At 42.5% G+C, this 55835-nt stretch carries 65 protein-coding genes and 2 riboswitches (1 of these 67 running past the window's edge); of the genes, 47 read left to right on the forward strand and 18 right to left on the reverse strand.

The window, feature by feature from the left end; translation table 11 throughout:
• Positions 1-530, reverse strand: a 530-nt coding sequence (locus CF394_RS13570; RefSeq protein WP_165767571.1) for a helix-turn-helix domain-containing protein, incomplete at its 3' end; no start/stop codon positions are given.
• A 177-nt stretch (positions 531-707) separates the two neighbouring features.
• Between CF394_RS13570 and CF394_RS13575 the strand changes: the two genes are divergently transcribed.
• From CF394_RS13575 to CF394_RS13595, 5 genes are all read left to right on the forward strand, one after another.
• Complete coding sequence (locus tag CF394_RS13575; RefSeq protein WP_207761735.1) at positions 708-1523, forward strand: abortive infection family protein; 816 nt, start codon at positions 708-710, stop codon at positions 1521-1523.
• A gap of 19 nt (positions 1524-1542) precedes the next feature.
• Complete coding sequence (locus CF394_RS13580) at positions 1543-2358, forward strand: HNH endonuclease (RefSeq protein WP_094944313.1); 816 nt, start codon at positions 1543-1545, stop codon at positions 2356-2358.
• A 29-nt stretch (positions 2359-2387) separates the two neighbouring features.
• Entirely contained in the window at positions 2388-3119 is a 732-nt protein-coding gene (locus CF394_RS13585; protein WP_094944315.1) for a hypothetical protein, read from the forward strand.
• Positions 3120-3243: 124 nt separating this feature from the next.
• A complete protein-coding gene (locus tag CF394_RS13590; protein ID WP_094944316.1) occupies positions 3244-3810 on the forward strand; it encodes a DUF5067 domain-containing protein in 567 nt (188 codons plus the stop codon).
• 653 nt (positions 3811-4463) lie between these two features.
• A complete protein-coding gene (locus CF394_RS13595; RefSeq protein ID WP_094944318.1) occupies positions 4464-5531 on the forward strand; it encodes a DmpA family aminopeptidase in 1068 nt (355 codons plus the stop codon).
• 259 nt (positions 5532-5790) lie between these two features.
• On the opposite strand, the gene CF394_RS13600 is transcribed toward CF394_RS13595, so the two are convergent.
• Positions 5791-6510 (reverse strand): 3-ketoacyl-ACP reductase, encoded by a 720-nt coding sequence (locus CF394_RS13600; RefSeq protein ID WP_094944319.1) that lies wholly within the window; start codon positions 6508-6510, stop codon positions 5791-5793.
• Between the two features lie 396 nt (positions 6511-6906).
• Here CF394_RS13600 and CF394_RS13605 point away from each other — a divergent pair, with 396 nt between their 5' ends.
• Together CF394_RS13605 and CF394_RS13610 are read left to right on the forward strand one after the other, a co-directional pair.
• Positions 6907-7059, forward strand: a complete 153-nt coding sequence (locus tag CF394_RS13605; RefSeq protein WP_094944321.1) for an alcohol dehydrogenase — start codon at positions 6907-6909, stop codon at positions 7057-7059.
• A 262-nt stretch (positions 7060-7321) separates the two neighbouring features.
• Entirely contained in the window at positions 7322-8635 is a 1314-nt protein-coding gene (locus tag CF394_RS13610) for a PQQ-dependent sugar dehydrogenase (RefSeq protein WP_094944322.1), read from the forward strand.
• A 372-nt stretch (positions 8636-9007) separates the two neighbouring features.
• On the opposite strand, the gene CF394_RS13615 is transcribed toward CF394_RS13610, so the two are convergent.
• Positions 9008-10222: an NAD(P)/FAD-dependent oxidoreductase gene (locus tag CF394_RS13615; protein WP_094944324.1), complete on the reverse strand. Its 1215-nt coding sequence runs from the start codon at positions 10220-10222 to the stop codon at positions 9008-9010.
• Between the two features lie 90 nt (positions 10223-10312).
• Between CF394_RS13615 and CF394_RS13620 the strand changes: the two genes are divergently transcribed.
• Complete coding sequence (locus CF394_RS13620) at positions 10313-11179, forward strand: 5'-3' exonuclease (protein WP_094944326.1); 867 nt, start codon at positions 10313-10315, stop codon at positions 11177-11179.
• Here CF394_RS13620 and CF394_RS13625 read toward each other — a convergent pair.
• The 3 genes from CF394_RS13625 to CF394_RS13635 are packed head-to-tail and all read right to left on the reverse strand — an operon-like array spanning position 11171 to position 12521.
• Entirely contained in the window at positions 11171-11677 is a 507-nt protein-coding gene (locus tag CF394_RS13625) for a C39 family peptidase (protein WP_094944328.1), read from the reverse strand. The genes CF394_RS13620 and CF394_RS13625 overlap by 9 nt on opposite strands.
• Positions 11678-11731: 54 nt before the next feature.
• Positions 11732-12190, reverse strand: a complete 459-nt coding sequence (locus CF394_RS13630) for an STAS domain-containing protein (RefSeq protein WP_094944329.1) — start codon at positions 12188-12190, stop codon at positions 11732-11734.
• Between the two features lie 10 nt (positions 12191-12200).
• Positions 12201-12521: a thioredoxin family protein gene (locus tag CF394_RS13635; RefSeq protein WP_094944331.1), complete on the reverse strand. Its 321-nt coding sequence runs from the start codon at positions 12519-12521 to the stop codon at positions 12201-12203.
• 162 nt (positions 12522-12683) lie between these two features.
• On the opposite strand from CF394_RS13635, the gene CF394_RS13640 reads away from it, so the two are divergent.
• The 15 genes from CF394_RS13640 (at position 12684) to sufB (ending at position 28303) form a co-directional block, all read left to right on the forward strand.
• Positions 12684-15068, forward strand: a complete 2385-nt coding sequence (locus tag CF394_RS13640) for a 3-hydroxyacyl-CoA dehydrogenase/enoyl-CoA hydratase family protein (protein ID WP_094944332.1) — start codon at positions 12684-12686, stop codon at positions 15066-15068.
• 26 nt (positions 15069-15094) lie between these two features.
• Positions 15095-16267 (forward strand): acetyl-CoA C-acetyltransferase, encoded by a 1173-nt coding sequence (locus CF394_RS13645; protein WP_094944334.1) that lies wholly within the window; start codon positions 15095-15097, stop codon positions 16265-16267.
• Between the two features lie 15 nt (positions 16268-16282).
• The gene (locus CF394_RS13650; protein ID WP_094944335.1) at positions 16283-18055 is read left to right on the forward strand and encodes an acyl-CoA dehydrogenase FadE; all 1773 of its coding nucleotides are present in this window, start codon (positions 16283-16285) and stop codon (positions 18053-18055) included.
• A gap of 92 nt (positions 18056-18147) precedes the next feature.
• Entirely contained in the window at positions 18148-18507 is a 360-nt protein-coding gene (locus CF394_RS13655) for an arsenate reductase family protein (protein WP_094944337.1), read from the forward strand.
• A gap of 70 nt (positions 18508-18577) precedes the next feature.
• On the forward strand, positions 18578-18955 hold the full coding sequence (gcvH, locus tag CF394_RS13660) for a glycine cleavage system protein GcvH (protein WP_094944338.1): 378 nt from the start codon (positions 18578-18580) through the stop codon (positions 18953-18955).
• A gap of 380 nt (positions 18956-19335) precedes the next feature.
• The gene (locus tag CF394_RS13665) at positions 19336-19635 is read left to right on the forward strand and encodes a thioredoxin family protein (RefSeq protein ID WP_094944340.1); all 300 of its coding nucleotides are present in this window, start codon (positions 19336-19338) and stop codon (positions 19633-19635) included.
• Between the two features lie 66 nt (positions 19636-19701).
• Positions 19702-19806: riboswitch (SAM riboswitch) on the forward strand.
• 275 nt (positions 19807-20081) lie between these two features.
• A complete protein-coding gene (locus CF394_RS13670) occupies positions 20082-21107 on the forward strand; it encodes a methionine ABC transporter ATP-binding protein (RefSeq protein WP_094944341.1) in 1026 nt (341 codons plus the stop codon).
• Positions 21100-21768, forward strand: coding sequence for a methionine ABC transporter permease (locus CF394_RS13675; RefSeq protein WP_094944342.1), 669 nt, complete (start codon positions 21100-21102; stop codon positions 21766-21768). The genes CF394_RS13670 and CF394_RS13675 overlap by 8 nt, the downstream gene beginning before the upstream one ends.
• 17 nt (positions 21769-21785) lie before the next feature.
• A complete protein-coding gene (locus tag CF394_RS13680; protein ID WP_094944344.1) occupies positions 21786-22610 on the forward strand; it encodes a MetQ/NlpA family ABC transporter substrate-binding protein in 825 nt (274 codons plus the stop codon).
• 97 nt (positions 22611-22707) lie between these two features.
• Complete coding sequence (locus CF394_RS13685) at positions 22708-22905, forward strand: YuzK family famiily protein (protein ID WP_094944345.1); 198 nt, start codon at positions 22708-22710, stop codon at positions 22903-22905.
• Positions 22906-23129: 224 nt separating this feature from the next.
• Positions 23130-23909 carry a Fe-S cluster assembly ATPase SufC gene (gene sufC / locus CF394_RS13690; protein ID WP_094944347.1) on the forward strand — a complete coding sequence of 260 codons (780 nt, stop codon included), beginning with the start codon at positions 23130-23132 and terminating at the stop codon, positions 23907-23909.
• A 17-nt stretch (positions 23910-23926) separates the two neighbouring features.
• Positions 23927-25234: a Fe-S cluster assembly protein SufD gene (sufD, locus tag CF394_RS13695; protein WP_094944348.1), complete on the forward strand. Its 1308-nt coding sequence runs from the start codon at positions 23927-23929 to the stop codon at positions 25232-25234.
• On the forward strand, positions 25234-26460 hold the full coding sequence (locus CF394_RS13700; protein WP_094944350.1) for a cysteine desulfurase: 1227 nt from the start codon (positions 25234-25236) through the stop codon (positions 26458-26460). The genes sufD and CF394_RS13700 overlap by 1 nt, the downstream gene beginning before the upstream one ends.
• The gene (gene sufU, locus CF394_RS13705) at positions 26450-26902 is read left to right on the forward strand and encodes a Fe-S cluster assembly sulfur transfer protein SufU (RefSeq protein ID WP_094944351.1); all 453 of its coding nucleotides are present in this window, start codon (positions 26450-26452) and stop codon (positions 26900-26902) included. The genes CF394_RS13700 and sufU overlap by 11 nt, the downstream gene beginning before the upstream one ends.
• A gap of 3 nt (positions 26903-26905) precedes the next feature.
• Entirely contained in the window at positions 26906-28303 is a 1398-nt protein-coding gene (gene sufB / locus CF394_RS13710; protein WP_094944353.1) for a Fe-S cluster assembly protein SufB, read from the forward strand.
• 55 nt (positions 28304-28358) lie between these two features.
• On the opposite strand, the gene CF394_RS13715 is transcribed toward sufB, so the two are convergent.
• A complete protein-coding gene (locus tag CF394_RS13715) occupies positions 28359-28571 on the reverse strand; it encodes a hypothetical protein (protein ID WP_094944354.1) in 213 nt (70 codons plus the stop codon).
• Between the two features lie 169 nt (positions 28572-28740).
• Here CF394_RS13715 and CF394_RS13720 point away from each other — a divergent pair, with 169 nt between their 5' ends.
• From CF394_RS13720 to CF394_RS13750, 7 genes are all read left to right on the forward strand, one after another.
• Entirely contained in the window at positions 28741-29592 is an 852-nt protein-coding gene (locus tag CF394_RS13720) for a DUF72 domain-containing protein (protein ID WP_094944355.1), read from the forward strand.
• Positions 29592-30407 (forward strand): sulfite exporter TauE/SafE family protein, encoded by an 816-nt coding sequence (locus tag CF394_RS13725; RefSeq protein ID WP_094944356.1) that lies wholly within the window; start codon positions 29592-29594, stop codon positions 30405-30407. Before CF394_RS13720 ends, CF394_RS13725 begins: the two co-directional genes overlap by 1 nt.
• 11 nt (positions 30408-30418) lie before the next feature.
• Positions 30419-31771, forward strand: a complete 1353-nt coding sequence (locus CF394_RS13730; RefSeq protein WP_094944357.1) for a bifunctional metallophosphatase/5'-nucleotidase — start codon at positions 30419-30421, stop codon at positions 31769-31771.
• A gap of 27 nt (positions 31772-31798) precedes the next feature.
• Positions 31799-32167 carry a hypothetical protein gene (locus CF394_RS13735; protein WP_094944358.1) on the forward strand — a complete coding sequence of 123 codons (369 nt, stop codon included), beginning with the start codon at positions 31799-31801 and terminating at the stop codon, positions 32165-32167.
• Positions 32168-32245: 78 nt separating this feature from the next.
• A riboswitch (Lysine riboswitch) is annotated at positions 32246-32423 on the forward strand.
• A gap of 110 nt (positions 32424-32533) precedes the next feature.
• Positions 32534-34099 carry a Na+/H+ antiporter NhaC family protein gene (locus tag CF394_RS13740; RefSeq protein WP_094944359.1) on the forward strand — a complete coding sequence of 522 codons (1566 nt, stop codon included), beginning with the start codon at positions 32534-32536 and terminating at the stop codon, positions 34097-34099.
• Between the two features lie 108 nt (positions 34100-34207).
• Complete coding sequence (lipA, locus tag CF394_RS13745) at positions 34208-35137, forward strand: lipoyl synthase (protein WP_094944360.1); 930 nt, start codon at positions 34208-34210, stop codon at positions 35135-35137.
• Positions 35138-35146: 9 nt separating this feature from the next.
• Positions 35147-35503, forward strand: coding sequence for a YutD family protein (locus CF394_RS13750; protein WP_243370890.1), 357 nt, complete (start codon positions 35147-35149; stop codon positions 35501-35503).
• 200 nt (positions 35504-35703) lie between these two features.
• On the opposite strand, the gene CF394_RS13755 is transcribed toward CF394_RS13750, so the two are convergent.
• Both CF394_RS13755 and CF394_RS13760 read right to left on the reverse strand, forming a co-directional pair.
• Positions 35704-36777 carry an FAD-dependent oxidoreductase gene (locus tag CF394_RS13755; RefSeq protein WP_165767573.1) on the reverse strand — a complete coding sequence of 358 codons (1074 nt, stop codon included), beginning with the start codon at positions 36775-36777 and terminating at the stop codon, positions 35704-35706.
• Complete coding sequence (locus CF394_RS13760) at positions 36777-37367, reverse strand: CDP-alcohol phosphatidyltransferase family protein (protein ID WP_094944427.1); 591 nt, start codon at positions 37365-37367, stop codon at positions 36777-36779. Before CF394_RS13760 ends, CF394_RS13755 begins: the two co-directional genes overlap by 1 nt.
• Positions 37368-37443: 76 nt before the next feature.
• Here CF394_RS13760 and CF394_RS13765 point away from each other — a divergent pair, with 76 nt between their 5' ends.
• The 7 genes from CF394_RS13765 to CF394_RS13790 all read left to right on the forward strand — a co-directional run bounded on the left by CF394_RS13765 (position 37444) and on the right by CF394_RS13790 (position 43837).
• Positions 37444-38856 (forward strand): dihydrolipoyl dehydrogenase family protein, encoded by a 1413-nt coding sequence (locus CF394_RS13765; RefSeq protein WP_243370892.1) that lies wholly within the window; start codon positions 37444-37446, stop codon positions 38854-38856.
• 1 nt (position 38857) lies between these two features.
• Positions 38858-39310 carry a DUF1499 domain-containing protein gene (locus CF394_RS16130; protein WP_243370894.1) on the forward strand — a complete coding sequence of 151 codons (453 nt, stop codon included), beginning with the start codon at positions 38858-38860 and terminating at the stop codon, positions 39308-39310.
• Positions 39307-39960 (forward strand): TVP38/TMEM64 family protein, encoded by a 654-nt coding sequence (locus CF394_RS13770; protein ID WP_094944362.1) that lies wholly within the window; start codon positions 39307-39309, stop codon positions 39958-39960. The genes CF394_RS16130 and CF394_RS13770 overlap by 4 nt, the downstream gene beginning before the upstream one ends.
• Complete coding sequence (locus tag CF394_RS13775) at positions 39957-41183, forward strand: ABC transporter substrate-binding protein (RefSeq protein WP_094944364.1); 1227 nt, start codon at positions 39957-39959, stop codon at positions 41181-41183. The genes CF394_RS13770 and CF394_RS13775 overlap by 4 nt, the downstream gene beginning before the upstream one ends.
• Complete coding sequence (locus CF394_RS13780) at positions 41167-42039, forward strand: ABC transporter permease (protein ID WP_094944365.1); 873 nt, start codon at positions 41167-41169, stop codon at positions 42037-42039. Before CF394_RS13775 ends, CF394_RS13780 begins: the two co-directional genes overlap by 17 nt.
• Positions 42040-42152: 113 nt before the next feature.
• The gene (locus CF394_RS13785; protein WP_243370896.1) at positions 42153-42842 is read left to right on the forward strand and encodes an ABC transporter permease; all 690 of its coding nucleotides are present in this window, start codon (positions 42153-42155) and stop codon (positions 42840-42842) included.
• A complete protein-coding gene (locus CF394_RS13790; RefSeq protein WP_094944368.1) occupies positions 42839-43837 on the forward strand; it encodes an ABC transporter ATP-binding protein in 999 nt (332 codons plus the stop codon). The genes CF394_RS13785 and CF394_RS13790 overlap by 4 nt, the downstream gene beginning before the upstream one ends.
• 31 nt (positions 43838-43868) lie before the next feature.
• Here the strand turns inward: CF394_RS13790 and CF394_RS13795 are convergent, their stop codons facing one another.
• Positions 43869-44135: a DUF3055 domain-containing protein gene (locus tag CF394_RS13795; protein ID WP_094944370.1), complete on the reverse strand. Its 267-nt coding sequence runs from the start codon at positions 44133-44135 to the stop codon at positions 43869-43871.
• A gap of 82 nt (positions 44136-44217) precedes the next feature.
• Here CF394_RS13795 and CF394_RS13800 point away from each other — a divergent pair, with 82 nt between their 5' ends.
• Together CF394_RS13800 and CF394_RS13805 are read left to right on the forward strand one after the other, a co-directional pair.
• A complete protein-coding gene (locus tag CF394_RS13800; RefSeq protein ID WP_094944371.1) occupies positions 44218-44679 on the forward strand; it encodes a DUF86 domain-containing protein in 462 nt (153 codons plus the stop codon).
• A complete protein-coding gene (locus CF394_RS13805) occupies positions 44666-45427 on the forward strand; it encodes an HAD-IIA family hydrolase (RefSeq protein ID WP_094944373.1) in 762 nt (253 codons plus the stop codon). Before CF394_RS13800 ends, CF394_RS13805 begins: the two co-directional genes overlap by 14 nt.
• 221 nt (positions 45428-45648) lie before the next feature.
• Here CF394_RS13805 and CF394_RS13810 read toward each other — a convergent pair whose 3' ends face one another.
• Positions 45649-45885 (reverse strand): YuzB family protein, encoded by a 237-nt coding sequence (locus tag CF394_RS13810; RefSeq protein WP_094944374.1) that lies wholly within the window; start codon positions 45883-45885, stop codon positions 45649-45651.
• A 126-nt stretch (positions 45886-46011) separates the two neighbouring features.
• Here CF394_RS13810 and CF394_RS13815 point away from each other — a divergent pair, with 126 nt between their 5' ends.
• Entirely contained in the window at positions 46012-47079 is a 1068-nt protein-coding gene (locus tag CF394_RS13815) for an NAD(P)/FAD-dependent oxidoreductase (protein ID WP_094944376.1), read from the forward strand.
• Between the two features lie 41 nt (positions 47080-47120).
• Here the strand turns inward: CF394_RS13815 and CF394_RS13820 are convergent, their stop codons facing one another.
• Complete coding sequence (locus CF394_RS13820; RefSeq protein ID WP_094944378.1) at positions 47121-47444, reverse strand: YuzD family protein; 324 nt, start codon at positions 47442-47444, stop codon at positions 47121-47123.
• Positions 47445-47525: 81 nt separating this feature from the next.
• Here CF394_RS13820 and CF394_RS13825 point away from each other — a divergent pair, with 81 nt between their 5' ends.
• The 6 genes from CF394_RS13825 (at position 47526) to CF394_RS13845 (ending at position 50834) form a co-directional block, all read left to right on the forward strand.
• Positions 47526-47759 carry a NifU family protein gene (locus CF394_RS13825; RefSeq protein ID WP_094944380.1) on the forward strand — a complete coding sequence of 78 codons (234 nt, stop codon included), beginning with the start codon at positions 47526-47528 and terminating at the stop codon, positions 47757-47759.
• Positions 47760-47828: 69 nt separating this feature from the next.
• Positions 47829-48191 (forward strand): HesB/IscA family protein, encoded by a 363-nt coding sequence (locus tag CF394_RS13830; protein WP_094944382.1) that lies wholly within the window; start codon positions 47829-47831, stop codon positions 48189-48191.
• 180 nt (positions 48192-48371) lie between these two features.
• A complete protein-coding gene (locus tag CF394_RS13835; RefSeq protein ID WP_094944384.1) occupies positions 48372-49586 on the forward strand; it encodes an NAD(P)/FAD-dependent oxidoreductase in 1215 nt (404 codons plus the stop codon).
• A gap of 75 nt (positions 49587-49661) precedes the next feature.
• On the forward strand, positions 49662-50171 hold the full coding sequence (locus CF394_RS13840; RefSeq protein ID WP_094944386.1) for an NUDIX domain-containing protein: 510 nt from the start codon (positions 49662-49664) through the stop codon (positions 50169-50171).
• A gap of 119 nt (positions 50172-50290) precedes the next feature.
• The gene (locus tag CF394_RS15860; RefSeq protein WP_165767574.1) at positions 50291-50416 is read left to right on the forward strand and encodes a YuiA family protein; all 126 of its coding nucleotides are present in this window, start codon (positions 50291-50293) and stop codon (positions 50414-50416) included.
• 94 nt (positions 50417-50510) lie between these two features.
• Positions 50511-50834, forward strand: a complete 324-nt coding sequence (locus CF394_RS13845) for a YuiB family protein (RefSeq protein ID WP_094944388.1) — start codon at positions 50511-50513, stop codon at positions 50832-50834.
• Positions 50835-51037: 203 nt separating this feature from the next.
• On the opposite strand, the gene CF394_RS13850 is transcribed toward CF394_RS13845, so the two are convergent.
• Positions 51038-51514 carry a divergent PAP2 family protein gene (locus CF394_RS13850; RefSeq protein WP_094944389.1) on the reverse strand — a complete coding sequence of 159 codons (477 nt, stop codon included), beginning with the start codon at positions 51512-51514 and terminating at the stop codon, positions 51038-51040.
• Between the two features lie 112 nt (positions 51515-51626).
• Here CF394_RS13850 and CF394_RS13855 point away from each other — a divergent pair, with 112 nt between their 5' ends.
• The gene (locus tag CF394_RS13855; RefSeq protein WP_439332880.1) at positions 51627-53129 is read left to right on the forward strand and encodes a leucyl aminopeptidase; all 1503 of its coding nucleotides are present in this window, start codon (positions 51627-51629) and stop codon (positions 53127-53129) included.
• Between the two features lie 69 nt (positions 53130-53198).
• Here the strand turns inward: CF394_RS13855 and mnhG are convergent, their stop codons facing one another.
• The 5 genes in view from mnhG to CF394_RS13880 are tightly spaced (each overlapping or abutting the next) and all read right to left on the reverse strand, a layout consistent with a single transcriptional unit that may run on beyond the window.
• Entirely contained in the window at positions 53199-53570 is a 372-nt protein-coding gene (gene mnhG / locus CF394_RS13860; RefSeq protein WP_094944391.1) for a monovalent cation/H(+) antiporter subunit G, read from the reverse strand.
• Positions 53548-53835, reverse strand: a complete 288-nt coding sequence (locus tag CF394_RS13865; protein ID WP_094944392.1) for a Na(+)/H(+) antiporter subunit F1 — start codon at positions 53833-53835, stop codon at positions 53548-53550. The genes mnhG and CF394_RS13865 overlap by 23 nt, the downstream gene beginning before the upstream one ends.
• Positions 53832-54311 carry a Na+/H+ antiporter subunit E gene (locus CF394_RS13870; RefSeq protein ID WP_094944394.1) on the reverse strand — a complete coding sequence of 160 codons (480 nt, stop codon included), beginning with the start codon at positions 54309-54311 and terminating at the stop codon, positions 53832-53834. Before CF394_RS13870 ends, CF394_RS13865 begins: the two co-directional genes overlap by 4 nt.
• Positions 54311-55798, reverse strand: a complete 1488-nt coding sequence (locus tag CF394_RS13875; protein ID WP_094944395.1) for a Na+/H+ antiporter subunit D — start codon at positions 55796-55798, stop codon at positions 54311-54313. Before CF394_RS13875 ends, CF394_RS13870 begins: the two co-directional genes overlap by 1 nt.
• Positions 55791-55835: the end of a Na(+)/H(+) antiporter subunit C gene (locus CF394_RS13880; RefSeq protein WP_094944397.1), read on the reverse strand. The gene runs 303 nt beyond the window's last position; the window shows 45 of its 348 coding nt (coding positions 304-348); its start codon lies beyond the right edge, outside the window — the gene reads right to left on this strand; its stop codon occupies positions 55791-55793. Before CF394_RS13880 ends, CF394_RS13875 begins: the two co-directional genes overlap by 8 nt.

A 55835-nucleotide genomic window follows, 5' to 3' on the forward strand; every position in this document is an offset into this window, starting at 1 on the left:
ATAGAAAGGACGCACCCAGATTTCGCATCAATGACCACTGTCGCGTAATGATGACCTTTGCGCGTAGCGAACTCATCGACCAAGACATGCTTTGCCGTTTTAGTCTCCAACTGGCTCGAAGCGTATTGATAGAACCACCTTTCAACGGTCGTGTACGGAACACCATATTCACGTGAGACATCAGAGATTGTCCTGCCATGACAACGTTTTGCTATCTCCACTCTATAATGTCTGGTTGAAGAACGAACAATGCCTAAACCAAAGTCATGAACAAACGTGATACCACATTTTTTACATACCTGGCGTGGGACATCTATCTCGATCCAGATCGTCCCTACGCCCCAGGCGTAGGAATGTCTAAAACGGCGACGTTCCTTTGAGTGGCGGACTGTCTGATTTGAACAGACAACACATGGGACTTGACGGTTCAGCGCAGAAATTCGAAACACGTTTGGTTCGGTGTCGGATGACGGATGAATTTTAAAAAATGATGGAAGTGGAAGGACTAATTTGATAAACTGTTGGGACAAGGCGAAAACTCCTATCGTGGTTTGTCTAGACAACAATTACGATACAGGTGTTTTCGCTTTTTTTCTATTTATTTACATTCTCAAATCAACTTAATGTCAACCACGACTTATGGTGATGAACCATTTTTTTGTAATAATTTTAATTATATGTTGGAGATAGAGATTGGAGGAGTACTGTTGCTAAATAAACGGACGATCCACACTTTTTATGACTTACTAACAGGCTACGGCACACTTGCAACAATTCAAAAGCTCTTTGAATGTGAATACATTTTTGAAGCTGAAAATCATGTTTCCACTTTAAGTGGGCAAAGACGTTCACTTGCTGACTCTTACGTTTCTTCGATTAATTTAAATAATCCTAGCGATCTACGAAAATTGTTCAATGTAATCGAAATGTTCTACCTCGAAAATGAAGAAAATGAATACTTTCAAAACGATACAACTTGGAAGCAATTTGTAAAGTTGTTAGAACGCGACGGCTATACTTTTGTAAATGGGAAGGTTCAATATGAAAATACTACATTCATTCCACATGAACTCGAGAGCTTCACTGGGGAGTACAACATTCAACACGTTGAGAATGATTGGAATAGAGCTTTAAGTCAAGCAAAGACTGATCCAGAAGACGCAATAACTGCAACAAGAGCGATGGTTGAAAGTACATTGAAATGGATTCTAGACGACATTGGAAAAGAATATAAAGAAACGGACAACTTGAGCCAATTATATAAGAAGGTTGCTCAATTGCTTCATATGTCTCCAGACCAACATGGTGAAGAAATTTTTAGACAGGTTCTTGGTTCAATTAATGGGGTTGTAACAGGACTTGGAGCATTGAGAAATGCTTACGGTGACTCACACGGTAAGGGGAAAATCTATTATAAGCCAAGTGAACGACACGCAAAATTTGCAATCAATTTGAGTGGAACACTTTGCATTTACCTTCTAGAGACATACTTGGGTAGTAGAAAGACTCCTTCAACTAAGTGAGCAAAGAGGTGAGGAATTAATGGCAGCAAAAGACGAACATTTAGCTCTCAGTTCTGGTATTGGTTTGGCAGGATTAGCAGTTTCGAATTTTGGGGATTATAGTTTAGAAGCATTTTATTGTTACAAAGACGATATTATTGAGAGTCTGGTTAAACCAAATAGAATGACGGCAATTCATTACTATTTGTATTTTTTTCAAGACATTGAAGATGAATTGGACAGAATATATAAAAACGTCGACGAGCTAGAATGGATTTATAATTTCATGGTGAGAACACTTGAAGGAGTAAATTTGCAGCCAAACATACCAACTCCCGTCTTTGAAAGTTGTAAAGACGAATTTCATGAAGAATGCAATTGTAGAGATATTGTTGAACAGCTCATGGTCTACATAAATGAACACCAAGACCAAATTGATGAACTGATCGTTCACGCAGCATTTCAATTTATTTTTCAGGATAGAAAGTTCTTGCATGATTTTCATTTGGAGCTTTCTGCATTTATTCAAAAACACATCGACGAAATTGAAAAGCAATATCCAGAGTATGTTACAAGCAAGAAACGGATTAAACGAGTCTACTTTCCGAAATGGTTGACCGAAGCTGTTTTTTATCGAGACAAAGGAACTTGCTCAAATCCAGAATGTCGTTGTGACCTTTCCAACTTGATCAGGACACAAAATACAAAGCACATTGACCATATTGTTCCATTGGACTTGTATGGCAGCAATGACGCTTCAAACTTTCAGTTGTTATGTCAACCATGTAACACTTCAAAAGGAGCAAGGTCGACTGCGAGTAGTTCGGTAAATGCACCGTATTGGAATTTTAGATAAGCCAGATAAAGTGTAAGGAGGGAGAAAGTATGAGCGAACAGGTTCAGTTAAACGTGTGGTTATCTAAACATAAAAGAGAGCAATTCATTTTAATTTATAAAAAATTGCAAGAAAAGTTCGGTACAACAATGGAGACCCTTTTTAAAGATATTGAAGGTTCTACAAATGATTATAAAGAAAGATTGGTTGAAGAGTACGGAACTGCCTACGATTATGAAATCGTTGACCCTAGTCACATTTTTGAACAAATTGAAATGGAATCTTACGAGTATTACAAAGCTGAAAAACTCATGGAATACAATTTTCAATTATCGTTGTTGGCAACAGCATATCAAATTTTTGAACAGCAATTGAGAGGATTTATATATTCGGAACTTAACCATAGTACAAGTCCGATAAGAACTAAAGAGGAATTTTCTAAGTTTGGTTTTAATATGGGTCAAATAAAAGAAGCGTATGGCTTTTTAAATTACGATTTGATAAAGGCTCCCCAATGGGAGGCGGTAGAACTATTAGCTGATCTTGTGAACACATACAAGCACGGAGACGGACGTTCTGCTACTAGGCTGTATAATAAGAACCCAGACTTATTCTTAAAAGGTTATTTTGGTAACGAGAAAATTATGGACGTTGAGCTAACAACCAACGGTCAAATTGTTTTCGATATTGAGAAGGTTGGTTTTGAGGAATACATAAAAGCATTAATTGGGTTTTGGGAAGACTTTCCCGAATACTTAAATCCGGTTGTGACAAATGATTAAGTGTAAAACGATTTTCTATAATAATGTCCCCCAATTACTAGTGATATAAACGAAGTTTAATACTTTTCTTTACTCTACAATTATTTAACTTATAATGATAAGTAAGGAAAAGGAGGATATATTTATGAAAAATAGTTTATTTTTATTGTTCATTGTACTTCTATTAACAGCTTGTGGCAGTCAAGATGCAACTAATGACAAAGAAACAAAAGGAACAGAAGAAGTGGCTGCAGAAATTGATAAGGAAAAGGAAGAGGAAAATATTAAGGTCGACGAGGACGTTTACTTTAAAGATAATGAAGCTAAATTAAATGATATAAAGATTAACATTACTGAAACAAAAATTATTAATCCTGGCGATCCAGGAAATGAATATGGAGAAAAACCAGCATTCGCTATCTGGTATGAAACGACAAATCTAAGTGACAAAGATATCGATCCAATGACTGCTTGGATTGTTGTGTTTACTGCTATTCAAGATAACGATCCTAACGCTATTAATGAGTTAAATGTTGGGATGTTACCAGATGATAGCTTTTTAGATTCTCAAATGGAGTCGATTAAGAAGAACGGCACAGTAAAAAATGCGATTGCTTATGAGTTAGATGATTTAGAAACTCCAGTTACATTAGTTGCTAATCAAGGTGTTGGTGGAGAAGAATTAGGTAGACAAGATTTTAATGTAAAATAATAACTAGCCAACTCCATTTAGCTTGGTGGTTTTGATTTTTTCAAAAACACCTCTTAATTAGGCGCCTTTCCTAAAACAATTTCGGCACTACTGCCTATTCAGTAAAAATATAATTTTATGCATCATTCCTATGTTGTTAGGGGAGTAGTTATTAGGACAGTATCCATTCTTTCAGCATATAGATTTTGTGTAAAAAATGGTACCTGTGCACCGTTCAATTCATTACAATTCTATAATTACCCAGACGACATTGATATATTAAGGTCGTTTTCGTATGACAAAACAAATGTCGTTCATAAATGATTCTACCTGTCAGCGGATCAAATCAGAAATACACTACAAATGAATAGATATCCAATTAGGTCTTTGCCTTTGTAGAGGTCTTTGAGTATTCATGAATTATGATTGAATTGTTTGGGTGACAGGTACTAAAAGAATTTCATTAAATAAACCGCAAGTACAGAAGCTCGGGTGTTGAAGTTTCTGGAAGCGGGTTCAAATCTCGCCGTCTTAAGTTTTCAGTAGTCCGAGTGGCTGTGATGAATGGTTTTATAAAAAGAAGGACATCTAGCAAAAGGCTACCTCTTGTTAGGTGTCCTTTTTTACTTTACGCTAGTAAATAAAAGCTAAAGCCTAATTGAAGGGATGATGAAATGTTCAACCAGAAACGAATCAGAGACTATGGAGTAGTAATTGGAAAGTTAAAGACCGGCTTACTAAACGCAATAACTGATGTACAAGGCGTCAGGGTTGGGCACGCTACACTCAGTGACAAAGATGTACAAACTGGTGTGACAGCCATTATTCCTCATCAAGACAATATCTTTGAAAATAAGTTGATTGCTTCGAGTCATGTGATCAATGGTTTTGGGAAAACGATGGGGACCATTCAAATCTCGGAGTTAGGCACATTAGAGTCTCCGATTATATTGACGAATACATTAAGTATTGGAGTAGCTGCTGATACATTAATAAATTATATGTTAGAAAGAAATCCTGAGATCGGAAAAACTACGGGCACAATCAATCCTGTGATCGGTGAATGCAACGATATGTTCTTGAATGACATAAGAGCGAAATCAGTTAAACCGGAACATATTCTTCAAGCACTTGAAAATGCCTCTTCTGAATTTGAAGAAGGTTCGGTTGGAGCGGGAACTGGAATGCTCTGTTATTCGTTAAAAGGTGGGATTGGTTCTTCTTCTCGAATAATGGAGATGAGTCATGGAACCTACTCGATGGGTGTTTTGGTGCTTTCGAACTTTGGCATTCTAAGTGATTTATTGGTAAAGGGTAAAGCTGTTGGTGAAGAACTGAAAGCTGCCATAGAAGACTCGTATAAAGAAGAAGACAAGGGCTCTATTATGATTATCGTAGCTACGGACCTTCCTGTTTCCGAAAGACAGCTCAATCGAATTATTAAAAGATCGGTTACAGGCCTATCTAGAACAGGCTCTATCATCACTCACGGAAGTGGGGAAATCGTTTTAGGGTTTTCCACAGCAACCAAAATTCCACACTATAAGCTTGAAAAACTACTGGAAATTCCTCAAGTTCACGAAGAAGATTTGGATTTGGCATTCAGAGCGGTTGGAGAAGCTACAGAAGAAGCGGTTTTAAATTCGTTAGTGACTGCTGAAGCGGTTGTTGGGCGAGATGGCAATCATAGACCAGCATTTAGAGATTTAATTGATGAGTTTGGCATTTCACTCACGAACTAGTGATTGCATATGTGTCCAAAAGTGATGAATTCAGTTATCTAAGAAACGATGTGAAGTCATTAAAAGGTGCTTGTCCCCAAAACAAATCCGGAATTCAAGACTATTCAATAGGTATACAAATCGAAGCCGCAATGGATCAACAAAAGAACTTATCTCTCGCCCAAACCAAAAAAACGGCACTTCCTTTTCGGAAATGCCGTTTCTATTTCTATTAAACCAAGTCAATTTATATCATCATGGGTAGGCTTACTTATTCCGTTCAAGACGGGTTTGTCGACCAGAGTCCTGCACTTTTTACGAAAACGCGTGGGTGCAGTTTCAAGCTTGCGACAATTAAGTCAGCGAGATCTTCTGGATGCATGACGCGTTCCACATCACCAGTAATCAAGTTAGACTCTTGCGCAAGGTCAGTGGCCACGGTACTTGGTGTCATAGCCGTTACGCGGATATTGTGCTTGCGTACTTCAAGGGCAAGTGATTCCGTAAGACCCAAGACTGCGAATTTCGAAGCACTGTACGCGCTCGTTACTGGAGCTCCTTTTTGCCCAGCAGATGACGAGATGTTGATGATGTCGCCTGAGCTTTGTTCAATCATGCCTGGTAGTACAGCACGCGTTGCGTTATAAACGCCCATTAAGTTAACGTCGACAATTTTCTTCCACTCTTCCGGAGACAAATCCATAAAGCCTCCAAATTTTGCGATACCCGCGTTGTTAATCAGAATATCAATTGCGCCAAGTTCACTTTTGAGTTGTTCGATTGCTTGCTCGATTGCAGCAAGATCCGTCACGTCTGCAGAAGCAGTCGCTACTAGGACACCAGTATCTTTCAGTTCATTCGCCACATTATCTAAATTTTCTTGATTCAAACCGATTAAACCGACATTGACTCCTTCATTAGCAAGCGCTATGGCTGTTGCACGGCCAATACCGCGTCCGCCGCCTGTAATGATCGCTGTCTTTCCTTTGATTGTTTCCATCGTAACACTCCTCATTGTGGGGATAATAGTTTCCACCTTAATCTACTTTTTTATTATCGATGATTTCTAGAAGAAATGCATGTATAGTGACTTAACGAAACTTTTGTAATGGTAAAAGAAACTATCTCTGAATAAAGTACCTATAAAAGTCCCAAAAACAATTCCGACATTCATGATTATTCATTAGATATACATTTCGTGACTACTTTTTTGTGGGACAGGCACCAAATGACACGCGACACATGACATGACCCTGTTCGGGATTCACTTTTTACATATCGAGTATGTGATAACTGAAAAGACTAACAATAGGGAGAGCCCTGTACTTTAGTGGCTAAAAATGGTTTACTAGAAGGATAGAGCAAATTCTTTTTAAGTTAAAAGTAGGTGACCACAATGGGAAAATATCAATTAGACGATAAAAGTAAAGTATTAGCTAATAAATATCAAGACGGGAAACGACCAGCTGTTTCGAACAAAAAAGAGAAGTTGGATCAGATTCGTGAGGCTTTTTTGAAAAAGAAGCAAGAGAAACAAGATAAGCACTAATAGACATCTTTGACCAGCTCTTTAGAGAGTTGGTTTTTTTATTTAGTAATGTTTATATCTTACCTAACATTTTTAGCAATTTAATATGAACATAAGCAAAATATTATTTGTTCGAGCATAATTATGATATCTTTAATTCAAAGCAGTTATTCAGCTTCATTTAGGGTATAGAACTTTGAACAAGTTTTAAGTTTCAATCTTTAGTACATGGGATTGGAATTAGTATCATCAAAAACTATTTTAGAATAGGGGAGGCAAAACAATGACAAAAGTTTCGTGGTCAAGATTCATACTCTTTGCAATGCTGTTCTTCTTGCTAACTTTAGCAGCATGTAGTAATGAAGAGACATCAGACGAACAACCAATGGATGAATCAGGTACTACTACAGAGGAAAGCGTTGATGAGGAGACTGAGGAAACGGATGAAACAGCAGCTACACCTGCAGAAACTGAACCGAAAGTTACCGAATTTGAACCAGCGTTCCCAGAACAAACTAGAGCACCAGCAGTAGAGACGGAAACGGAACTAGATGTGGAAATTATTGCTGAGGGACTTGGTATCTCATGGGGTATGGACGAATTTGAACCAAATCGCATACTTATGACGCAACGAGATAGAGCAGAACTTCTGATTGTAAACCTTGATGAAGGTTCTGTTTCAGATCCAATCGAAGGAACACCGGAAGTAAATAACGCAGGTCAAGGTGGTCTACTTGATGTTGCCGTTGCACCTGATTTTGACGAATCAAGACTAGTCTTCTTGACGTTTTCTCAAAATCTTGACGGTGGTACTGTCACAGCTCTAGGGAAAGGTGTTTTATCAGAAGATGAAACTGCGCTTGAAGATTTTGAAGTGATCTTCCAAGCAACACCAGCCTACGAGGGAGATTTACACTATGGTGGACGTATTATCTTTGATGATGCGGGCAACTTATTCTTAACAACGGGTGAGCGTTCAGATGACCCGATTCGTGAACGCGCTCAAGACTTAGATGCCTATTTAGGTAAAGTCATTCACATTACACAAGATGGCGAACCAGTAGAATCGAATCCATTTATGGATGATGAAAACGCTCTAGGTGGTATTTACAGCTATGGTCACCGTAATATTCAAGGTATAGACTTTAACCCTGCAACTGGAGACTTATGGATTGTTGAATTTGGTCCACAAGCTGGGGATGAATTGAACATCATCAAACCAGGAAATAACTACGGATGGCCAATCGTTTCTTATGGTATCGAGTATTCTGGTGAATTAATCAATGAAGGGATTTCTGAACACGAAGCGCAAGGCTTTGTGGAGCCTGTGTATTATTGGGATCCAACAAGTGCGCCAAGTGGTATGTCATTCTACGATAACACTGCCATTCCTGAATGGAAAAACAACTTGTTCATCGGTGGTTTAGCATCGAGCTATATTGCTCGTGTCGTTATTGAAGATGACATCATTGTTGGAGAAGAGCGTCTATTATCTGATGAAGGTCAACGTTTCCGTGACATTCTTGTAACAGAGGATGGGGCACTTATCGCCATCACTGACGGTGGTTCGATTTACAAAATCACTGCAGCAGAATAAAGACTCATATCTAAGTAGAGATCTCTTCGGGGGTCTCTATTTTTGTATGATGCATAGTTACATAGTATGTAAGTTTCACCTGAGAAGCTCCTTTCCAAGGGGAGAACCTCGGAGCGCTCCTGCTATTTACGAAGAAGAAAATTAGACCGAATGAAACAGAGCATGACGGTGGCTGCTATGAAAGAGCGAGATTACCATATTTATTTTTCATCCTCATAATTTGTCCCAACGCACAGATCAAGGACGGCAAGATCTTGAAGAAATCCTGAAGCATTTTTGGTATTTACAGCGCACATTTGGGATTGAATCAAATACAATACGGGAGTATTTAAAAAGGACCAGTCGATTGACTGGCCCTCCCATTGTTTCTTATTACCGCACTCCGTATTTCCGCTCAAGTTGTACAATTTCTGCGTCCGCATTCGGTTTCCCGTTTATTAAATCGAGGAGTAGTCCAGATCCCAGCATGCTGTAGACCGTTCCATTCCCACCGTAGCCGAGCAAGTAATAGTGGTTAGCTTTTGTCGGGTGTTCTCCTATGAACGGAAGGTTGTCGATGGATTCACCGAAGCTAGCTGCGTAGCACGCATTGATTTCAAACTTTTGATTGGGGAACAACTCACTTAGTGCTTCAAGTAGTCGCTCGCCTCGCTCTTCAATCAACTCGTCAGAGAATGGAGCTTCTGGTTTGTCTTCATCAAGGCCACCCACTACCACCGCATTTTCTTCTGTGAGTCTCAAGTAAAGATAAGGGCGCTTCGTTTCCCAAATCAACGCTCGTTCATACCACTCGGGAATCGATTCCACAGGCTTCGTCGCAATTGCGTAGGAGCGATTGATATCTGCTCCAATCCGTTTGCCGACAGGAACAGTTTCATACCCCGTTGTATAGATGATAGTCGACGTTAGAAACGTGCCATTCGAAGTCCGAACGTCTAATCCGTCTGGTGTTTCAAAAACATCAGTGACTTCCGTATAAGGGAAGAGGTGACCACCTAGTTCCTCAACGTTAGTTAGAACACCTTGAACAAATTTCAATGGGTTCACTTCTGCGTCTCCGTGTGTGATGAGTGCCGCAGGCTTTGAGAATGGAAGATGTCTCTCGACTTCCGTTTTATCCCAATATTCACAAGGGAAACCATGCTGAGTTAGGGCCGCAAATTCTTTTTGGAGTTTGGCTACGTCTTCTTCTACGCTTGCATAGCAAATACTAGGTCTTCTAATAAAATCGCCATTACCAGGAATCGTAGAAGCGACTTCCTCTAACTGATCCATTGCTTCGAGACACATCTTGTAAAAGCGGACCGCTTCAGATTCTCCAATTTGATCAATCAGTTCAAACAACATGATGTCATTTGAATATTGTAAGAGTCCTGTATTCGCACTTGTGCTTCCTGTACCAAATTGCCGTTTATCTAAGACCGCTACTTTCTTACCGTCTTTTACTAATTGGTAGGCAGTTAATGAACCTGACATGCCACCTCCAACTACTACGGCATCATAGTGTTCGAATCGCTCGGGAATAGGTTGTGGCTCAAATGGGGGCGTCGTTTGAGGCCAGTAGAGGTTTCCGTTATGTATGTGCATGGTCATTCTCCTTGTCTAGTAAGATAGACTCACTATACCCATGAGATATCTTAAGTTAAACTAGAGAGAAGTAAAAAGGAGGATTCTGTTATGCAATCACCACATATATTGGTCATCGATGGGATGGCTTTGTTATTTCGCTCGTTTTTTGCTACCGCGATGTCTGGACAATTTTTCGTTAATGAACAAGGGTTGCCGACTAATGCAGTGCAAGGATTTGCAAGACACGTTTTAACAGCACGTGATATTTTTGGGCCAAGTCATGTAGTCGTCACTTGGGACAAAGGAATGCACACGTTTCGTAATGAATTATTTGATGGCTATAAAATCAACCGACCGGCGCCACCTCAAGAAATGATTCCTCAGTTCGATATGGCACAAGAACTTTCTAAGCAACTTGGTTGGGCAAATTTAGGAGTAGTCGGAATGGAAGCTGACGATACGATTGCCTCTGTGACCAAGAAGTGGCAAGGGGAAGGGAACTTCACGATTATTAGTGGGGATAAAGATCTGCTTCAATTATTAAGACCGGATGTCTCCATCGAGTTTACGAAAAAAGGATTCTCCATCTATGATTCGTATCATTTAGAGCGCTTCCGTGAAGAGTATGGAATTGAACCGCACCAATTTCCAGATGTGAAAGCGTTTATGGGGGACAGTAGTGATGGTTACCCAGGTGTTAAAGGGATTGGACCGAAGACGGCACTTCAATTAATTCAGAATTACGGAAGTGTGGATGGAGTCTTAGCTGCAAAAGAAGAATTGAAACCAGGGCAGCGAAAAAAGATAGAAGAGGCAGGAGAACTTCTTGCCATCTCTAAACAATTAGCCGTCATTCGAGATGATGTGCCAATAGAAATCTCCCTCGATCAGCTATACTGGGAGAATGCACCACATACGGCAAAAGAGTTCTGTCAGCAAAATGGATACAAACAAGTGCTCCGCCAATTACTTTGACGGAGCCAGTTTGACAAATGTTAGGACAGAGTGATTCGGACCATAAAGAATTTTCCGTAATTTACTTTCCCGGTTTGGTCCTCCATTATCGTGAACAAAAAGATAAAGCTTACCTTGCTCTACTGAATAGCCAGTCATTGGTACCCAGTGGTAAGCAAAGGTAGACTGCAGATCAAATTCGAAAGAAAAATATTTATCAAACTTGACGGCTACCGGCCGTCCTTTTTTTATTTCTTGAAGGGCTTCATGTAGCGTACAGGTTTCCGCTGTCCAGTCGGGGCCCACAAGTCGATTCAAATTCCGAACAAAGCGATGGGTGAACAACCCAATCCTAGTGCCTTTTAATAGAATATAGAGGCTGTTGACCGAGGGGGCTGGAAGGCCGATATGTTTGAGTAGTAAATGTGCAGTGGTTGGACCACAAGCTGAAGAACGTAGCATTGGTTCAATACTCTTATCGTATTGAGACATTCCTTGAAAGGACAAAACTCTCTTCATAAGATACACCTCCAAAAAAAACGTGCCTTTATCAGGGCACGTTTTATAATCCTATTATTTTAATTTCCCGTTGTCTTCATTCAATAAACCTTGAAGCGCGCTGCGAAATGACTGATACGTCTCAATCTCGACATGAACTCCAGCACGCACAATTTCTTGAATTAATTTAGGATTGAACCCCACATAGATTGGACGCATTCCCATAAGTTTTAAAGAACTGTTTAAACTTGAAATCGCTATAGCCAGTTCGTTGAAATCAAAGTTCATTACATCGTCTGTAGAGACCCCTGTATAGTCAAAAATCACATTTTCAACTTCTCGATGTTCGGCGATATAGCTAAGTACTTGCGTTTCAATATTATTGAATCGCTCTCTGTAGATATAACCGGCAACAGGTACCATAATTGTTTTTGGAACAATCGAAGGAATAATAGGAGAGGACATGTTATAGACGATCGATTTGTAATACTCGAGCTGTTCTTTTAACTCCAGTACTTCTTGTTCAGTTGTCATAATCGGTCTCCTATTCATTCACTGATTCTAAGAAATCAGTAACTTGTTGTGGAGACTTCGCATTAGCACTGTGAAGATGTGCTTTCTTTTCTCCATCTTTAAAGATCAATAGGCTTGGAATTCCCATGACTTCATATTTATCTGCGATTTCTGGTAGTTCATCACGGTTCACGTCGTACCACGTATACTGATTGTATTCTTCCACGATTGGGTCGATGAACATATCCATTCGGCGGCAATCTGGACACCAGCCAGCTTGGAATTTCACCATAACTTCTTTTCCTGAATTGATGACTTCATTAAATTGATCCACTGTCTTGATAGGTTCCATAGAGCAACTCCCTTTCTGTATGTACTCTTAGTTTACAATAAAGCCACTAAAAGACAACTTGAAAGCACTAACAATAGTATTGCGAAAATTTAAAATATGTTCTACACTAGGACTAAGGGAAAATGAATGAATATTCATTCAAAAAATGAAGGAGGCATCTCTGTGTCATATCAAATTAAAAAAGCAGCGGTCATTGGGTCCGGCGTCATGGGGTCTGGAATTGCAGCTCACTTGGCAAATAGCGGGATTGCAACGTACTTACTTGATATCGTTCCGAAAGAAGTAAATGAAGCAGATGCAAAAAAAGGATGGACAAAAGAATCGCCTGCATTTCGTAATTCTGTAGCAACAGGTGCGCTTGAAAAATTATTGAAACAAAAACCAGCGCCGTTAACATCTAAAAAGAACCTTCAATTAATTACACCAGGTAACTTAGAAGACGATTTAGAAAAACTGAAAGATGTGGACTGGATCATTGAAGTCATCGTAGAGAACTTGGAAGTGAAACAAAACTTGTTCTCTCGAATCGATGACATTCTGACTCCAGGTACAATTGTCACATCGAACACTTCCGGGATCAGCATTGAAGACATGACAAAGGGAAGAAGCGAAGCATTTGCTAGTCACTTCTTAGGAACTCATTTCTTCAACCCACCACGTTATTTGAAGCTACTTGAAGTCATTCCAGCGTCTACGACAAAACCAGAAGTCGTCGAATTCATGAAACAGTTTGGCGAAGACGTATTAGGTAAAGGTGTTGTAGTTGCGAAAGACACTCCGAACTTTATTGCAAACCGCATCGGAACTTACGGCTTACTTGTCACACTACGTGAAATGGTAGAACGCGGCTATTCAGTAGGTGAAGTGGATTCTGTAACAGGTCCTGCAATCGGTCGTCCAAAATCAGCAACGTTCCGTACATTAGATGTGGTAGGTCTCGATACATTCTTACATGTAGCGAAAAATGTCTACGACAAAACGACAGGTGAAGAACAACAAGTCTTTGATCCACCTGCATTTATGAAGCAAATGGTAGAGAACAACTGGTTAGGTGCGAAATCGGGCCAAGGTTTCTTCGTCAAAAAAGACAAAGAAATCTTTGAACTGAACACATCTACTATGGATTATGAGCCAGTAAAAAAATTGAAAACGCCTTCACTAGAACTTGCGAAGCAAGAAAAAGGTCTCGCGAACAAAGTGAAGACACTCGTTTACGCGAAAGATCGTACAGGAGAGCTTCTTTGGAACATCTTCAGTCCAGTACTTCGCTACTCTGCAGAGCTTCACGGTGAGATTGCTGATGATATCGTAGCTATTGACCAAGCAATGAAATGGGGCTTCGGCTGGCAGCAAGGACCATTCGAGACTTGGGATGCTATCGGAGTAGAAAAATCAGTGGCACGTATGAAAGAAGATGGCCACGAGATTCCAGCATTCGCTCAATCACTTCTTGATCAAGGCCATAGTTCCTTCTATAAAGAAGAAGACGGCGAATTGTACTTCTTTACAGGCTCTGATTATGCGAAAGTACCGACGAATGAAAAAGTAATTGACTTAAAGGCATATAAAAAGAAACACGGTGTCATCAAAAAGAACAGCGGGGCAAGCTTGATCGACCTTGGAGACGGCATTGCACTTTTAGAGTTCCACTCGCAGTCTAACTCGATTGGCCCAGACATTCTGCAGATGATCAACTTTGCAGTAGATGAAGTAGAAAAGAACTTCAAAGGACTTGTCATTGGGAACCAAGGCAAGAACTTCTGTGTCGGCGCAAACCTTGGCATGATCTTGATGGAAGCGCAAGATGACAACATCTTTGAACTTGATTTCATCGTTCGTATGTTCCAACAAGCGATGTTGAAAATCAAATACTCTTCGAAACCAGTTGTCGCAGCTCCATTTGGCATGACGCTAGGCGGAGGAGCAGAAGTTTGCTTACCGACTGCGCACATCCAAGCATCGACAGAGACTTATATGGGTCTTGTAGAAGCAGGTGTTGGTTTGATTCCTGGTGGCGGAGGCAACAAAGAGCTTTATATCAAGCATTTAAGCTCTCTACCAAACAACGTCAAGGTAGATTACGTGGAAGTCGCGACGACTGTGTTTGAGACGATTGCTATGGCAAAAGTATCGACATCGGGTGAAGAAGCACGTGAAAACAACTTCTTGAACCAAGCAGACGGCGTTAGCGTCAACCCGGATCACTTGATCTACGATGCGAAACAAGCGGCTTTACATTTATATGAAGCGGGCTATAAAGCACCGATTCGTCAGAAAGTTCCTGTATCTGGTGCACCAGGCTACGCAACGATGCTCGTAGGAGCGGAAGGCTTGCGCTTGTCAGGATACATCAGTGAACACGATATGAAAATTGCGAAGAAACTTGCTTATGTATTAGCAGGTGGGGAGGTTCCATACGGGACACTTGTGGATGAAGAGTATCTGCTGAACTTGGAGCGTGAGGCGTTCTTAAGTCTAGTAGCAGAACCGAAATCGCAAATGCGTATGCAACATATGCTTGTAAAAGGAAAACCACTTCGTAACTAACCGAAATCAAAAGGAGGAAACAATCCATGCGTGAAGCAGTATTAGTAGCAGGAGCCCGTACCCCTGTCGGGAAAGCAAAAAAAGGCTCGCTGGCCACGGTACGTCCTGATGATTTCGGGGCGCTAGTGGTAAAAGAAACATTACAACGAGCAGGTTATGAAGGTCCGATCGATGATTTGATCATGGGCTGTGCGATGCCTGAAGCAGAGCAAGGAATGAACGTGGCGCGCAATATCGGCGCACTTGCAGGTCTTCCGGATACGACACCAGCGATCACAATCAACCGCTTCTGTTCATCTGGTTTGCAATCCATCGCGTACGCATCTGAACGCATCATGGTCGGCCATGCTCAAGCAATCATTGCCGGCGGTGTGGAATCGATGAGTATGATTCCGATGACAGGAAATACATTGCGTTTGAACCCAATTCTTGCAGAAACAGCACCTCAGTATTACATGGGGATGGGGCACACAGCAGAGCAAGTTGCGATAAAATACGGCATCAGCCGTGAAGATCAGGATGCATTTGCTGTTGAGTCTCACAAAAAAGCAGCAGCAGCGATTGCAGCTGGTAAATTTAAAGACGAAATCGTTCCTGTAGAAGTGACTCATCACTTTGTAGACGGGAACAACAAGCAACAGACAAAAACGCGTCTATTCGAGATGGATGAAGGTGTTCGTGAAGGGACGACAGTTGAAACACTTGCGAAGCTTCGTCCAGCATTCAACGTTCGCGGTTCTGTTACTGCTGGTAATGCATCTCAAACTTCTGATGGTGCTGGAGCTTTACTAGTTATGGACCGTGAAGTAGCGGAAGCACAAGGCTTGAAGCCACTTGCAAAATTCCGTTCGTTCGCAACGGCAGGAGTTCCACCAGAAATCATGGGTATTGGGCCTGTTGAAGCGATTCCAAAAGCACTGAAGCTTGCGGGTCTTTCTATTGAAGATATCGATGTGTGGGAGTTGAATGAAGCCTTTGCGTCTCAATCTCTTCAAATCATTCGCCAGTTGAACTTGGATGTAACGAAAGTCAACATCAACGGTGGCGCGATTGCACTAGGGCATCCACTTGGAGCAACAGGTGCTATCTTAACTCTTAAAATGATCCATGAATTAAAACGTCAACAAAAGCAGTTCGGTGTAGTCACGATGTGTATCGGTGGCGGTATGGGTGCTGCAGGCGTATTTGAATTACTATAAAAGGAGGACATGAATATGTCACAAGCAGTAAAAGGCGGAGCGTTTTTAATCGAAGATTTAACAGCTGATCGTGTATTTACACCAGAGGATTTCTCTGATGAGCAAAAGATGATTGCGAAAACTACAGAGGACTATGTAAAGAACTCGGTATTGCCAGTAGTGGAAAACTTGGAGCACCATGAGTTTGAACATTCTGTACGTCTATTAAAAGAAGCTGGAGAACTAGGCTTACTTGCAGCGGATATTCCAGAAGAATATGACGGCTTAGGTTTAGATAAAGTGTCTTCAGCTTTAATCGCGGAGAAGATGTCGGTTGCAGGCGGTTTCTCAATCACTCACGGAGCACACGTAGGAATCGGTTCCTTACCAATCGTTCTTTTCGGAAACGAAGAGCAAAAGAAAAAATACCTTCCGTACTCAGCAACTGCTGAAAAGATTTTTGCTTATGCGCTGACAGAGCCAGGTTCTGGTTCAGATGCACTTGGAGCTAAAACATCTGCGAAGTTGAACGCAGCTGGTACTCACTATGTATTAAACGGTGAAAAACAATGGATCACAAATGCAGGCTTTGCGGATGTGTTCGTAGTATACGCTAAAATCGATGGCGAGCAGTTCACTGCATTCATCGTGGAAAAAGACTTCCCAGGCGTCTCTGTTGGAGCGGAAGAGAAGAAGATGGGGATCAAGTCTTCATCAACTCGTACATTGATTTTAGAAGACGCTGAAGTGCCTGTAGAGAATTTATTAGGTGAAGTAGGCCGTGGCCACGTCATTGCCTTCAACATCTTAAATATCGGTCGTTACAAGCTGGGTGTAGGTACAGTAGGTGGAGCGAAGCGTGCGCTTGAGCTTTCTATCTCTTATGCAAACCAGCGTCAGCAGTTCAAGACACCACTTTCTTCATTCAACTTGACGAAGCAGAAGCTTGCTACAATGGCTTCAAAACTTTACGCTACAGAGAGCCTAATCTACCGCACAGTAGGTTATTTTGAAGACCGTATGAACGAGCTTTCAGAAGAAGCTCAAAAAGACGGAAAAGAAATTGCTGCAGCTATCGCTGAATATGCAATCGAATGTTCGATCAACAAAGTTGTCGGTTCTGAAGTGTTGGATTACATTGCAGACGAAGCCGTTCAATTACATGGTGGTTACGGATTCATGCAAGAGTATGAAGTCGAACGTATTTACCGTGATTCACGTATCAACCGTATCTTCGAAGGTACGAATGAAATCAACCGTATGATCGTTCCTGGTACGTTCTTGAAGAAAGCTATGAAAGGTGAATTGCCATTACTTCAACAAGCTATGAAGCTTCAAGAAGAGCTTCTGATGATGATGCCAGAAGAAGTGGGCGACGAGCCACTAGCTAAAGAAAAAGTATTAGTGAAGAATGCGAAGAAGATTGGTTTACTTGCAGCAGGTCTTGCAGCACAGCGCTTTGGCGCGAAACTTGATGCAGAGCAAGAAGTTTTAGTGAACATTGCGAATATCGCTAACAATGTCTTCGCTATGGAATCTGCATTGCTTCGTTCTGAAAAAGCTTTAGACAAAGTAGGCGCTGAAAAAGCAGCTCAGAAGATCCTTTATACAGAGATCTATTGCCAAGAGGCTTTCGAAGAAATCGAAAAGTATGCTAAAGATACACTACTTGCTGCTGTTGACGGCGACAACCAGCGCATGATGCTATCGGCTCTTCGCAAGTTGACTCGCAACACACCTTACAACTTGGTGACGAAGAAACGTGAAGCTTCTGTGAAGTTAATCGACGCTGAAAAATACGTAGTATAATCAACTGGTTTCCCTGTACTTTTGTGCAGGGATTTTTCTTGTGGACGATTTCTCGGTATACTATTACTAGAGAGACTGAAGGAGGAATGGACATGGCAATTGAGATGTATGGCTATCCGAACTGTACTACGTGTAAAAAAGCGGAAAAATGGATGAAAGAACAAGGTATCGACTATACCTATCATCACATCGTAGAACAACCGCCTAGTCGAGAGCTTTTAAAGAATATGGCTGAATCGAATGGTCTGGAATTGAAAAAATTATTCAATACTAGCGGTCAAAAATACCGTGAGCTTGGCTTGAAAGACAAATTAGCTACCATGTCTGATGATGAGAAACTAGACGTCCTCACGTCAGATGGTATGTTGATCAAACGGCCGTTCACAACTGATGGCGAGAAAGTGACGGTTGGGTTTAAAGAGCCAGATTTTGAAGCTACTTGGACAAAATAAGAGCTTGTCGAAAGCTTCAAATTGTGTCACTATTAAAGAGAAAATTGCAGATGTCGAGAGGAGATTAATGATGAGTATTCCTAAAGAACTTCGTTATTCTAAAGACCATGAGTGGGTAAAGCATGAAGAGGGCACAGCAACAATCGGTATCACAGATTTCGCACAGTCTGAGCTAGGGGACATCGTATTCGTTGAACTTCCAGCGGTAGGCGACGAAATCAAAGCAGGTGACGCATTCGGTAGCGTGGAATCCGTTAAGACGGTTTCAGAGCTTTATGCACCGATCAGCGGTAAAGTAGTAGCGGTGAACGAATCCTTAGAAGACAGCCCGGAGTTCGTCAACGAATCTCCTTACGAAAATGCATGGATGGTGAAAGTAGAGCCAACAGACTCTGCTGAAACGGATGCATTGTTAACTGCAGAACAGTACGAAGAATTAATTAGCTAATTAGAAGATGTAACAGAATCGGACTAGGGGTTTCTCTTAATTGAGAAACTCCTTTTTAAGTTGTATCGCGTGTAGGGGAAGCGTTCCGCGGGCGCGGGCTGAGCCAAATCGAGTTGCGAACGCCAGAAATCCCCATCAAAACCATTCACCCCAACCGAGGCAAAGAGCGCCTCACTTGGTGCGCCTGGTTTTGATGAAATTTCTAGAGTGGCGTTCTTCACATCTTAGAAAAGGTCTCAGCTTCCGCTTTTAATCCCGCTGGAGTCACCCCTACACGCTTTTTATTCAACTACTAAAACTTAATTGATTGTGTTTCAGCTTTTTTCTTGAGATTGTGGAGAAGATTTGCTACCTTAGGCAAGTAAAGGTGGAGAACGAACATGAAAGAAATCACATATACAGAGTGGCAAGAAAGACGTTATTCGCTGCTTTACATCTACACACCGATGTGCGGCACCTGCCAAGTCGCGTCTAAAATGTTAAGTGTCTGTGAGCAGTTGATTGATGAAGAGATTCCTCAGATCAATGCAAACTACGCACCAGAGCTCATGCATGAACATCAGATAGAAAGTGTGCCTTGTTTATTGATTCAAAAAGGCGAAGAACCTATTGAGAAGATCTATGCATTTCAGTCTGTACCTTACTTACTAGAAAAAATAAAAAATTATTATAGAAACTAGTTGACGCTATAAAATAGCTATGATACTATTCGATTACTGACAACAATACTAATTGAATATGCGTCGCTCTTATAAAGAGAGGTGGAGGGAAGTGCCCTATGAAGCCCGGCAACCGTCACGAAAGTGAAATGGTGCCAAGTCACGCAAAGCTAGCGCTTTGAGAGATGAGAGAATGGATATCCGTTGATAAAACGATGACCCTTTCTGTCTGTGCGCAGAAAGGGTCTTTTTTGTTTTAGATGTGGAGAACGCTCGCCCAGAAACCCGGAGCTAATCCGGGGGCTCCATAAATGCGTACTTTGCATTTCTGGAGGTCACGGATTTGTGGAGTGGTTTCTAGCGTTCGGAACTCGATTATTCTTAAATCGGAACAACTTCTTAATAAAACGGCTAACAATAATATTATCCAAAAAGACAAATTATTAAAGAAAGGAGGCGGCGCGCATATGATTCAATTAAAAGATGTCTTTAAACAATATACGACAGGGAATGGAAATGTCGTAGCTGTAGACCATGTTTCACTATCCATTGCTCAAGGAGAAATCTACGGCATCATCGGCTATAGTGGTGCAGGAAAAAGTTCACTCATTCGTCTACTGAACGGACTAGAACGTCCGACTGCTGGACAAATCGAGGTGAACGGTAGAGAAGTTTCGAAACTGTCTTCAAAAGACATGCGACAGTTCCGACAAAAGGTCAGCATGATCTTCCAACACTTCAACTTACTTTGGTCTCGAACTGTAGAAGAAAACATCTCGTTTCCTTTGGAGATTGCGGGAGTTTCTAAGGACAAAAGAGCGGAGCGAGTGAAAGAGCTAATTGCTCTTGTAGGACTAGAAGGACGAGAGAAAGCTTATCCTTCTCAGCTATCAGGAGGACAAAAGCAACGTGTAGGTATTGCTCGCGCGCTAGCCAATCGCCCTGAGGTACTCCTTTGTGATGAAGCGACTTCAGCACTAGATCCAGAAACAACGGATCAAATCCTAGACCTTCTAGTCACCATCAACAAACAACTTGGATTGACGATCGTCTTGATTACGCACGAGATGCACGTGATTCAGAAAATTTGTCACCGTGTGGCTGTAATGGAAAATGGATTAGTTGTGGAGGAAGGACAAGTCATCGACGTCTTCAAAAATCCGCAACAAGCCATCACGAAACGCTTCGTTTCACAGATCTCAGACGGAGCTCACTTCTCAGATACAGTGGATCACTTCTTAGAAATGTATCCGAATGGGAAACTGGTGAAGTTAACTTTCGTAGGAGATCAGACGGATCAGCCACTAATTGCTCGGTTGATTAAGCAATACGGTTTAGAAGTGACGATAGTTCAAGGGAACATTACACAAACTCAAAATGGTGCGCTAGGTACTCTGCTTTTACACATCGATGGAGATGCGTTAGCTATCGATGAAGCATTGGGTTACTTACATGCACAAAAAGTACAATCGGAGGTGATTCAGCATGATTGAGAATCTATTTCCGAATGTTGATTGGCCGAAAATGTGGGAAGCCACATATGAAACACTTTACATGACAGCTATTTCTACAGCCTTGACCTTTGTATTCGGTCTTGCTATCGGGCTGCTGCTGTTTTTAACAGGACCCCATCAAGCTTGGTCCAATAAAATTGCTAACTGGTTGACTGGAGCACTCGTCAATATCTTCCGCTCCATCCCATTCATTATCTTGATTATTTTATTGATTCCGTTCACGAAGTTGTTACTTGGAAGTATTCGTGGACCTAATGCAGCTTTCCCAGCTTTAATTATCGGTGCCGCACCATTCTATGCGCGCATGGTACTTATCGCCCTTAAAGAGATTGACCGTGGGGTTCTAGAAGCCGCTAAGTCAATGGGAGCTACAACGTGGACGATTATTCGCAAAGTATTGCTTCCTGAATCGATGCCAGCCATCGTGTCAGGAATTACAGTAACATCTATTGCCCTTGTCGGTTATACGGCTATGGCGGGTGTAATTGGTGCTGGAGGACTTGGAACTTTAGCTTTCTTAGACGGATTCCAGCGCAACCAAACAGATGTGATGATTGTAGCTACAATTATCATTCTACTGATTGTATTTATCATCCAGTGGATCGGTGACTGGTTAACTAACCGATTAGATAAACGATAACAGAGGAGAGATTTGAGATGAAAAAGGTACTGACAGGAATAACACTTGGAGCAAGCATTTTAGCATTAGCAGCATGTGGGTCTGAAGGCGGATCTTCATCAGGGGACGATACAACACTAACAGTTGGAGCATCAAACGTGCCTCACGCTGAAATTTTAGAGCAAGTAAAACCACTTTTAGAAGAGCAAGGCATTGAGCTTGAAATTGAAACGTACCAAGACTATGTATTACCAAACCAAGATCTTGATTCAGGTGACTTGGATGCTAACTACTTCCAACACATTCCTTACCTAGAATCTCAAATAGCTGATAACGGCTATGATTTCGTGAATGCAGGTGGCATCCACATCGAGCCAATCGGTCTTTATTCTAAAAAATTCGGGTCTATCGATGAATTACCAGATGGTGCTACGATTTTAATGAGTAATTCAGTAGCTGACCACGGTCGTGTCCTTTCTATGCTTGAGCAAGCAGGTCTTATCAAACTTGATGAGAGCGTAGAAAAAACTTCTGCAACAATTGAAGATGTTGTAGAAAACCCAAAAAACATTCAATTCGATCCAAACTACGAGGCAGCACTACTTGTTCAAATGTATGAACAAGAAGAAGGCGATGCAGTACTAATTAACTCGAACTATGCATTAGATGCAGGTCTGAACCCAATCGAAGATTCTATCGCGATTGAAGATTCAAATTCTCCATACGTAAACGTAATCGCAGTTAATGCTGGAGATGAAGAGAACGAAGCGATCGTAGCACTTGTTGAGGCATTACACTCTCAAGAAATCCAAGACTGGATTTTAGAAGAGTGGGGCGGTTCAGTAGTACCTGTGACAGAATAACTAGACACTGCTACAAAAGGGCCAAATTCCCTTCCTACGGTTTCATTCGCTAGCTAGTGGGTATACACTAAATAGCGTAAGATACTAACTGAAGGGAATGATAGTTATCAAACCAGAAGGACAGCCTTACACGGAAAAAATGAATTTGGCTTTTCGTGACGTACATGGTTTCGGTTATGATGAAATGAGACAAAGTGAAGAATTACGTATGAAGGTGGAACAACGCCGTCAACGTGATCACGAAAAAAGCATGCGTATTGCTGCTCAAATTGATGCTCAAGCCCACAGAGGATAATATAGAAGTTGTACAAAAAGCCTGTAGAACCTTGATTCTACAGGCTTTTTTGGCCTTTCGTCATGATACTTATTCTCAATTAGGACGTTTCTATTGAAAATGAAAAATGCAGGAATGACAAGCGTTTAAATGATTTGCAGTCGACCTCTAATTGCTGTAAGATTAGAATGATAATAATTTAGAATGGGATCATCCGTTCAAAGCTTAGATATGGAGGGTATATAATGTCAACATTAGTGATTCAAGATTTGCACGTTTCAATCGACGGCAAGGAAATTTTAAAAGGTGTGAACTTAACACTGAATACAGGTGAAATCCACGCGGTCATGGGACCAAACGGTACAGGTAAATCAACTCTTGCTTCTGCAATTATGGGACACCCTAAATATGAAGTGACTTCTGGTTCTGTAACATTAGACGGTGAAGATGTATTAGAGATGGAAGTAGACGAGCGCGCTAAAGCAGGTCTATTCCTAGCTATGCAATATCCAAGTGAAATCACTGGGGTAACTAACGCTGACTTCTTACGCTCTTCAATCAACGCACGTCGTGAAGAAGGCGATGAAATTTCTTTGATGAAATTCATCCGTGAGATGGATAGCAAAATGGACTTCCTTGAAATGGACCAAGATATGGCGCAGCGCTATTTAAATGAAGGCTTCTCAGGTGGAGAAAAGAAACGTAACGAGATCCTTCAATTGATGATGATCAAACCTACATTCGCTATCTTAGATGAGATCGATTCTGGTCTAGATATCGATGCACTAAAAGTAGTTTCTAAAGGAATCAATGAAATGCGCGGAGAAGGCTTCGGAAGCCTAATCATCACCCACTACCAACGTCTACTGAACTACATCACTCCTGACCATGTTCACGTGATGATGCAAGGTCGCGTTGTAAAATCTGGTGGTCCTGAACTAGCTCATAAACTAGAAGCTCAAGGATACGACTGGATCAAAGAAGAGTTAGGTATTGAAGACGAAACTGTTGGGCAAGAAGCATAAGAAAGGAGACAGTCAGCATGACGGTTGAAACGACTTTAGCAGTAACAGAGCAAGACATTCGCGCTTACTCTGAAAAAATGCAAGAACCGGGATGGATGACAGATTTCCGCTTAACTGCACTTGCGCAAGCAGCGGACCTGCCAATGCCTGAACCGGATAAGACAAACATTAAGAGCTGGGACTTTCTTTCATTCTCAGCACACACAGTAGAGAGCGAAGGCTATTCTACACTTGCTGATCTACCACAAGACATCCAGTCTCTAATTGATACAGAAAACCAAAAAACTCTATATATTCAACGCAACAACACACCAGCTTATGTTTCTGTTTCACAGGAACTTCAAGACAAGGGTGTCATCGTTACAGATATCCACACGGCTATTCGTGAGCATGGCGATCTTGTAAAGCAGTACTTGATGACAGATGTTGTGAAACCAGATGAGCACAAACTGACTGCTTACCATGCAGCTCTATTAAATGGTGGAGCATTCATCTACATTCCTAAAAATGTAGAGATGGATGAAGTTGTTCAAGTTATTTATGTACAAGATGACGAGTCTGTTTCTCTATTCAACCATACATTGGTAGTAGCAGAGTCAAACAGCAAATTGACATATGTTGAAAACTACTTGTCAACTTTCGAAACAGCGACTGGCCAAGCCAACATCGTTTCTGAAGTACTTGCAAAAGACAATGCGAAAATTACGTACGGAGCAGTTGATGTATTAGCTAAAGGCTATACAGCTTATGTAAACCGTCGTGGTGTAGCACACCGTGATGCAGTCATTGAATGGGCACTAGGCTTAATGAATGATAGCAATACAATTGTTGAAAACGTAACGCACTTAGTTGGCGACAACTCGGAAGGCCATGTAAAAACAGTTGTTGTTGGTCGTGGAGATCAAAAACAAAACTTTACAACTAAAGTCATCCATTGGGGTAAAAATTCAGAAGGTCAAATTCTGAAGCACGGGGTTATGAAAGATTCAGCTTCTTCTATCTTCAACGGTATCGGTAAAATCGAACACGGCGCTTCTAAATCAAACGCAGAACAAGAATCACGCGTCTTGATGTTATCTGAAAAAGCACGTGGGGATGCAAACCCGATTCTTTTGATTGATGAAGACGATGTAACTGCTGGTCACGCAGCATCTGTTGGCCGAGTAGATCCAATGCAAATGTACTACTTAATGAGCCGCGGTATCTCGAAGCACGAAGCAGAGCGCTTAATCATTCATGGTTTCTTAGCGCCTGTAGTACGAGCACTTCCAGTTGAAGGTGTTAAAAAGCAGCTCACGGAGGTCATTGAAAGGAAAGTGCGCTAATGAATCAAACGATCCTCAGCAATTTTCCCATTTTAAATCAAGAGGTGAATGGACATCCACTCGTTTATTTAGATAGTGGCGCCACTTCACAAAAACCGACTGTAGTCATTGATGCACTTAAAGCGTATTACGAGCAAGATAATTCCAATGTGCACCGCGGTGTGCATACACTTGGAAATCGTGCCACAGAAGGCTATGAAGGCGCTCGTGAGAAAGTACGCAACTTTATTGGAGCTACTTCCACTAAAGAAGTGATCTTCATGCGAGGTACAACTACAGCAATCAACACAGTAGCGGCAAGCTACGGAGATGCGAATGTATCCGAAGGTGATGAAATTGTCATTACTTATATGGAACACCACTCTAACATTATTCCTTGGCAGCAACTTGCGAAACGGAAAAATGCTGTGTTGAAATACATCGACTTAGAAGAAGACGGAACAATCACTCTTGAGAACGTACGGAAAGCCATCACAGAGAAAACGAAAATCGTTTCTGTTATGCACGTTTCCAATGTCCTCGGAGTCGTCAATCCAATTAAAGACATCACGAAGATTGCCCATGAACATGGTGCAATAATGGTAGTAGACGGGGCACAAGCTGCTCCTCATATCAAAGTCAATGTACAAGATTTGGATTGTGATTTTTACGCTTTCTCTGGTCACAAGATGTGTGGTCCAACAGGAATTGGTGTTCTTTACGGAAAGCAGCGCCATTTAGAAGCTATGGAGCCAGTAGAATTCGGAGGCGAGATGATCGACTTCGTCGGTCTTCAAGAATCCACATGGAAAGAGCTCCCTTGGAAATTTGAAGGGGGAACTCCTATCATAGCAGGTGCTATCGGTCTTGCTGCTGCCATTGATTATTTAGAATCGATTGGTTTAGAAGCTATCGAACAACATGAACATGAACTAGCTGCTTATGCTATGGAGCAGATGTCTAAAATTGAAGGATTGACGATTTATGGCCCCAAAGATCCGTCTAAGCGGGCTGGAATTGTTACATTCAACTTAAATGATGTGCATCCACATGATGTAGCGACAGTCTTAGATATGCAAGGAATTGCAGTACGTGCCGGTCACCACTGTGCACAGCCATTAATGAAGTGGCTCAACGTTTCTGCGACGGCTCGTGCAAGTTTCTACTTGTACAACACAAAAGAAGATATTGACCGTCTTGTAGCCGGTTTGCAGAAGGCAAAGGAGTATTTCAACGATGTCTATTAATTCAAATTTAGACCAACTCTATCGTCAAGTGATTATGGATCATTACAAGAACCCTCGTAACAAAGGGTCTCTTGGAGAAGAAGCCTTAACTGTTGATATGAACAACCCGACATGTGGAGATCGTATTCACTTAACTCTCCAAGTAGAAGATGGTATCATCCGAGATGCTAAATTCGACGGAGAAGGCTGTTCTATCTCCATGTCTTCGGCTTCGATGATGACCCAAGCTGTCAAGGGGAAAACGGTAGAAGAAGCTATGAAGCTTTCGGAAATCTTTTCAGACATGATGACAGGCAAAGACTATGATGACTCAATTGACTTAGAAGATATTGAAGCTTTAAGTGGTGTATCTAAGTTTCCAGCACGTATCAAATGTGCGACGCTTTCGTGGAAAGCAATGGAAAAAGGAGTACAACACCAAAATCAAGGAACGGAGGAATAAACTATGGCTAAAAAAATGCCTGAAATCGGCGATTACAAATATGGCTTCCATGACAAAGACGTATCGATTTTCCGTTCTAAACGCGGTTTGACACGTGAAATTGTTGAAGAAATTTCTCGTATGAAAGATGAGCCTCAGTGGATGCTTGATTACCGTCTAAAAGCATTGGAAATTTTCTACGCAAAACCAATGCCACAATGGGGTGGAGAGCTTGGCGAATTAAACTTCGACGAGATCACTTATTATGTAAAGCCTTCAGAACAGACAGAGCGTTCATGGGATGAAGTACCAGAAGAAATCAAGCGCACGTTTGATAAATTAGGTATTCCAGAAGCTGAACAAAAGTACTTAGCAGGTGTTTCTGCTCAGTATGAATCTGAAGTAGTTTACCACAACATGAAAGAAGAACTTGAAGATCTAGGAATCGTCTTTAAAGACACAGATTCGGCTCTTCGTGAAAACGAAGATATCTTCAAAGAGTACTGGGGTACTGTAATTCCAGCCTCTGATAACAAGTTCTCTGCATTAAACTCAGCTGTATGGTCAGGTGGATCTTTCATCTATGTACCAAAAGGTATTAAAGTAGATACACCACTTCAAGCTTACTTCCGCATTAACTCTGAAAACATGGGGCAGTTCGAGCGTACACTCATCATCGTTGATGAAGGCGCATCAGTGCACTATGTAGAAGGATGTACAGCACCTGTTTACACAACGAATTCTCTACACTCTGCTGTAGTTGAAATCATTGTTAAAAAAGATGCGTATTGCCGTTACACAACGATTCAAAACTGGGCTAACAACGTATACAACCTAGTAACGAAACGTACTGTTGTAGAGGCAAACGGTACAATGGAATGGATCGATGGAAACATCGGATCGAAACTGACTATGAAGTACCCAGCATGTATCTTAAAAGGTGAAGGCGCTCGCGGTATGACCCTTTCAATCGCTTTAGCTGGTAAAGGGCAACATCAAGACGCTGGAGCTAAAATGCTTCACTTAGCACCAAACACGTCTTCTACTATCGTTTCGAAATCGATTTCGAAACAAGGTGGTAAAGTAACGTACCGTGGTATCGTTCGTTTTGGACGCAATGCACACGGAGCACGTGCTAACATCGAGTGTGATACATTGATTATGGATAACCAGTCGACTTCAGATACGATTCCTTACAACGAAATCATGAACGACAATATTTCTCTTGAGCATGAAGCGAAAGTTTCTAAAGTCTCAGAAGAGCAATTGTTCTACTTGATGAGTCGTGGACTTAGTGAAGAAGAAGCTACTGAAATGATCGTTATGGGCTTTATCGAACCATTCACGAAGGAACTTCCAATGGAATATGCTGTTGAGATGAACCGTCTGATCAAGTTCGAGATGGAAGGCTCTATCGGATAAAAAGAAAACCGCCACTTGGCGGTTTTTTTGCATAGAAAAACTCCGTTCCCGAGAGTTAAGACTCAGGAGACGGAGTTTTTTGGTTTTTGTAAGCTTTGAGCCAGCTGTCTATGTGCTTCTTCTGGAACGAATAGCGTTTACCGAAAGAAACGTAGTGCGGAATTATACGCTTTTCAATTAAAAACAAAATGTCTGCTTCTGAAAATCGTTCATCACTTTGCTGATTCAAATAGTCAAGTAGTGCATCGATTCCATAGAATCTCTCCATCTTGTCACCTCCCGCCAAACGCTCCTTCAAGAAAGAACACTTAGCATGAGTTACGAGATGTGCATTCCTTACATTGAAATAGTACCCGTTTTATTAGACAGTAAACCTAGAGTGAAAGGGAGCGGAGAAGGGAAAGGAAGTGGTACACTAAATACAAAGAGGTGAGTCTATGATTCAAATCGGATTAACGGGATGGGGAGACCATCCAGATTTGTATCAGGGAAATGCAAAACAAAAACTACAAGACTATAGCGCTCATTTCCCTATCGTTGAATTGGATGCAATGTTTTATGCAGTCCAACCTAAACGCAACAACGACAAATGGATCGAAGAAACTCCAAAAGACTTTCAATTCATAGTGAAAACCTATCAGCAACTAACGGGTCATCTACGAGGAGACAGTCCCTTCGATTCCTTGAAAGAGGCGTTTGAAGCGTACCGGCTCGCTCTTACTTCCTATCAACAAGCTGGGAAGCTCGGGGCAGTTCTAGCCCAGTACCCACCTTGGTTCGATTGTACAAAAGAAAATGTCGATGTACTGAGACAGCTTCGTGAAGAATTAGCCGGATTTGATGTGGCAATTGAGTTCAGACACCAGTCTTGGTATGAAGAGCGATTCCGAGACAAAACATTCGAATTTTTAAGAGAGCATGATTTTATTCATAGTATTTGTGATGAACCACAATCAGGTGAAGGAAGTATTCCACTCGTTCCAGAAGTGACAGCAGAAAAAGCGCTGTTTCGCTTTCATGGACGCAATGTGGCCGCTTGGCAAGCACCTGTAAATCGAAAAAACTGGCGAGAGATCCGCTATCTTTATGACTACAATAAGGCCGAGCTTGAGGAACTAGCAAAAATTGTTCAACAAGTAGATTCAAAAGCGAAGCAAACGATGGTGTTGTTCAACAATAACTCTGGGGGACACGCTGCTGCGAATGCTAAACAGCTCCAACAAAAACTAGCTGTTTCATTTGAAGGGTTGGCACCGAAACAACTTGATTTGTTTGGAGGAGACATGTAATGGAGTGGATACTCTTAGTAATTGCAGGGCTTTTTAGTGGGGTAGTGGGAGCTTTAGTTGGTCTTGGAGGTGGTGTGATTTTAGTTCCTGCCATCGTCTATTTAGGAGCTGCCGGTTTTATTGATGGCATCACACCACAGACGGTCGTAGGACTTTCAGTGATCATGATGATTTTTACGGGACTCTCTTCGACGATTGCGTATATGAAGAAGAAAACCGTTGATTTTAAAAGCGGAGCCATCTTCTTTGCAGGTAGCGCTCCTGGGACCGTGATCGGTGCATTTGTAAACAGAGGACTCGACTTGCCTTCATTCCAATTGTATTTTGGTATCATGATGGTCTTTCTTGCCTTGTTGTTATTAATAAGAAAGTATTTGAAACCCGTTCAGTGGTTTGTGCGTCACGGAAGAAAGACGACATTTACAGATGCATCGGGTACCTATGTCTATGGCTATCCAATTTGGTTTGCTCTTCTTTTAACGTTTGGAATAGGCTTTAGTTCAGGACTATTTGGTATTGGGGGAGGCTCCATGCTAGTTCCAGCGATGCTGTTATTGTTCTTATTCCCACCACATGTGGCAGTAGCCACTTCCATGTTCATGGTGTTTCTGTCTGCTCTTGTCAACTCGGTCACCCATATTTCATTAGGAAACGTACCCTGGATCTATACAATTCCCGTCGTACCTGCTGCCTATATCGGGGCGAAAATCGGGGCATACTTAAATCACCGCTTAAATTCAGACAGTCTTGTCGTCGTGCTACAAATCGTATTGTTACTACTTGGAATCCGCTCTATCTTTGAAGGGATTTACTAGGAGGTGAAGACATGTCGATGCTCCATATTTTACATACGAATGACTTACATAGTCACTTAGAAAACTGGCCAACAATTTTGAAAGAGATGGAATTATATAAACAACAGCTACCGGCAGAAGATGACCTGCTTGTTATGGACCTTGGAGACCATCTTGATCGTTCTCATATTTATACAGAGGCTACTGAAGGAAAAGGAAATGTTCTTTTGTTGAACCAGGCGGGCTATGATTACGTCACGATAGGCAACAATGAAGGCATCACACTTTCTCACCAACAGTTGGAGTCTTTATATGAGGAAGCTGACTTTCAAGTGGTCATTGCGAATTTTTTTGATACTGAAGGCAATCGTCCGAGCTGGGTAAAACCGTTCGTCATTCATGAGACCTCCTTCCACAGACGAATTGGTATCTTTGGAGTGACGGCAGCTTATGATGACTATTACAAACAACTTGGGTGGCATGTGACAGATCCCTTAGAAGCTGCTGCTGAAGTTGTGCACCAGTTAAGTGATCAAGTGGATTATCTTATCTGCTTGGCGCATGTAGGACGCTCGCACGAAGAAGAATTGGTTAGCCGTTTCCCAGCTATTCATTTAATCTTAGGGGCTCATACACATCATCAGTATCCAGATAACTTTAAGATTCAGGAAACATCTCTAGCTGCCGGAGGCAAATGGGGTCAGTTTTTAGGAGTTGCACAAGTAGCTTTTGAAAAGACTGGTCCAGTGACATCCACACGATTAATAGATGTGCAAAACAGTCCGCTGCATACATCAAAAGAAAATGAAGCAGCGTCTCAACATTGGCAAATCGAAGGGGAGCAGTTATTAAGTGGTCCTGTATTTTATAATGAAAAATTTCTGAAGGCAAGCCTACAACAAGCTACAAATCTTAGTGACCGTCTGGGAGATGCGCTGTTATCATATACAGGTGCTGATTGTGCTCTTTATCCTGCGGGATTGTTACTGACAAACCTCGATACTGGTGACGTATCATCCAAGGCGATGCATGACCTACTTCCACATCCCATTAATCCTTGTGTCGTCACATTGTCTGGAGCGGAGCTCATCGAGGCCTATCAGGTAGCGCAAAATAACAAATGGCCAACTCTGGAAGTAAGGGGATTAGGGTTTCGCGGAAAACAGCTCGGTAAATTATTGTTCCGAAACTTTGAGAAGCGAGAAGATGCCTATTACGTGAATAACCGAGCATTAGAGCTTAAAGAGCACTATCAGCTTGTTACAGTAGATATGTTCACTTTTGGATACTTTTTCCCTCGATTTAAAGAGCTTCCGAAAACCTATTTTATGCCCGAAACAATTCGAGATGTTTTTGTCGCCTATTCATCACAAGACAAGAACTGAGCATATAGTAAATAAAGGAGCTATTACGTGATCCAAAAACCTCGTCTGAAACGGTGGTTTGCTTATCCGAAATTCACGATTTGGTTAGTAGTCTTTGTGATGTTGGTGAGTGCACAGATTTACTGGTTCAATGAACGTTTGACTCCCACCTATTTGCGTTATGCAGAAGTGCAAACGAACAAAATTGCTTCAATGGTCATCAGTAAAGCCATTAATGGGCGAATTGCCAACGTACTTGATGTCAATGAGATCATTGAACATGTACCAGGTGATCAAGAGAGTATGGTGACTACTCGATTCAATACAGAAATCATCAACCGCGTTCTATCTGATACAAATCGTCTTGTCCAGTCACATTTAGAGCAAGCGGAAGCAGGCGATCTTAGTAGTTGTTGAAGTGCCTTTAAAACCAGAAGACAAATAAGGGGTTGTCAGACGTTTCGTTTCTTGTTAAGCTTATAGAGAATTGAATATTATATAGGTAGAGGCCGCAGAGCTTAAGAGTATGATACGGGAGTTTGACAGCTAAGATCGTGTTAAAAAGGAAGCTTTGCCGAAATAGGAGTGTGTCGTCACACACCTTCTATTGGGGTTATTTTGAATAAAAATAACACTGTCATTTGCATTCGGCAAATGGAGAGCTACAGTCAGTTGAGACAGTTAAGGGAATTCCCGTGTACGCCAGCCTAAAGATAGTTTTTAGGCTGGCTTTTTGTTTCACTTTTAGATCTGTAACTCCGCCTAAAAGGAGGAGAAAAGCCAATGGAAAGCACTATTTTTTCACTATTGCCGCCAATCTTGGCAATAGCAATGGTACTCATCACAAGAAAAGTACTATTGTCACTAGGAGTCGGGATTGTCTCGGCAGCTTTATTGTTACACGAGTTTTCGCCGGTCGAATCGGTAAAATCATTATGGACAGCGTTCCAGTTGTCATTCTGGGATGAAGGATTCAATGCATACAACGTCTTTATACTTTTATTTATTTTAAGTTTAGGAGTTATCACTGCACTTGTAACGTTATCTGGAGGCAGCAGAGCTTTTGCTGAATGGGCGATGAAGCGAGTGAAGACGCGCCGAGGTGCCAAGTTATTAACTGCATTCATCGGAATCTTGATTTTCATCGATGACTACTTCAATGCTCTTGCAGTAGGACAGATTGCTCGACCAATCACGGATTCTCATAGAATCTCAAGAGCGAAGCTTGCGTACTTTATTGACTCCACGTCAGCACCAGTTTGTGTAGTCTCTCCTATTTCTAGTTGGGGAGCGTATCTCATCAGTCTTCTTGGAGGGATTTTCACAACGTATGCGATCGTGGCATACACACCGCTTGAGGCCTTTGTATTAATGGCTCCAATGAATTATTATGTAGTAGCTGCTCTAGCGGTTGTATTCTTTGTTGCTGCTACAGATTTTGATTTGTTTGCTATGAAATCTCACGAGCGACGTGCACTTGAGACTGGAGAGCTCTATGATCCTGAAAAAGACGTAGCAGGTGAATTAAAAGAAGAATTCCCAGTTCACAATTACGGGAAAGTGACAGATTTGGTGATTCCAATCGTCACTCTCATTGCTGCAACGGTCGGGGCCATGCTCGTAACTGGTAATCAAGCAGGTGGCTCTTGGAACTTGTTTACGATATTTGAAAATACCGATGTACCTAAGTCTTTACTGATTGGTGGACTTGCTGGTGTGGCAGCTGCATTATTCTTATACCTGCGTCAATTTGGCAAAAACCCTGAAGCAGATGCTTCGCATATTACTACGGCATTCATCTCAGGAATTCGTTCTATGATGCCAGCAGTTTTGATTCTAGTCTTTGCTTGGGCGTTGACGTATTTGATTTCTGAACTACAAACAGGAGATTATTTGGCGGGTGTTGTGAGCAATAACAACATTCCTGAGTGGATTCTGCCAGCATTACTATTTGTTTTGACGGCTGTTATGGCGTTTTCAACAGGGACGTCTTGGGGGTCATTCGGTATTTTAATTCCTATCGGAGCGGATATTGCAATGGCTGTGAATCCTGAACTACTACTTCCTGTTTTATCTGCAGTTTTAGCAGGGGCCGTATTCGGAGACCACTGTTCACCGATCTCAGATACGACTATCATGTCGGCGACGGGAGCAGGTTCCAATCTATACGATCATGTGACAACCCAACTTCCTTATGCCATCATTAGCGCTGTGATTGCAGCAGTTGGTTATCTGGTACTTGGGTTCACGGGTTCTGCTTGGATTGGCCTTGGTGTTGTGGTTCTATTACTTGTTGTATTGTTTGTTTTTTGGACAGCCAAAGAAAAAGCACAAGCGCAAACTGCTTGATTAAATACCAGCCCCCGGGCTGGTTTTTTCTTAGTAGCGTGAATTGTGAGGAAGTCTAAAGTATGATATATTGACATCAGGATAGACAGAAGGATGGAGGCAACCGCAATGACATCTTGTAAACCCACATCGGAGCGCGAGCGCAAACCCGAATGGCTGAAAATCAAACTGAATACGAACGAAGAGTATACAGGTCTTAAGAAATTGATGCGTGAAAACAATTTACATACAGTCTGTGAAGAGGCCCGCTGCCCAAACATTCATGAATGCTGGGGGACGCGACGTACCGCAACATTTATGATTTTAGGTGCAGTTTGTACTCGCGCATGTCGCTTCTGCGCCGTGAAGACGGGTTTACCGACAGAATTAGATCTTGCTGAACCAGAACGCGTAGCGGACAGCGTAGTCATTATGAACTTGAAGCATGCTGTCGTAACAGCAGTTGCTCGAGATGATTTAAAAGATGGCGGTTCCCAAGTGTTCGCTGAGACAGTGCGTGCAATTCGCCGTAAAAATCCATTTACGACGGTAGAAGTACTTCCATCAGATATGGGGGGCGTAGAGGAAAACCTACGTACTTTGATGGATGCTAAACCAGACATCTTGAACCATAACATTGAGACGGTTCGCCGTTTGACTCCAAGAGTCCGAGCACGTGCTACTTATGATCGGTCACTTGAATTCCTGCGTCGCGCTAAAGAGATGCAACCAGAGATCCCAACGAAATCTTCTCTAATGTTAGGTCTTGGTGAGACATGGGAAGAAATCATTGAAGTCATGGATGACTTACGTGCAAACCATGTAGACATCATGACGATCGGGCAATACTTGCAACCAACAAAAAAACACTTAAAAGTACAAAAATATTACACACCACATGAGTTTGGTAAACTTCGCAAAATCGCTATGGAAAAAGGCTTCTCTCACTGTGAAGCTGGACCTTTAGTACGAAGCAGCTATCATGCTGATGAGCAAGTCAATGCAGCAGCGAAACAACGACAAGCGGCGGGTGAAGAAGAGCTCGCTGTACAGAAATAGGTGACGCGTGTGACACGTATTCATTTGGATGGCTATCAATATGAAGTGGTCGAGGAGTTCCGAGAAGGTTTTAATCAAGAAACTTTAGAAGAGCGCTACAGCGATGTTCTTCAAAAGTACGATTATATCTTCGGTGATTGGGGCTATGGGCAGTTACGTCTTCGAGGGTTTTATGAAGATAAGAATCCAAAAGCTACTTTTGATACTAAAATCGGAACAATTCATGATTACATTTTAGAGTTTTGTAATTTTGGCTGTGCGTATTTTTTGATCAAGAAGCTTGGTAAAATCCAAGTGCAGCCGACACCACCGGTGGAAGTTGAAGAACCACCTGTAGAACAGAACGAAGAGTCTGAGACAAAATAAAGACAAGGGAGTTTCTCGTAAAATTGAGAGACTCCCTTTTAGTATGTTTTATTGTGTGCAGGGGAAGCGTTCCGCGGGCGCGGGCTGAGCCAAGGTCTCAGCTTCCGCTTGTAATCCCGCTGGAGTCACCCCTACACACTTTGCATGTATGTTGTTTTAGCTACTTTTGCTCATACAAACCAGTAAGTCTCCGTGAGTTTTTACTTGTATTTATTCATAAAACGAGTGTCGATTTGGTGCTTAATTCGCCAAGCAAGCTTTCCTTTGAAGTGCCAGTTGCCATAGAGCATAAGGCCTTCTCGGTTTCCAATGGATAGAATGGAGAGTTGCGGTGACTTTGGTTCGTAGGCTCGCAACTTTTGGTTTTCAATAAGTGCCTGCAAGTTGTACCAAAGGATAGGACCTTGCTTCACAGCATGTACGCCGTTTTTGGCAAGACTCGTTTTAGACACAGTGAAATGTGCGCAGTCACCCGTTGCAAAGATTGTCGGTTCATCAGTAGACTGCAACGTGCTTGTGACGTTCAAAAAACCATCTGTCGTGGAAAGGTTACTGTCCCGAAAAATAGGGAAGCTAGAGGAGCCAGTCAACCAAAATAGAGCGGTCGCTTCCAGTACATTCCCTTTCTTAGTATGGACAGTTTCATTTTCCATTCGGAGTACTTCATCTTCTTCCATCACTGATATTCCTGCTTGTTGGATCACTTTGTGGATTTCGGATTCTGCTCCAGTACCTTTTAGAAGGGGAGAAGCGCTCACGAGTTGGACAGGAGTCGTAGAACCATTTTTCAGGCGCCAGTGCTGTATTGAGAGAGCCATCTCAACAGCTGCAGCTCCTCCTCCGATTATGACGGGATGAGCAGTCGACCGGATTTTATTGATGGTGTCCATCATCTCATGGCTCGGTTTTACTTGTGGAGACACATCTTGAAACGCTTCAGGTATGGCTATCGTAGATCCTATATCAAATGACACGATGTCATAGCTGTAGCTTGTCCCACTCTTTCCGAAGAGCGTACGTGCGCTCGAATCTATTCGTTCAATCGTATCTTCGTAAAATAAAGCGCCTGCTATTCGGCAGAACGGAACAAGAGAAACACGTGTCTGTTCTTCTGAATACAATCCTTCCGCATACCCTGAGAACATCCCCGAATAATACTGGTACTTCGATGCGGAGATGACCACAAGTCTACAATTCGGAAGGGGTTCTTTTTGCCATGCTTTGATGACATGAAGGTGCGCATGTCCAGCTCCTACTAATACAATCGTCTTCATCATGCACCCTCCTTTAAAATCTTCCGTGCTTCACTTAGCCTCTGAAACGCAGTGAATAATTCAACAGCCAGAAAAACTAGAGTGAGTAAAGTCAAATAACTAGGGAATAGAATCATAAGTGAAAAAAGGATAAACCCTTCAGTTCGTTCTGCAAGGCCAGCCTGATAATAAAACGACTTCATCCCTTTTTTCTCTGTCAATGCCCCAACTGTTAAGAATAGTGTCATCGCCCAGATGATAGAGCACGCTAGTAATAAAAGAGCCCACATCGAATCTGGGTACAAGAACGCTAGTCCAACAATCACACTGATCTCTACAACTCGGTCATAGCTGATATCTAGCAATGTACCCCAAGCAGATGATTTCGTCTTTCGAGCCATGGAACCATCGACAGCATCTAAAAACCCCGAGAGCCATAAAACGACTAAAGCGAGGATAGGTTGGTCAAGATAGATAAAGATTCCCGATGTGACACCAATCACGAACGCGATATGAGTGACTTGAGTAGCCGTCAGACCAACTTTCAGTAACGAGCTAGCTGTACGGTCAATAAGCGGATCTACATATTTTCGTGCATGGGTATCGAGCATATTCATCACGCTTTCCAAAGGAATTATGGTATAGATTACATTATACACACATTTGACAAGAGAGGTGGTACCCAAGATGACCAAACAAGCAGATTTAGTGATCCTTGGCGCTGGAGCAGCAGGACTGACCGCTGCGTTCACTGGAGCCGGATTTTCAAAAAAAGTAATCTTGATCGACCAAAATAAGCCAGGCGGAGAATGTACGTGGTCTGGCTGTATCCCGAGTAAGGCCCTAATTAATAGAGCAAAAGAAATTCATCATGTTCGGAAGTACGTTCCGGAGTACAAAGCAGATACAGCTAAGATCTTACAAGAAGTTCGACACGTAATGGAACAGGTCTACGAAAATGAGTCTCCCGAAGTACTTGCAAAATCGGGAATTGAGTTCATTCAAGGGAAAGCCGAATTTCAAGATGCCCACCATCTTGTCGTAAACGGAGAAACCATTGAAGCTAAAAAAGTGATTATTGCAACGGGCTCAAAACCAGCAGTCCCTCCGATTGAAGGATTGAAAGACGTGCCTTACTTGACGAATGAAAACTTGTTTCAACAAGAAACGCTACCTGAAAGCTTGCTAATTTTAGGAGGAGGTCCTATCGGAAGCGAGATGGCTCAAGCTATTGCACGTCTTGGCACTGAAGTCCATCTCATTGAAAAAGCTCCAGGGATCTTAAGTAACGATGAGCCAGAGCATGCCGCCATGATCAAAAAGCGTCTAGAAGACGAAGGCGTCACAGTCTACGTCAACACAGAAGCGAAGTCTGTAAAAGAACAGGAAGGGAAAATCTATTTGACTGTCGAAAAAGAAGGAACCACCTTCGAAGTGACAGCAGACAAAATTTTAGTGGCACTTGGAAGACAAGCAACACTAAAAGGATTTGGTCTTGAACACACAGGGGTCGAATTTGATGACAAGAAAATCAAAGTGGATGACCATATGGAGACGACTGTAAAAGGCGTCTATGCAATTGGAGATGTGGTTGGACCTTACCAGCTATCGCATATGGCGAATGCGCAAGGAATCACAGCGGCACAAGATGCCATCCTACCAATTCGTCGAAAAATCGATTACGCGAATGTTACATGGTGCACCTACACAGACCCTGAGATCGGGCATTCCGGCTTGTCTGAAAACGAAGCTCGAAAGAAGCATGGGGATTCTATCCGCGTTTACACGCACTCATTTGACGAGCTTGACCGGGCAAAGACGAAGCCAGAAAACATGGGCAGTGTAAAGCTGATTCTAGACAAAAAAGGTGAAGTGCTAGGTGCAAGTGTGATTGGAGATCGTGCAGGTGAAATTATTAGCCAGATTCAAACTATCAAAATGCTCGATATCAACATGGGCAAGATGGCGAGCGTCATCCACCCGTACCCGACATATAGCGAAGTTCTCGTGAAGCTCGGGAAAAAAATTGCAGTCGATAATCTACTGAATAAGCCAATTATCAAACAAGTGACAAAATGGCGTGACAAGGAGAGTGACTAACATGAACTGGAAAGTAGGAGCAGCTCTAACAGGAATCTTATTGACAGGAGGCATGATGAAAATGTGGACACCACCAAAAGATCTAGGTGCTGAAAATGGAAAGTTGCGCGATTTGCCAAGCACTCCGAATGCAGTGTCTTCACAGACAGAGAAAGAGTCGGCCTATATTGAACCGTTTCCATTCCAAGGTTCAGAAGGTGAATCAATCGCACGTCTACTTGAGACGCTGGATTCATTTGACGAAATCGAAGTGATGAAACAAGAACCTCGTTATATTCATGCAGTTGCGACTACTAAACTAATGCGTTTTAAGGATGACCTTGAGTTTGCTGTAGTAGAAGGCGAAGATGTGATCCATGTTCGCTCAGGTTCTCGGATTGGCTATTCTGACGGAGGCGTCAATCGAAAACGGTTAGAACAGATTCGGTCTCGCTACTTGGATGATCAAAAATGACACGCTCCAAAAAGCTTGTCATTAGCTTACTAGCTGGATTTCTTTTACTAGCGGTTATTGTGAATAATGTTCCTGCATTTTCTGCTGAAGAACTCTCTAGATGGATTGAATCTCTTGGTCCCTTGGCTCCTGTCCTCTATATCGCTATCTATGCGTTGCGTCCACTCATTTTCTTTCCTGCTTCGATTTTGACGTTAACAGGAGGAATCTTATTTGGAGCGTGGTTTGGGACGCTCTACACTTTAATTGGAGCTACGCTCAGTGCTATTGTTGGCTATTTCATGGCGGAACGTCTCAGAGCGCTGTGGGGAAAAGGTGTTCCCGGAACACGTTTGGCAGCTGCACAAAAACAAATGGAAACGAATGGTTTTCTCTACGTACTTTGGTTCCGTCTCGTTCCCTTTTTAAATTTTGATGTGGTCAGTTATTTAGCAGGAGCCGCGAGGGTGAAATGGATTCCTTACATCACAGCCACGATTTTAGGAATGCTGCCAGGAACGATTGCTTACAATTTCTTGGGAGGAAGTTTACTCGATGGAGACTGGCGTGTCATATCAGCAGCAGTAATTGTCGTCATACTGTTCACACTGGCCAGTTGGTTGTTAAAAAATCGGATGGCGAAAAAATCAGACGGGGGAGGAGATTTATGAAAAAGCTATTTGTGTTGGGGATTCTAGGAACTCTTTTCATTGGAGGTTGTACTGAACAAACTGTACAACAGGAAGTAGATCTCAATCAAGAATGGTCAACATTTGAAGAACAAGCGAAGGGTACAGAAGTGAATCTTTATATGTGGGGAGGAAGCGATTCCATCAACCAGTATTTTGATGAGTGGGTGATTCCACGAGTGGAAGAGACCTATGACATCACATTGAACCGAGTTCCTGTGACAGATACTAAAGAAATATTAACTCAAGTATTAGACGAAAAGACAGCAGGTAAAAATGAAGGCAGTATCGACATCATGTGGATCAACGGAGAAAACTTCAAAACAGCAAAAGACAATGACTTACTAGGTAAGCCTTTCTCTGATAAATTACCGAATGTCCAGAACTTAATTGACTTGGAAGTTCCCCAGATAGCATCTGACTTTGGGATTCCTGTGGAGAATTTGCAAGCTCCTTGGGGCACCGCTCAGTTTGTCATGACATACGATGGAGCACGTTCCAATTATCCAACATCACTTGCTGAATTAGAAGAATATGTGCAACAAAACCCAGGAAAATTTACATATCCCGCATTGCCTGACTTTACAGGAAGTGCATTTGTCCGCCATGTCCTCTATCAAGAGGTGGGCAGCGAGGCGTTCTTTGAAGAACCGTTGATGGAACGTGAAAAAGTCGAAGAACTTTTAGAGCCTGTATGGAGTTATCTGAATGATCTTGAACCTTATTTATGGCGTCAGGGAGAGACCTACCCTGAAAGTCTCGCTCGTCTAGACCAACTATATGCGAATGGGGAAGTGGACTTCACGATGGCCTATGATCCGATAAAAGCAGCAGCCGAAGTTCAAAACGGACGTTTTCCAGAATCCACCCGAAATTTTATCTGGGAAGAAGGAACGCTTTCAAACACTCATTACTTAGCGATACCGTATAATTCTCCGAATCCACAAGGAGCTCTAGTTGTCATCAATGAACTCCTATCTGCAGAAGCACAGGCGGCGAAGATGGACCCAGCCAACTGGGGAGATCTGCCGGTCGTGGAGCTAGCAAAACTATCTGAGGAAGAGCAAGAGCTCTTTACCGCAATTGATTTAGGAGAAGCGACGGTACCGATCAGTGAGATGGAACAAAATCGTCTACCTGAAATTCCTTCGATCTATGTTGAGTGGATTGAGGAAAGTTGGCTTGAACATGTGGCGCAGGAATAAGTATGCACTGTTAGTCTTGCCTGCATTGCTTCTTACAATCACGCTGTTCTTCGGCGGATTGGCAGATGGGTTGTTGAAAAGCTTTGGCTATTTTCCAGCAATCGGACAAGAGACGTTGCATCTTTCATTTTATCAACAAGCCCTTACAGAACGTGCGTTTCAAGACTCTCTACTTCTGACTGTGCGAGTTGCTCTCTTATCTACTATCTTTGCAACAATCTTAGGTATAGTTCTTGCTCTTGTCTTGTATACATTCCAACTGCGCTCAAAGCGACCTTGGTTGTTCCGCTTGCTACAGCTGCCTCTGACTATCCCGCATCTCGCAGCAGGGTATTTTATGGTGTTAGTGCTATCTCAAAGTGGCTTGATTGCTCGACTGGCCCACACAGTCGGATGGATCGATGCTCCGGCTAAGTTTCCGGTAATGGTCAATGATGCTTTCGGTTGGGGGATGGTCATTACATACACATGGAAAGAAGCACCCTTTGTTGCTCTTTTACTGTATCCAGTGTTGGCGAGAATCGGTAGTGGTTGGTATGACACGGCTCGAATCTATGGAGCACGTCCTTGGAACTACATTTCCACTGTGTTACTTCCAGCTATCCGACCCGCACTGCTTACGGCAAGTTTGATTGTGTTTGTTTACACGTTGACTGCATTTGAAGTTCCGTATCTACTAGGTGTGACTTATCCGGCCACTTTGCCCGTATATGCTTATCAGCTCTATACTAGTGGCAATTTTGAAGACCGCTCACAAGCACTTGCCATCTTCTGGTTACTTACAGTAGTAACGTTTGTATTTGGTTTGATTGCTTACCGTTTGTATCGCAAGAGTTATGATCGGGGGTGGGAATGATGCGAAGTCTCCGCCTACCTTATAGTGTATTGGTTTTACTCTGTTTTCTCTTTGTGCTCCCGTTTGTCCCAGCACTCCTTGCAAGTTTAGGAGGCGTCTGGAGATTTCCTCTCGTGATTCCAGAAGGCTGGAGTTTTCGTGCTTGGGATGCGGTGTTTCGAGCAAATTCCGGCACACTTTCAGCAATCTGGACGAGCCTCTGGATCGCGTTTTGTGTCACGATGATCAATGTATTGGTGAGTGTTCCAGCAGCCTATGCCCTTGTAAGAGGGAATCTGCGTTTTCGTGCGGCTATAGAAGCAGTACTCCTGGCTCCTATTTTTGTCCCCGCTTTAGCGGCAGTAATGGGAATCCATCTAACGTTTCTACGGCTAGGACTCACAGAGACAGTTCTTGGTGTTATTCTAGTCCATCTAGCTCCATCCATGCCGTATGTTATACGAGCCGCCATGATCAGTTTTGAAACGATGAACCGAGAGACAGAACAAGCTGCACAGCTGCTGGGAGCCGGGCCATGGAATCGCTTCTTATTCGTAATACTCCCACATTTGAGGGCAGGTCTCGTTGCAGGAGTGACACTCAGTATGCTGATCTCGCTTAGCCAATACAGCGTGACCCTATTGATAGGGGGCGGCCAAGTCGTTACACTTCCAATCTTGTTGTACCCTTATATCAGTGGTGGGGACACGTCAATTGGATCGGCATACACACTCGTATTCTCTGCCATAGCATTGTTACTGGTAATTGTTCTCGATGTGGGGCTGCGTGGTCATTATAGAAAGAAAGGGAGGAGTCGAGTGTGACGGTCCTTCGTCTAGAAGAAGTTGAAAAAACGTATAATAGCGAGTTTACTCTTGCTCCTCTTGAGTTAGCCATTGAAGAAGGGGAGTTCTTTACATTAATCGGACCCTCTGGTTGCGGGAAGACGACCTTATTGAAAGTGATTGCAGGACTTGTAACGCCTGACCGTGGAACCCTATATCATAAAGGTCATGACATTACAGAAGTTTTAGCTGAGAAACGGCACTTTGCGATGATGTTTCAGCAACCGCATCTTTTTCCGCATATGACCGTAGAACAAAACGTAAGCTTTGGGTTACGAATGAAGAAAGTGCCGAAATTGGAACGAACTCGGAAAGCGAAGGAAGCCCTTCGTCAAGTTGGGCTGGAGGCGTTTCTGAATCGCTATCCCAGTGAGTTGTCGGGTGGTCAACAGCAGCGTGTGTCGCTTGCTAGGGCACTCGTCGTCGAACCTGAACTACTTCTTCTAGATGAGCCATTCAGTGCACTAGATCCTCAGTTGAAAGACGAGATGCAGCAGTTAGTGAAGCAATTGCAAAAACAACTCAGGATCACAACCATTTGTGTGACCCATGATCAGGAAGAAGCGTTTCTACTATCTGACCGCATGGCCGTGATGAAGGAAGGCGAAATTCTGCAAGTGGGAGCTCCTCATATGCTCTATAGCCATCCTGAAACTCGAGAAGTTGCAAGGTTTCTTGGGCATGAGAATGTGTTTACTGCTCAAGAAGCAGCTGCGTTGAATCCGTTGATACCAACAGTTCGAGACAATCAACTAGTAGTCATTCCTTCTGAAGCGATACGATTTGAGGAAACAGGAACCCTCGGCGTGATACGACAGATTCAACTGCAAAAAGATACCGCGCTAGTTACGGTAGCTGTGTCTGAACTTGAAGTGGTCGCAAAAGTTTGGGCTTCTCAAGCTTCTCGCTATCAACTGGGAGATCAAGTATTTACTACATTTGCACCTGATGCTGTCCATCTGATTCCAAACTAAAAGCGATGCGGATTTCCGCATCGCTTGTTTGTTAGTTTAACAGTTCGCGTAAATAGTCACGCAGTTCTTCTGCTTCTTCCGCATTGCGATTAAACGCATGCTCCAGATAGCCTTCTTCTTCGATATCGTCTGGTCCAATGATTGCCATCCGGTTGAACTGGATGTCCATCACCAAAACTTTTCCAAAGAAACGAGTGCTCTGAAGGATAGCTAAGTCATAGCGCTGTGTCTCTCCTGTAAAGCTGACAAACCGTGTTTTCGTGTCTTCTACATCATCATATAAATAAAAGCGTTCCATGCTCTTCACCTCAAGTTCTAGTCAGCTCTATGGTACTATAGAGGAGAGACGTATTCAACTGAATGAAACAGGAGGAAGTTCTATGTACTTTGTAGATCGAAAGCGAATTGAAGTGATTGCCAGCCATTTAGAAGAGCTACTGGCTGTCTATGAGAACAAGCAGCAATGGGAATCGTATCCGGAAAGTCACTTGATTTTGGAGCGCGTCACAGGCTCTGTCATTGAATCGATCTTGGATATCGGGAATGCGATGATTGACGGCTTTATCATGCGAGATCCTGGAAGCTATGACGACATCATCGATATTTTGGTTGATGAAAAAGTGGTCACTGCTGATATGGAACAAGGTCTTAAAGAAATCGTGGGCCTCCGCAAAGAAGTGGTCCGTGAATACTATGCAGTCGACCGTGACAATGTGGCAAAAGTGTTCGATGCCAACTTATCGGTCATTCGTGCTTTTCCTGGTCAAGTGCGTAAATACTTAGTGAATGAATTGGGTCCCGTTTCAGCTTTCTTACCGGAGGATTCCAATGTTCAGCTATAACACCGTGTGCTTTGATTTAGACGGCACTGTCTACAAAGGAGTCGAACCGATTCCTGAAGCAGTCGCTTTTATCAAGCATTTGAAATCTCAAGGTATTGAACCGTTCTATATCACCAACAATGCTTCTATGACTCGTACGCAGCTCAAAGAAAAGCTGGCAGGATTCGGAGTGGAGACAACTGAGAGTCATATTTACACGTCCGGTATGGCTGCGGCTCATTTCGTCAAACGCGATTATCCAGATGCATCTGTCTATGTTATCGGCACACAAGCACTACGTGACGAATTGTCTTCAGTAGGGCTGACTTTAGTCGATAAAGGTGCAGATGCGGTTGTGATGGGTATCGATAAAGACATCAATTATATGAAGCTTGCCCAGGCATGTCTGGAAGTTCGAGCAGGGGCTACTTTGATTGCGACCAATCCTGACCATGCATTTCCTTCGCACCAAGGATTTCTTCCTGGCAACGGCGCATTTGTTAGACTCGTGGAGTATTCAACGGAAACACCGGCTATCTTTTGTGGAAAACCGTCTCCTATCATGTTGGAACTGATTCAACAGCAGACCGGGAGTACAAAAGAAGAGATGGTCTTGATCGGAGATAATATGAAGACAGACCTGCAAGCAGGTGTGGACTTCGGAATTGCGACGATTCATGTCAACTCAGGTGTCGACCGACCCGAAACTATCCGGGCGAGCGGTATGAACATCACTCGGTTTGTTGAAACAGCAGCAGAATTAATGTAGTGAAATACCTAGAAAAGGCTAATTAGTAACATAAAATTTGTTGAAGAAAAATAGTTAAAAGGTGAGTAGGGGTGACTCCAGCGGGATTAAAAGCGGAAGCTGAGACCTTGGCTCAGCCCGCGCCCGCGGAACGCTTCCCCTACTCACAAAGTAGTACACGAAAAGGCAGATTCTCATTAATTGAGAACCTGCCTTTAGCTAATTGTTTTCCAGAATTTCTGTTAAAACAATGGGTTTTCTTCTATATAAGCATAAATATTATCGACAAGCTCTTGAGGTGTCTCGCCTCGGACGATATCCCCGTTCACTACGGCAAAGAGCGTGTCTGCACAAATAGTACAGTTGCTCGTGCAGCCGTATTCTAAAACATCCAAGTTCGGATCTTTCTCCAGCTGCTCGAATGCTTCTTGAGCACCGTTTACGATATTACTAATGCAAAATTCCACCATGGGATTCATCGTGTTCACCTCGCTACAAGTTGATGCTACTGCATTTCTACCAAGTCGTCAATTGTTGTGACTTATTGTGAAATGTCTCACAATCATTTATACTAAATGAGACAATGCATGCAGAGGAGTTTTCATATGCAAAAATTAGTACTGCTCGGAGGCGGCTATGGGAACATGCGTATTCTACTGCGCTTATTACCTAACAGTTTGCCATCAGATGTAGAAATCACATTGATTGACCGCACGTCATTTCACAGCTTAAAAACAGAGTTTTATGCGCTTGCTGCAGGGACAGTTTCGGATCACGATGTCCGTGTTAGTTTCCCAGTCAGCGAAAAGCTTCACATTAAATACGGTGAAGTCGTAGAAATCGACACAGAAAACAAAGAAGTTTTACTTGAGGGTGGAGAAGCTGTAAAGTACGACGATTTAGTTGTCGGCCTTGGTTGTGAAGACAAGTACCACGGAGTTCCCGGTGCAGATGAATTCACAATGAGTATTCAGACCATCGGAAAATCTCGTCAAACATATAGCACATTAGGCGACCTTCCATCTAATTCAGTAGTAGGAATCGTTGGTGCTGGTTTAAGCGGGATCGAGCTTGCGAGTGAGCTTCGCGAATCGCGTCCGGATCTACGAATCAAGCTATTTGATCGCAGTCCGCGTATCTTACGAGACTTCCCAGAACGCTTGAGTAACTATGTGAAAAAGTGGTTTGATGAGAACGATGTAGAAGTCATCAGCAACTCAAACATTACAAAAGTTGAGAAAAACATGCTTTATAATCACGACGACACGATTCCAGTCGATGCGGTTGTATGGACTGCTGGAATTCAGCCAGTAGCACCAGTTCGTGCACTTCCTGGTGAAAAGGATTCAACTGGTCGCGTTATTTTGTCACCTCACCACCATCTACCATTAGATGAACATATTTATGTAGTAGGTGACTGTGCATCTCTTCCATTCGCGCCAAGTGCGCAACTTGCAGAAGAGCAAGCAGAGCAGATCGTGCAAGTTTTAAAAGCAAAGTGGAACGGTGAGACGTTACCTGCGAAATTGCCTGATATCAAACTGAAGGGCTTCATGGGATCATTAGGAAAGAAGCAAGGATTTGCATACTTGGCAGATATGTCGGTTACAGGACGCATCGCGCGCTTGATGAAATCAGGTCTTCTTTGGTACTACAAAAAGCATAACGGATAAACGAAAAGAGCTGACAGTGCATCCGCACAATCAGCTCTTTTTTATTCCGCAGCTATATACCCATGCTGCTCAAGAGCAATATAGACAGGTTTTAACTGGATATAACCTTCCCCGATTACTTCATCTTCAATCGTGACCAAAGGATAAAACAACTCATCATTTTGAATCTGCTCAATAAACGATGCATCGACATCCGATTCGCTCGGTTGCTCGATGTCCACATAGCGGAATTGAATCTGGTGCGCATCAAACTTTCGACCAATCGCAGCCTCAAGCCATTCATACGTATCTTTAGAAGAAGGTGCATTTACACAGCTTGCACAGATGATGTCTGCCCCGTACACAGTCAACGTGATCTCTTTCATATTCCCAGCCCCTCTAGATTCTTTATTGGATTTTTTTGTTCTATCCAATTATAATAGGGATAGTGAAAGGAGTCGAAAGAAATGACTGATACGATGACTGAACAAGTTCAAGAAGTACTCGATAAATTACGCCCATTCCTACTGCGCGATGGTGGGGATTGTGAATTAGTAGATGTTGAAGACGGTATCGTGAAATTACGTCTCCTTGGTGCCTGCGGGACGTGCCCAAGTTCAACGATCACATTAAAAGCTGGTATTGAACGCGCTCTATTAGAAGAAGTACCAGGCGTTGTAGAAGTTGAACAAGTATTCTAATTCACGTTAAAAGACAAGGCACCGGCCTTGTCTTTTTGATTCATTTGAACAGAAAGGTGGGAGACGAACATGACACACGTAGTGGATCTGACGGAAGCAGCAGCTTTCCGTATTAAAGAAATGATGGAACACAACGAAGAACAAGGGGCTTTCCTTCGTGTTTCTGTAAACGGTGGGGGATGTAGCGGACTTTCTTATGGGATGAGCTTTACTCATGAAAAAGAAGCTGCGGACCGTGAAGACTTGCAGCATGACATTCCAATTGTTGTGGCTGAAGAAGATGCTCCGATTCTAATGGGCACAAAGATTGATTACAAACAATCGCTCATGGGTGGAGGCTTCACCATCGATAATCCAAACGCTATTGCCAACTGTGGATGCGGTTCATCATTCCGAACTGTCACTAAGCAAGGGACACCTGAAAACTGCTAACACTTAACCTGTCGAAATCCGACAGGTTTTTTCTATGAGTTTTCTCATTATTGAAAACGTTTAATTCGAAACAACTATTCATTGAACTTCTATACTAAAAGGGCTAATATAGAAGGTAAGTGTTTGCATCCGTCAAGGGGCAAATGAGTGAAAATATAACTAAAAGGTGGTAGCGGTACCATGAACAGAGCTAAGATTCTCATTCTAGGGGCAGGCTATGGCGGACTTTCAACTGCCGTAAATCTACAAAAAAAATTAAATGCAAACGATGCAGATATTACATTGATCAACAAGAACGACTATCACTACGAGTCGACTTGGTTGCATGAAGCAGCAGCAGGAACATTGTCTCCTGAAGATGTACGCTATGATATCAAAAATGTCATCAACGGTGACAAAATTCAATTCGTACAAGCAGCAGTTACAGGAATCGATGTTAACGCACGCAAAGTAACAACTGATAAAGGTGAGCACACGTATGACTACCTAGTTATCGGTCTTGGCTTTGAGGGCGAGACATTCGGTATCGAAGGTTTAGATAAATATGCACTTTCTATTGCTAACGTTGGCGCAGCACGCCTAATCCGTGAGCATATTGAATACCAATTCGCTATGTGGTCTCAAGACGAAGTCAAAGACGACAGCCGTCTGACTATCGTTGTAGGTGGAGCAGGATTCACAGGAATCGAGTTCTTAGGTGAACTAGGAAACCGTATTCCTGAACTTTGCAAAGAGTTTGATGTACCTCAAGAAAAAGTACGCGTTCTTTGTGTAGAAGCAGCTCCAATGGTTCTACCTGGATTTGATCCAGAATTAGTAGACTATGCGGTACGTCACCTAGAGTCAAAAGGCATCGAGTTCTCAATCGGAACTCCTGTAGTTCAAGCGACTCCAGAAGGCGTAAAAATTAAAAAAGGTGAAGAAGAATTCGACTTCATCAAAGCTGGTACGGTTGTATGGGCAGCTGGTGTCCGCGGAAACCGTCTAATCGAAACTTCAGGTATCGAAAACATGCGTGCTCGTGTCAAAGTTGACAAAGATATGCGTGCACCTGGATTCCCAGATGTCTTCATCGTTGGAGATTGCGCTTTAATGATCAATGAGGAAGTGAATCGTCCATACCCACCAACAGCTCAAATTGCGATGCAACAAGCTGAAACAGTTGCAGACAATTTGATCGCGTTGATGAACAATGAAGACACACACGAATTCGTACCAAAATTAAAAGGTTCTGTATGTTCACTTGGTGAACATGATGCAATCGGAGATGTGATGGGACGCAAAATCACAGGAACGAAAGCATCTATCATGAAGAAAATCATTGATAACCGTGCTCTATACATGATTGGTGGCGCACCACTAGTCTTGAAAAAAGGTAAATTCAACTTACTATAAGTAGCGATCAGACAGTTGCCATTAGGCAGCTGTCTTTTTTTTTCGTTATACTAGAATCAGTAAAGGGGGAATACGATGTCACGTAAAGAGAGAGGCAATGTCTGGCTAGGTGTAGCGGGAATTGTCATCAATACAAAAGGAGAATGGTTGGTCGTCCAGAAGCGATACGGTGGACTGAACGGAAAGTGGTCATTACCCGCGGGATTTGTTGAAGGAACGGAAACAGTGGATCAAGCAGTGCTTCGGGAAATCAAAGAAGAGACGGGCATTGATGCGGAAGTCATTCAACTCATAGGATTTCGTAGTGGAGTCATTAAAGAGAAGATTAGTGACAACATGGCGATTTTCTTCTTACGTCCCCTAGACCCAGAGCAAGTGCCAGATCCACAGCTAGATGAACTTTATGAAGCAAGATGGATGACACCTGAGCAGCTTCTTGAAGATGAAAGAACAACTTCCATGATCAAAGTATTTCTGAAAGTAAATCAAGAAGCGGGGTTCGAGACACGGGAAGGATTAGACCCAGGTCCAGTGTTCGGCTATAGCAGTTATAAATTATTTACGGCGTCTGAAAACGAAGATTGACACATTTTCGCAATATTTAAATAGAATTTTCAAAAAACTCCCTTGAATCTGTTTACACGTTTTTGCATATATGATATATTATCAGAAAATTAAAACTTAAAACAAGGGAGTTTTTCAATATGACACAATTCAAAAAACCAGCTAATCCAACACATTGCCCATACTGCAAAGGGAACGGCTATTTCCAGTTACGACTTGGTGGATCTGAGACATGTACAGTATGCCAAGGCTCAGGGAAGAAGTAATCGAATTTTGACAATCACGTGAATGAAGGTTGCCTATATTGAAAAGCCCGTTCTCTTCGAGTACACTTAAACAAGATGACACGGAGGGAAAATCATGGACTTTTCATTACCGCAACTGATTATATCAGCGTTGCTTTTTATTGTTATGTTTTTTGGAATTGGCTTCTTACTTAATATGCTTCTACGGATGACATGGTTTATGGCTATCGTCTATCCGATCGTAGTAATTTTCATTATTGATGATATTGGCTTCTTTGACTATTTCACAGAGCCTGTGGCTTCTTTTACAGCACTAGTTACGAAAATCACCAATTTGCATGTTGCAGATTATGTGATTTTAGGTGGCGGTCTTGTTGGAGCTATCATTGCAGGGTTAGTCAGTCGCTATCTACGTAAGAACGGCTATCAAATGTTCTAAAATAAAAACCGGGGTGCCAAAATTGGCATCCCGGTTTTCTATGGTCTTTATGAGCACGTGATACCATTTCCCAGGGTATCAGAGGTTCTGCGAGACCCCGCAGGAGCATGCGACGAGGAGGCTCGGAGGTTCTCCCCTTGGAAATGGTGTCTCGGGTGAAAGGGGTCTATATTACGAATGCTAAAACCGCAACTGGCGGTTTTTTATAATATCAAAGTATAAATAATAATCGAAATAGCAATCCCCGTCAGCGCGCCCATAAAAACCTCAATCGGCTTATGCCCGAGTAACGTCTTCAACTCCTGAATTTTCTCTTCTTCTTTCTTCTGTGGCCAGTCCTTCGTATGTTCAAAGAAGTTATGAAGGTCCGCTCTCAACTGATTAATAATGATTGCTTGTTGGCCTGCTTGAAATCGTACCCCGGTCGCATCAAACATCACAATCACTGCAAAGATTGCAGAGATGCCAAACATCGTGGAATCCAAACCTTCCTCAAATGCTACTGCCGTTGTTAAAGCGGTAACAGCAGCCGAATGGGAACTTGGCATGCCTCCTGTCGAAGTGAAAAGAGCGAAATCTACTTTTTTAGAAAATAAAAAATGAATAGGGATTTTCACGAACTGAGCAAAGAAAATTGCAAACAAGGCAGCCCATAAGGGGACGTTTTGAAAGAGTTCCATACGATTTCGCTCCTTTTCTACACTATATAGTTGTAGTATAGCACAGGAAAATTGGCGATAGCCAAATAGAATCGGTATAATAGAAAACGAATACACAAAGGAGGAATGGTTTGTGATTATTTTAACAAATGAAGTAAATTTACAAGAGATTCAATACGAAACGTTAGTAGTGGGTCTAAGCACTCACCTAGAACAAGTAGAAGGCTGGGATGCGTTTACAGCTACTTTCGGGCCTCAAATTACGGAACTGATCCGCTCTAAAGATTTATCAACGAATGAAAAAGAAATCACAACGTTCCATGTCACAACAGATTCCTCTGTGAAGCGTATTTTATTCGCAGGAATAGGGAATCGTAAAAAACTGACTGAAGACACGTTGCGTCAACTTTTCGGTCGCGTTGGAAAGACACTTCAGAAAAAAGGCTATTCAGATGTATCTGTGTTACTTCCATCGTTCGTGAACGAAGAGATTTCAGAACAAGATGTAGCCTTCTTAGCTGGTGAAGGCTTAGGGATGGGAACTTACCAAATCTTAGATTACAAAACGACAGCTCATGATACAGATTATGATTTAGCTGCTGTGGAACTTCTTTCACAAGCAGATGAGCAAGAAATCGTTTCGTATTTTGAAGTGGGTCTGATCTACTCAGAAGCAGTTAATGAAGCTCGTACACTTGTTAATATGCCAGGAAACATCCTGACGGCAACAGAGCTAGGTGAATATGCGCGCGAGCTCGGAGAAGAATTTGGATTTGAGACACACATCTTAGGTAAAGAAGAAATAGAAGAGCTAGGCATGGGGGCACTACTTGCAGTTAACCAAGGTTCTACTGAAGAACCTCGCCTGATCGTGTTAAAGCATCAAGTGACGGATAAATGGGAAGACCCTATCGCTTTAGTAGGGAAGGGAATCACATTTGATACAGGTGGTTACTCTTTGAAACCTAAAGACGGTATCGTCGGTATGAAAGGCGATATGGGCGGGGCTGCAGCTGTTCTTGGAGCAATGCGTATCATTGGAGAAACAAAACCGAACAAGAACGTCATCGCAGTTATTGCTTCAACTGATAACATGGTATCAGGTAACGCTTTCAAGCCGGATGATGTCATCACTTCTATGAGTGGAAAGACAATTGAAATCTTGAATACTGATGCAGAAGGGCGCCTAGTGCTTGCGGATGCTGTTACTTATGCGAAACAGCAGGGAGCTACTGCTATCGTAGATGTAGCGACATTAACTGGTGGTGTCATTGTCGCTCTAGGTATGGACAAGACAGGTGCATTAACGAACGATGAGGCCTTATTTGAAGAATTCATGGAAGCCTCTATGGAAACGGGCGAGTTTGTATGGCGTTTACCACTTACGGAAAGCGATAAAAAACGCATTCGCAAAAGCGATGTCGCTGATTTGAACAACTCACCTGGGCGTGATGGCCACATGATCTTTGGTGGAGGGTTTGTAGGAGAATTTGCTGAAAACACGCCATGGATTCACTTAGATATCGCTGGTACATCCGGAACACCAAGTGAGCATGATCTAGGACCTAAAGGTGGAACGGGTGTCATGGTTCGTACATTAGCTTCCTTCGTCGAGCGCCTAGCTGAACAAGAATAGTAAGACCCTTTCACTAATTTGTAGTCGATAATAAGACCACACAGTATTAAAAATAGTAAAAGAGCAGCCCTAGAGCTGCTCTTTTTTCGTGGCCTCTTTATCAACAAGAGGCGCCATATCGTCTCGAACCGTTTCTTTAGCAAGAGGTACCCCTGAGAAATAGGCAGCCTTCGCCATCATATGTCCGCCAACAGGACCTGTGATGAACAAGAATACGATTCCTAAAATAATTCGAGGATTAAAGTTCCCTTCAATCAACCAAAAGTGAAGAAATACACCAATTAAAATGGACATGACGCCAAGTGTTGCACTTTTAGAGGCGGCATGCGCGCGACTGTAGATATCAGGTAGACGAATCAATCCGATTGCAGTGACTAAAATGAAAAAGACACCGACGGAAATAAATATCACAATTAAACTATTTATGAGCATCTCTGTCATTTTCAATAATCACTCCCTTCTCTGTAAATTTAGAGAAGGCAACCGTACCAATGTAGGCAATGATAGCTAACAATAAAATGACTTCCAAGAAGAATGGAGAATCAAATAATATAGAGAACAAGCCTACCAGTGTGATCAGCCCCACACCGATTGAATCCAGCGCAATAACGCGGTCCGGAGTAGAAGGGCCTTTCATTAGACGATATAAGAAACCAACGAGACTAAAACTTAGGATTGCCACACAAATCCACAGAAACATCGTCATGATCGACTCACCTCCAAGATAGCTTTTTCAAACGTAGAGCGAATCGAATCGACAGCGTCATCAATATTGTCAAAATCAATTGCATGAACGTATAGCTTCGTACGGTCTTCCGATACATTCACAACAACGGTCCCAGGAGTTAAGGTGATCAAAAGAGACAATAACGTAATTTCCCAGTCCTGCTTCAGTTCCGTTTCCATTTCAAAAATGGCAGGACGCAAATCGAGCTTTGGTTTCAAAATCACTTTTAATACAGCAACATTGGCAGCAACCAATTCTTTTATAAAAATACCGCCGAGTTTTATAACAGCCCATACACGACCTAAATAGAAACGGGATGTAAAGAATCGACGAAGCATGAACAGCATGATCAAACCTAGTAAATACCCAATAATAAACGTTGCTGAGGAGAAGGAGTTGGATAAGAACATCCAAACAAACGCGATAAACACATTTAATAGTATTTGAAATGCCATTACTTCTCTCCTCCTAACACAGCGTCAATATAGATGGATGAATCCATCAGTTGAGTCCCTGCAGCTTGGAACAGAGGCATCAATACTTCAATGAAAACACCATATCCCATAGTCAGAGCGAATAAAATCACGACAGGGACCATTCGTTTTACGTAACTAGCTCTTGGAGGACTATTAAATGACTTTTCAGTTCCCCAGAAAGCATAGATGAAGATACGAATCGCAGAAAGAAGGACCACCATTGTAGATAGAGCCACAACGATAGACTGCCAATTAAATCCGCCCTCAAGACCACCTTGGAGGATTAAAATCTTCCCTGCAAATCCACTGAGCGGTGGGATTCCCGCAAGAGCAAAGACCGCTACGAGATAGGTCCAGCCAAGTACAGGATAGTGACGAATCAAGCCTCCCATTTCCCGCAAGTTTGTTTTTCCGGTAATAAAAATCAGCACACCAATCATCAAGAAGAGCAGTGCTTTCACCAGCATGTCATGAATCAAGTACAAAACAGAACCTGTAACCGCTACTTCGTTAAATGTCGCGACGCCAAACAAAATCACGCCAACTGCAATCACGATGTTGTAGATGATGATTTTTTTAACATCCATATAGGCGAGTGCTCCGATACTACCGAACAAGATCGTCGCAATGGCAAGCATCATCAGCATGTCATGAGTGAACACCACGTCTGTTGTGAAAATCAACGTATACACGCGCGTAATACTATAGATCCCGACCTTCGTCAGCAACGCCCCAAACAAGGCGAGAACAGGAAGGGGAGGAGCGTAATACGAGCCTGGCAACCAGAAGTAGAGCGGGAAGATCCCGGCTTTAATACCGAATACAACTAGGAACATGATGGCTACAGTAGAGATAACACCCATACTGCCGATATCTCCAAGTTTCACCGCAAGATCCGCCATATTCAGTGTTCCGGTAATCGAGTACAAATATCCAATTGTGATAACAAAAAGAGCTGCAGCCACGACGTTTACGATGATGTATTTCATCGATTCGCGAAGTTGGATGCGTTCGCCCCCTAATGCAATCAATACATAAGAAGCCATCAAGAAGACTTCAAAGAACACGAAAAGGTTAAAAATATCTCCTGTTGTGAAGGCTCCGTTGATTCCTGTCAGCATGAAGAGTGTCGCTGGATAGAAAAACGACAACTCTCGTTTTTCGCCTAAAGAATAGACGGAATACCAAAGTACTAGTAGAGTCAGAAGGCTTGCAGTCGTTACAAGAAGGATACTCAGCATATCAGATACTAGTGAGATTCCGTAAGGTGCAGCCCAGCTCCCCAAAGTGACGACTTGAATACCATCTGTAGCAACTTTAGCGAGTAAAATCAAAGAAACAACAAGTGTCGCTGCCGCTCCAAAAAGACCGAGCGCACGTTGCGCAAGTAAACTTTTTCGAAAAAGCAGTAAAACTGTACCGATAAACAGAGGCACAATGATTGGTAATACAACTAAATTAATCAATTTCACCCCTGCCTTTCATGTAATCCATATTATCTGT

The organism is Tetzosporium hominis, assembly GCF_002265435.1.
Classification (GTDB): Bacteria; Bacillota; Bacilli; order Bacillales_A; family Planococcaceae; genus Chryseomicrobium; species Chryseomicrobium hominis.

What these genes read in the sequence shown, in the direction of transcription:
- CF394_RS13680 (WP_094944344.1), top strand. Translation starts at nt 21,786, where the DNA reads ATGAAAAAGGTACTGACAGGAATAACACTTGGAGCAAGCATTTTAGCA.
- CF394_RS13620 (WP_094944326.1), top strand. Translation starts at nt 10,313, where the DNA reads ATGCAATCACCACATATATTGGTCATCGATGGGATGGCTTTGTTATTT.
- CF394_RS13580 (WP_094944313.1), top strand. Translation starts at nt 1,543, where the DNA reads ATGGCAGCAAAAGACGAACATTTAGCTCTCAGTTCTGGTATTGGTTTG.
- CF394_RS13700 (WP_094944350.1), top strand. Translation starts at nt 25,234, where the DNA reads ATGAATCAAACGATCCTCAGCAATTTTCCCATTTTAAATCAAGAGGTG.
- CF394_RS13815 (WP_094944376.1), top strand. Translation starts at nt 46,012, where the DNA reads ATGCAAAAATTAGTACTGCTCGGAGGCGGCTATGGGAACATGCGTATT.
- CF394_RS13665 (WP_094944340.1), top strand. Translation starts at nt 19,336, where the DNA reads ATGAAAGAAATCACATATACAGAGTGGCAAGAAAGACGTTATTCGCTG.
- sufU (WP_094944351.1), top strand. Translation starts at nt 26,450, where the DNA reads ATGTCTATTAATTCAAATTTAGACCAACTCTATCGTCAAGTGATTATG.
- mnhG (WP_094944391.1), bottom strand. Translation starts at nt 53,570, where the DNA reads ATGACAGAGATGCTCATAAATAGTTTAATTGTGATATTTATTTCCGTC.
- CF394_RS13730 (WP_094944357.1), top strand. Translation starts at nt 30,419, where the DNA reads ATGTCGATGCTCCATATTTTACATACGAATGACTTACATAGTCACTTA.
- CF394_RS13870 (WP_094944394.1), bottom strand. Translation starts at nt 54,311, where the DNA reads ATGGCATTTCAAATACTATTAAATGTGTTTATCGCGTTTGTTTGGATG.
- CF394_RS13805 (WP_094944373.1), top strand. Translation starts at nt 44,666, where the DNA reads ATGTTCAGCTATAACACCGTGTGCTTTGATTTAGACGGCACTGTCTAC.
- CF394_RS13590 (WP_094944316.1), top strand. Translation starts at nt 3,244, where the DNA reads ATGAAAAATAGTTTATTTTTATTGTTCATTGTACTTCTATTAACAGCT.
- CF394_RS13760 (WP_094944427.1), bottom strand. Translation starts at nt 37,367, where the DNA reads ATGCTCGATACCCATGCACGAAAATATGTAGATCCGCTTATTGACCGT.
- CF394_RS13845 (WP_094944388.1), top strand. Translation starts at nt 50,511, where the DNA reads ATGGACTTTTCATTACCGCAACTGATTATATCAGCGTTGCTTTTTATT.
- CF394_RS13740 (WP_094944359.1), top strand. Translation starts at nt 32,534, where the DNA reads ATGGAAAGCACTATTTTTTCACTATTGCCGCCAATCTTGGCAATAGCA.
- CF394_RS13780 (WP_094944365.1), top strand. Translation starts at nt 41,167, where the DNA reads ATGTGGCGCAGGAATAAGTATGCACTGTTAGTCTTGCCTGCATTGCTT.
- CF394_RS13655 (WP_094944337.1), top strand. Translation starts at nt 18,148, where the DNA reads ATGGCAATTGAGATGTATGGCTATCCGAACTGTACTACGTGTAAAAAA.
- CF394_RS13595 (WP_094944318.1), top strand. Translation starts at nt 4,464, where the DNA reads ATGTTCAACCAGAAACGAATCAGAGACTATGGAGTAGTAATTGGAAAG.
- CF394_RS13795 (WP_094944370.1), bottom strand. Translation starts at nt 44,135, where the DNA reads ATGGAACGCTTTTATTTATATGATGATGTAGAAGACACGAAAACACGG.
- sufC (WP_094944347.1), top strand. Translation starts at nt 23,130, where the DNA reads ATGTCAACATTAGTGATTCAAGATTTGCACGTTTCAATCGACGGCAAG.
- CF394_RS13720 (WP_094944355.1), top strand. Translation starts at nt 28,741, where the DNA reads ATGATTCAAATCGGATTAACGGGATGGGGAGACCATCCAGATTTGTAT.
- CF394_RS13725 (WP_094944356.1), top strand. Translation starts at nt 29,592, where the DNA reads ATGGAGTGGATACTCTTAGTAATTGCAGGGCTTTTTAGTGGGGTAGTG.
- CF394_RS13650 (WP_094944335.1), top strand. Translation starts at nt 16,283, where the DNA reads ATGTCACAAGCAGTAAAAGGCGGAGCGTTTTTAATCGAAGATTTAACA.
- CF394_RS13810 (WP_094944374.1), bottom strand. Translation starts at nt 45,885, where the DNA reads ATGAATCCCATGGTGGAATTTTGCATTAGTAATATCGTAAACGGTGCT.
- CF394_RS13625 (WP_094944328.1), bottom strand. Translation starts at nt 11,677, where the DNA reads ATGAAGAGAGTTTTGTCCTTTCAAGGAATGTCTCAATACGATAAGAGT.
- CF394_RS15860 (WP_165767574.1), top strand. Translation starts at nt 50,291, where the DNA reads ATGACACAATTCAAAAAACCAGCTAATCCAACACATTGCCCATACTGC.
- CF394_RS13610 (WP_094944322.1), top strand. Translation starts at nt 7,322, where the DNA reads ATGACAAAAGTTTCGTGGTCAAGATTCATACTCTTTGCAATGCTGTTC.
- sufD (WP_094944348.1), top strand. Translation starts at nt 23,927, where the DNA reads ATGACGGTTGAAACGACTTTAGCAGTAACAGAGCAAGACATTCGCGCT.
- CF394_RS13840 (WP_094944386.1), top strand. Translation starts at nt 49,662, where the DNA reads ATGTCACGTAAAGAGAGAGGCAATGTCTGGCTAGGTGTAGCGGGAATT.
- CF394_RS13820 (WP_094944378.1), bottom strand. Translation starts at nt 47,444, where the DNA reads ATGAAAGAGATCACGTTGACTGTGTACGGGGCAGACATCATCTGTGCA.
- sufB (WP_094944353.1), top strand. Translation starts at nt 26,906, where the DNA reads ATGGCTAAAAAAATGCCTGAAATCGGCGATTACAAATATGGCTTCCAT.
- CF394_RS13825 (WP_094944380.1), top strand. Translation starts at nt 47,526, where the DNA reads ATGACTGATACGATGACTGAACAAGTTCAAGAAGTACTCGATAAATTA.
- CF394_RS13865 (WP_094944392.1), bottom strand. Translation starts at nt 53,835, where the DNA reads ATGACGATGTTTCTGTGGATTTGTGTGGCAATCCTAAGTTTTAGTCTC.
- CF394_RS16130 (WP_243370894.1), top strand. Translation starts at nt 38,858, where the DNA reads ATGAACTGGAAAGTAGGAGCAGCTCTAACAGGAATCTTATTGACAGGA.
- CF394_RS13775 (WP_094944364.1), top strand. Translation starts at nt 39,957, where the DNA reads ATGAAAAAGCTATTTGTGTTGGGGATTCTAGGAACTCTTTTCATTGGA.
- CF394_RS13645 (WP_094944334.1), top strand. Translation starts at nt 15,095, where the DNA reads ATGCGTGAAGCAGTATTAGTAGCAGGAGCCCGTACCCCTGTCGGGAAA.
- CF394_RS13670 (WP_094944341.1), top strand. Translation starts at nt 20,082, where the DNA reads ATGATTCAATTAAAAGATGTCTTTAAACAATATACGACAGGGAATGGA.
- gcvH (WP_094944338.1), top strand. Translation starts at nt 18,578, where the DNA reads ATGAGTATTCCTAAAGAACTTCGTTATTCTAAAGACCATGAGTGGGTA.
- CF394_RS13850 (WP_094944389.1), bottom strand. Translation starts at nt 51,514, where the DNA reads ATGGAACTCTTTCAAAACGTCCCCTTATGGGCTGCCTTGTTTGCAATT.
- CF394_RS13715 (WP_094944354.1), bottom strand. Translation starts at nt 28,571, where the DNA reads ATGGAGAGATTCTATGGAATCGATGCACTACTTGACTATTTGAATCAG.
- CF394_RS13770 (WP_094944362.1), top strand. Translation starts at nt 39,307, where the DNA reads ATGACACGCTCCAAAAAGCTTGTCATTAGCTTACTAGCTGGATTTCTT.
- CF394_RS13755 (WP_165767573.1), bottom strand. Translation starts at nt 36,777, where the DNA reads ATGAAGACGATTGTATTAGTAGGAGCTGGACATGCGCACCTTCATGTC.
- CF394_RS13605 (WP_094944321.1), top strand. Translation starts at nt 6,907, where the DNA reads ATGGGAAAATATCAATTAGACGATAAAAGTAAAGTATTAGCTAATAAA.
- CF394_RS13675 (WP_094944342.1), top strand. Translation starts at nt 21,100, where the DNA reads ATGATTGAGAATCTATTTCCGAATGTTGATTGGCCGAAAATGTGGGAA.
- CF394_RS13585 (WP_094944315.1), top strand. Translation starts at nt 2,388, where the DNA reads ATGAGCGAACAGGTTCAGTTAAACGTGTGGTTATCTAAACATAAAAGA.
- CF394_RS13765 (WP_243370892.1), top strand. Translation starts at nt 37,444, where the DNA reads ATGACCAAACAAGCAGATTTAGTGATCCTTGGCGCTGGAGCAGCAGGA.
- lipA (WP_094944360.1), top strand. Translation starts at nt 34,208, where the DNA reads ATGACATCTTGTAAACCCACATCGGAGCGCGAGCGCAAACCCGAATGG.
- CF394_RS13635 (WP_094944331.1), bottom strand. Translation starts at nt 12,521, where the DNA reads ATGGAACCTATCAAGACAGTGGATCAATTTAATGAAGTCATCAATTCA.
- CF394_RS13615 (WP_094944324.1), bottom strand. Translation starts at nt 10,222, where the DNA reads ATGCACATACATAACGGAAACCTCTACTGGCCTCAAACGACGCCCCCA.
- CF394_RS13630 (WP_094944329.1), bottom strand. Translation starts at nt 12,190, where the DNA reads ATGACAACTGAACAAGAAGTACTGGAGTTAAAAGAACAGCTCGAGTAT.
- CF394_RS13835 (WP_094944384.1), top strand. Translation starts at nt 48,372, where the DNA reads ATGAACAGAGCTAAGATTCTCATTCTAGGGGCAGGCTATGGCGGACTT.
- CF394_RS13800 (WP_094944371.1), top strand. Translation starts at nt 44,218, where the DNA reads ATGTACTTTGTAGATCGAAAGCGAATTGAAGTGATTGCCAGCCATTTA.
- CF394_RS13685 (WP_094944345.1), top strand. Translation starts at nt 22,708, where the DNA reads ATGATAGTTATCAAACCAGAAGGACAGCCTTACACGGAAAAAATGAAT.
- CF394_RS13600 (WP_094944319.1), bottom strand. Translation starts at nt 6,510, where the DNA reads ATGGAAACAATCAAAGGAAAGACAGCGATCATTACAGGCGGCGGACGC.
- CF394_RS13830 (WP_094944382.1), top strand. Translation starts at nt 47,829, where the DNA reads ATGACACACGTAGTGGATCTGACGGAAGCAGCAGCTTTCCGTATTAAA.